General features: G+C 60.2%; 59 protein-coding genes and 2 tRNA genes (1 of these 61 running past the window's edge). 18 read left to right on the forward strand and 43 right to left on the reverse strand.

What is annotated here, in order from left to right; all coding sequences use genetic code 11:
- Positions 1-102: 102 nt before the first annotated feature.
- Complete coding sequence (locus tag KVG87_RS21865) at positions 103-1,110, reverse strand: DUF481 domain-containing protein (RefSeq protein WP_024011896.1); 1,008 nt, start codon at positions 1,108-1,110, stop codon at positions 103-105.
- 165 nt (positions 1,111-1,275) lie between these two features.
- Between KVG87_RS21865 and KVG87_RS21870 the strand changes: the two genes are divergently transcribed.
- The 4 genes from KVG87_RS21870 to KVG87_RS21885 all read left to right on the forward strand — a co-directional run bounded on the left by KVG87_RS21870 (position 1,276) and on the right by KVG87_RS21885 (position 6,048).
- Complete coding sequence (locus KVG87_RS21870) at positions 1,276-1,629, forward strand: MGMT family protein (protein WP_016771391.1); 354 nt, start codon at positions 1,276-1,278, stop codon at positions 1,627-1,629.
- Positions 1,630-1,672: 43 nt separating this feature from the next.
- Positions 1,673-3,232 carry an AmpG family muropeptide MFS transporter gene (locus KVG87_RS21875; RefSeq protein WP_024011895.1) on the forward strand — a complete coding sequence of 520 codons (1,560 nt, stop codon included), beginning with the start codon at positions 1,673-1,675 and terminating at the stop codon, positions 3,230-3,232.
- A 129-nt stretch (positions 3,233-3,361) separates the two neighbouring features.
- Positions 3,362-5,077: a proline--tRNA ligase gene (locus KVG87_RS21880; protein WP_217852544.1), complete on the forward strand. Its 1,716-nt coding sequence runs from the start codon at positions 3,362-3,364 to the stop codon at positions 5,075-5,077.
- Between the two features lie 17 nt (positions 5,078-5,094).
- A complete protein-coding gene (locus KVG87_RS21885) occupies positions 5,095-6,048 on the forward strand; it encodes a hypothetical protein (protein ID WP_217852547.1) in 954 nt (317 codons plus the stop codon).
- A gap of 98 nt (positions 6,049-6,146) precedes the next feature.
- On the opposite strand, the gene dinB is transcribed toward KVG87_RS21885, so the two are convergent.
- Complete coding sequence (gene dinB, locus KVG87_RS21890) at positions 6,147-7,208, reverse strand: DNA polymerase IV (protein ID WP_217852553.1); 1,062 nt, start codon at positions 7,206-7,208, stop codon at positions 6,147-6,149.
- A 279-nt stretch (positions 7,209-7,487) separates the two neighbouring features.
- Between dinB and KVG87_RS21895 the strand changes: the two genes are divergently transcribed.
- From KVG87_RS21895 to KVG87_RS21915, 5 genes are all read left to right on the forward strand, one after another.
- A tRNA-Met gene (locus tag KVG87_RS21895) sits at positions 7,488-7,564 on the forward strand.
- Between the two features lie 217 nt (positions 7,565-7,781).
- Positions 7,782-7,858: transfer RNA gene (locus KVG87_RS21900), tRNA-Met, on the forward strand.
- A gap of 279 nt (positions 7,859-8,137) precedes the next feature.
- A complete protein-coding gene (gene mprF / locus KVG87_RS21905; protein ID WP_217852556.1) occupies positions 8,138-10,777 on the forward strand; it encodes a bifunctional lysylphosphatidylglycerol flippase/synthetase MprF in 2,640 nt (879 codons plus the stop codon).
- Entirely contained in the window at positions 10,777-12,072 is a 1,296-nt protein-coding gene (locus tag KVG87_RS21910) for a virulence factor family protein (protein WP_217852558.1), read from the forward strand. Before mprF ends, KVG87_RS21910 begins: the two co-directional genes overlap by 1 nt.
- A 764-nt stretch (positions 12,073-12,836) precedes the next feature.
- Positions 12,837-13,163, forward strand: a complete 327-nt coding sequence (locus KVG87_RS21915; RefSeq protein ID WP_217852560.1) for a DUF3077 domain-containing protein — start codon at positions 12,837-12,839, stop codon at positions 13,161-13,163.
- Positions 13,164-13,358: 195 nt separating this feature from the next.
- Here KVG87_RS21915 and KVG87_RS21920 read toward each other — a convergent pair whose 3' ends face one another.
- The gene (locus KVG87_RS21920) at positions 13,359-15,200 is read right to left on the reverse strand and encodes a potassium transporter Kup (protein ID WP_437180905.1); all 1,842 of its coding nucleotides are present in this window, start codon (positions 15,198-15,200) and stop codon (positions 13,359-13,361) included.
- A 349-nt stretch (positions 15,201-15,549) separates the two neighbouring features.
- On the opposite strand from KVG87_RS21920, the gene rimO reads away from it, so the two are divergent.
- From rimO to tsaA, 6 genes are all read left to right on the forward strand, one after another.
- Positions 15,550-16,887, forward strand: coding sequence for a 30S ribosomal protein S12 methylthiotransferase RimO (gene rimO, locus KVG87_RS21925; protein ID WP_024011887.1), 1,338 nt, complete (start codon positions 15,550-15,552; stop codon positions 16,885-16,887).
- 218 nt (positions 16,888-17,105) lie between these two features.
- Entirely contained in the window at positions 17,106-17,579 is a 474-nt protein-coding gene (locus KVG87_RS21930) for a GNAT family N-acetyltransferase (RefSeq protein ID WP_110645929.1), read from the forward strand.
- A gap of 191 nt (positions 17,580-17,770) precedes the next feature.
- Positions 17,771-18,481, forward strand: a complete 711-nt coding sequence (locus KVG87_RS21935) for an rRNA pseudouridine synthase (protein WP_024011885.1) — start codon at positions 17,771-17,773, stop codon at positions 18,479-18,481.
- Between the two features lie 70 nt (positions 18,482-18,551).
- Positions 18,552-19,019, forward strand: coding sequence for a YehS family protein (locus KVG87_RS21940; protein ID WP_016771408.1), 468 nt, complete (start codon positions 18,552-18,554; stop codon positions 19,017-19,019).
- 129 nt (positions 19,020-19,148) lie between these two features.
- Positions 19,149-19,919: an SDR family oxidoreductase gene (locus KVG87_RS21945; protein WP_217852565.1), complete on the forward strand. Its 771-nt coding sequence runs from the start codon at positions 19,149-19,151 to the stop codon at positions 19,917-19,919.
- Between the two features lie 182 nt (positions 19,920-20,101).
- Positions 20,102-20,800: a tRNA (N6-threonylcarbamoyladenosine(37)-N6)-methyltransferase TrmO gene (tsaA, locus tag KVG87_RS21950; RefSeq protein ID WP_217852568.1), complete on the forward strand. Its 699-nt coding sequence runs from the start codon at positions 20,102-20,104 to the stop codon at positions 20,798-20,800.
- A 170-nt stretch (positions 20,801-20,970) separates the two neighbouring features.
- Here the strand turns inward: tsaA and fpr are convergent, their stop codons facing one another.
- The gene (gene fpr, locus KVG87_RS21955; protein WP_007908723.1) at positions 20,971-21,750 is read right to left on the reverse strand and encodes a ferredoxin-NADP reductase; all 780 of its coding nucleotides are present in this window, start codon (positions 21,748-21,750) and stop codon (positions 20,971-20,973) included.
- Between the two features lie 132 nt (positions 21,751-21,882).
- On the opposite strand from fpr, the gene KVG87_RS21960 reads away from it, so the two are divergent.
- Positions 21,883-22,809, forward strand: coding sequence for a LysR family transcriptional regulator (locus tag KVG87_RS21960; protein WP_024011881.1), 927 nt, complete (start codon positions 21,883-21,885; stop codon positions 22,807-22,809).
- Here KVG87_RS21960 and KVG87_RS21965 read toward each other — a convergent pair.
- The 3 genes from KVG87_RS21965 to KVG87_RS21975 all read right to left on the reverse strand — a co-directional run bounded on the left by KVG87_RS21965 (position 22,806) and on the right by KVG87_RS21975 (position 24,863).
- The gene (locus KVG87_RS21965; RefSeq protein WP_016771411.1) at positions 22,806-23,168 is read right to left on the reverse strand and encodes a diacylglycerol kinase; all 363 of its coding nucleotides are present in this window, start codon (positions 23,166-23,168) and stop codon (positions 22,806-22,808) included. The genes KVG87_RS21960 and KVG87_RS21965 overlap by 4 nt on opposite strands.
- A gap of 74 nt (positions 23,169-23,242) precedes the next feature.
- The gene (gene erdR, locus KVG87_RS21970) at positions 23,243-23,893 is read right to left on the reverse strand and encodes a response regulator transcription factor ErdR (RefSeq protein WP_016771412.1); all 651 of its coding nucleotides are present in this window, start codon (positions 23,891-23,893) and stop codon (positions 23,243-23,245) included.
- 223 nt (positions 23,894-24,116) lie between these two features.
- Positions 24,117-24,863, reverse strand: coding sequence for a tRNA-uridine aminocarboxypropyltransferase (locus KVG87_RS21975; RefSeq protein ID WP_130930165.1), 747 nt, complete (start codon positions 24,861-24,863; stop codon positions 24,117-24,119).
- A gap of 189 nt (positions 24,864-25,052) precedes the next feature.
- On the opposite strand from KVG87_RS21975, the gene KVG87_RS21980 reads away from it, so the two are divergent.
- Positions 25,053-25,478 (forward strand): PA3611 family quorum-sensing-regulated virulence factor, encoded by a 426-nt coding sequence (locus tag KVG87_RS21980; protein WP_007908738.1) that lies wholly within the window; start codon positions 25,053-25,055, stop codon positions 25,476-25,478.
- Here the strand turns inward: KVG87_RS21980 and KVG87_RS21985 are convergent, their stop codons facing one another.
- Entirely contained in the window at positions 25,479-25,676 is a 198-nt protein-coding gene (locus KVG87_RS21985) for a hypothetical protein (protein WP_016770569.1), read from the reverse strand. It lies immediately after the preceding gene.
- 341 nt (positions 25,677-26,017) lie between these two features.
- On the opposite strand from KVG87_RS21985, the gene KVG87_RS21990 reads away from it, so the two are divergent.
- On the forward strand, positions 26,018-27,133 hold the full coding sequence (locus tag KVG87_RS21990; protein ID WP_217852571.1) for an LOG family protein: 1,116 nt from the start codon (positions 26,018-26,020) through the stop codon (positions 27,131-27,133).
- 59 nt (positions 27,134-27,192) lie between these two features.
- Here KVG87_RS21990 and recX read toward each other — a convergent pair whose 3' ends face one another.
- The 35 genes from recX to KVG87_RS22165 all read right to left on the reverse strand — a co-directional run.
- Entirely contained in the window at positions 27,193-27,663 is a 471-nt protein-coding gene (gene recX, locus KVG87_RS21995) for a recombination regulator RecX (RefSeq protein ID WP_024011877.1), read from the reverse strand.
- Positions 27,664-27,671: 8 nt separating this feature from the next.
- A complete protein-coding gene (gene recA, locus KVG87_RS22000) occupies positions 27,672-28,730 on the reverse strand; it encodes a recombinase RecA (RefSeq protein WP_024011876.1) in 1,059 nt (352 codons plus the stop codon).
- 83 nt (positions 28,731-28,813) lie between these two features.
- Positions 28,814-29,314, reverse strand: coding sequence for a CinA family protein (locus KVG87_RS22005; RefSeq protein ID WP_076566185.1), 501 nt, complete (start codon positions 29,312-29,314; stop codon positions 28,814-28,816).
- A gap of 67 nt (positions 29,315-29,381) precedes the next feature.
- On the reverse strand, positions 29,382-29,900 hold the full coding sequence (locus KVG87_RS22010) for a lysis system i-spanin subunit Rz (protein ID WP_217852573.1): 519 nt from the start codon (positions 29,898-29,900) through the stop codon (positions 29,382-29,384).
- Complete coding sequence (locus KVG87_RS22015; protein ID WP_056783298.1) at positions 29,879-30,445, reverse strand: glycoside hydrolase family 19 protein; 567 nt, start codon at positions 30,443-30,445, stop codon at positions 29,879-29,881. Before KVG87_RS22015 ends, KVG87_RS22010 begins: the two co-directional genes overlap by 22 nt.
- A gap of 36 nt (positions 30,446-30,481) precedes the next feature.
- A complete protein-coding gene (locus tag KVG87_RS22020; protein ID WP_207808254.1) occupies positions 30,482-30,700 on the reverse strand; it encodes a hypothetical protein in 219 nt (72 codons plus the stop codon).
- Positions 30,701-30,711: 11 nt separating this feature from the next.
- Positions 30,712-31,914, reverse strand: coding sequence for a carbohydrate-binding protein CenC (locus KVG87_RS22025; protein WP_217852575.1), 1,203 nt, complete (start codon positions 31,912-31,914; stop codon positions 30,712-30,714).
- Between the two features lie 17 nt (positions 31,915-31,931).
- Positions 31,932-32,378 (reverse strand): tail fiber assembly protein, encoded by a 447-nt coding sequence (locus KVG87_RS22030; protein WP_217852577.1) that lies wholly within the window; start codon positions 32,376-32,378, stop codon positions 31,932-31,934.
- A complete protein-coding gene (locus KVG87_RS22035; protein WP_122610685.1) occupies positions 32,379-33,272 on the reverse strand; it encodes a gp53-like domain-containing protein in 894 nt (297 codons plus the stop codon).
- Between the two features lie 124 nt (positions 33,273-33,396).
- Positions 33,397-33,912 (reverse strand): phage tail protein, encoded by a 516-nt coding sequence (locus KVG87_RS22040; protein ID WP_217852579.1) that lies wholly within the window; start codon positions 33,910-33,912, stop codon positions 33,397-33,399.
- Positions 33,909-35,066, reverse strand: coding sequence for a phage tail protein (locus KVG87_RS22045; protein WP_217852581.1), 1,158 nt, complete (start codon positions 35,064-35,066; stop codon positions 33,909-33,911). Before KVG87_RS22045 ends, KVG87_RS22040 begins: the two co-directional genes overlap by 4 nt.
- A gap of 14 nt (positions 35,067-35,080) precedes the next feature.
- Complete coding sequence (locus KVG87_RS22050; RefSeq protein ID WP_041478090.1) at positions 35,081-35,680, reverse strand: YmfQ family protein; 600 nt, start codon at positions 35,678-35,680, stop codon at positions 35,081-35,083.
- Positions 35,668-36,714 carry a baseplate J/gp47 family protein gene (locus KVG87_RS22055; RefSeq protein WP_217852583.1) on the reverse strand — a complete coding sequence of 349 codons (1,047 nt, stop codon included), beginning with the start codon at positions 36,712-36,714 and terminating at the stop codon, positions 35,668-35,670. The genes KVG87_RS22050 and KVG87_RS22055 overlap by 13 nt, the downstream gene beginning before the upstream one ends.
- Positions 36,704-37,102 (reverse strand): phage GP46 family protein, encoded by a 399-nt coding sequence (locus tag KVG87_RS22060; RefSeq protein WP_041478092.1) that lies wholly within the window; start codon positions 37,100-37,102, stop codon positions 36,704-36,706. The genes KVG87_RS22055 and KVG87_RS22060 overlap by 11 nt, the downstream gene beginning before the upstream one ends.
- Positions 37,102-37,611, reverse strand: coding sequence for a phage baseplate assembly protein V (locus KVG87_RS22065; RefSeq protein ID WP_039762553.1), 510 nt, complete (start codon positions 37,609-37,611; stop codon positions 37,102-37,104). Before KVG87_RS22065 ends, KVG87_RS22060 begins: the two co-directional genes overlap by 1 nt.
- 150 nt (positions 37,612-37,761) lie before the next feature.
- A complete protein-coding gene (locus KVG87_RS22070; protein WP_217852585.1) occupies positions 37,762-38,811 on the reverse strand; it encodes a phage baseplate assembly protein in 1,050 nt (349 codons plus the stop codon).
- A gap of 3 nt (positions 38,812-38,814) precedes the next feature.
- On the reverse strand, positions 38,815-40,053 hold the full coding sequence (locus tag KVG87_RS22075) for a DNA circularization protein (protein WP_217852588.1): 1,239 nt from the start codon (positions 40,051-40,053) through the stop codon (positions 38,815-38,817).
- Positions 40,050-41,939: a phage tail tape measure protein gene (locus tag KVG87_RS22080; RefSeq protein WP_217852590.1), complete on the reverse strand. Its 1,890-nt coding sequence runs from the start codon at positions 41,937-41,939 to the stop codon at positions 40,050-40,052. Before KVG87_RS22080 ends, KVG87_RS22075 begins: the two co-directional genes overlap by 4 nt.
- 130 nt (positions 41,940-42,069) lie before the next feature.
- Entirely contained in the window at positions 42,070-42,366 is a 297-nt protein-coding gene (locus KVG87_RS22085; protein WP_007908778.1) for a phage tail assembly protein, read from the reverse strand.
- Positions 42,363-42,710 carry a phage tail tube protein gene (locus KVG87_RS22090; protein WP_007908779.1) on the reverse strand — a complete coding sequence of 116 codons (348 nt, stop codon included), beginning with the start codon at positions 42,708-42,710 and terminating at the stop codon, positions 42,363-42,365. Before KVG87_RS22090 ends, KVG87_RS22085 begins: the two co-directional genes overlap by 4 nt.
- 67 nt (positions 42,711-42,777) lie before the next feature.
- Entirely contained in the window at positions 42,778-44,274 is a 1,497-nt protein-coding gene (locus KVG87_RS22095; protein ID WP_217852592.1) for a phage tail sheath subtilisin-like domain-containing protein, read from the reverse strand.
- Positions 44,274-44,456, reverse strand: coding sequence for a DUF2635 domain-containing protein (locus tag KVG87_RS22100; protein ID WP_016771429.1), 183 nt, complete (start codon positions 44,454-44,456; stop codon positions 44,274-44,276). Before KVG87_RS22100 ends, KVG87_RS22095 begins: the two co-directional genes overlap by 1 nt.
- Entirely contained in the window at positions 44,453-45,037 is a 585-nt protein-coding gene (locus KVG87_RS22105) for a phage tail terminator protein (RefSeq protein WP_217852595.1), read from the reverse strand. The genes KVG87_RS22100 and KVG87_RS22105 overlap by 4 nt, the downstream gene beginning before the upstream one ends.
- Before the next feature lie 157 nt (positions 45,038-45,194).
- Complete coding sequence (locus tag KVG87_RS22110; protein ID WP_217852597.1) at positions 45,195-46,217, reverse strand: phage late control D family protein; 1,023 nt, start codon at positions 46,215-46,217, stop codon at positions 45,195-45,197.
- Positions 46,218-46,226: 9 nt separating this feature from the next.
- Entirely contained in the window at positions 46,227-46,439 is a 213-nt protein-coding gene (locus KVG87_RS22115) for a tail protein X (protein ID WP_056783262.1), read from the reverse strand.
- Positions 46,432-46,815 carry a phage tail protein gene (locus tag KVG87_RS22120; RefSeq protein WP_217852599.1) on the reverse strand — a complete coding sequence of 128 codons (384 nt, stop codon included), beginning with the start codon at positions 46,813-46,815 and terminating at the stop codon, positions 46,432-46,434. Before KVG87_RS22120 ends, KVG87_RS22115 begins: the two co-directional genes overlap by 8 nt.
- Complete coding sequence (locus tag KVG87_RS22125; protein ID WP_217852601.1) at positions 46,815-48,788, reverse strand: phage tail tape measure protein; 1,974 nt, start codon at positions 48,786-48,788, stop codon at positions 46,815-46,817. Before KVG87_RS22125 ends, KVG87_RS22120 begins: the two co-directional genes overlap by 1 nt.
- 128 nt (positions 48,789-48,916) lie before the next feature.
- Complete coding sequence (locus KVG87_RS22130) at positions 48,917-49,498, reverse strand: phage tail assembly protein (RefSeq protein WP_217852603.1); 582 nt, start codon at positions 49,496-49,498, stop codon at positions 48,917-48,919.
- A gap of 151 nt (positions 49,499-49,649) precedes the next feature.
- Positions 49,650-50,156 (reverse strand): phage major tail tube protein, encoded by a 507-nt coding sequence (locus KVG87_RS22135; protein WP_039762530.1) that lies wholly within the window; start codon positions 50,154-50,156, stop codon positions 49,650-49,652.
- A complete protein-coding gene (locus KVG87_RS22140) occupies positions 50,156-51,322 on the reverse strand; it encodes a phage tail sheath protein (protein ID WP_110645911.1) in 1,167 nt (388 codons plus the stop codon). Before KVG87_RS22140 ends, KVG87_RS22135 begins: the two co-directional genes overlap by 1 nt.
- Before the next feature lie 2 nt (positions 51,323-51,324).
- Positions 51,325-51,510 (reverse strand): hypothetical protein, encoded by a 186-nt coding sequence (locus KVG87_RS22145; protein WP_041478104.1) that lies wholly within the window; start codon positions 51,508-51,510, stop codon positions 51,325-51,327.
- A gap of 99 nt (positions 51,511-51,609) precedes the next feature.
- The gene (locus tag KVG87_RS22150) at positions 51,610-52,227 is read right to left on the reverse strand and encodes a hypothetical protein (protein WP_217852605.1); all 618 of its coding nucleotides are present in this window, start codon (positions 52,225-52,227) and stop codon (positions 51,610-51,612) included.
- 9 nt (positions 52,228-52,236) lie between these two features.
- Positions 52,237-53,850 (reverse strand): phage tail protein, encoded by a 1,614-nt coding sequence (locus KVG87_RS25940; protein WP_225930967.1) that lies wholly within the window; start codon positions 53,848-53,850, stop codon positions 52,237-52,239.
- A complete protein-coding gene (locus tag KVG87_RS22160) occupies positions 53,851-54,486 on the reverse strand; it encodes a phage tail protein I (RefSeq protein WP_217852608.1) in 636 nt (211 codons plus the stop codon).
- Positions 54,483-55,275 carry the 3' portion of a baseplate J/gp47 family protein gene (locus tag KVG87_RS22165; protein WP_217852610.1) on the reverse strand. It continues 203 nt past the right edge of the window, so 793 of the gene's 996 nt are visible here — the last part of the coding sequence; the start codon falls outside the window, past its right edge — the gene reads right to left on this strand; it ends in the stop codon at positions 54,483-54,485. The genes KVG87_RS22160 and KVG87_RS22165 overlap by 4 nt, the downstream gene beginning before the upstream one ends.

The following is a 55,275-nucleotide window of genomic DNA, read 5'->3' on the forward strand; positions in this document are numbered from 1 at the left end:
AAAAGAGCCCCGCCCTTAAAAGCGGGGCTTTTTTGTGGGCGCCTGTTTTGCGCTGGCAAAAAAAATCGCGACCCTTGGGGCCGCGATTTTTTGTTTCTGCCCTTACCAGGCGACGCCAAACCCTGCGGTATAACGGGTCTTGTTCAGATCCGCATCGTTGGTGCCGCTGATGATGTCCCGCTCGGCCTTGAGGTTGAGCGAGGCCCAGTCGGTGACCTTGTAGCGCAGGCCCAGCTCGGCATCCAGTGCGTAATCGGCAACGCCCGACAGCGGCTTGCCGACTTCGCCATTGGTGAAGAACTCGACCTTCTTGCCGATCAGATAGCGGTTGTAGTCCCACTTCATCGCGACGGAATAGAAGTTGTCCTTGCTGCCATCGCGGTATTCATAGTCGGTGCGGTTGAGCAACGAGCCCAGCGAGAACGCGCCGAGTTCGTCGTCCCAGAACTGGTAGCCCGGACCGGTACCGACCACGCGTTGACGCGCCAGCTCTTCGATGTGATCACGCTTGTAGTTGATCCGCCCCTGCCAGAACCACTGATCGGTGAGGAAACGGTCGAGAGAGTATTCGGCGCGCCAGTTGTTGGTGGTGGTTTCCGCATCCTGGACTTCGCGGTTGTACTCACCCTCGCCGGTATGGCGCCAGCGGCCATGGCGAGCCGAAGTCTTGAAGGCAACGTCGTAATCGTCGGTGTCCTTTTCGGCGCGCTGATAGTCCAGCGCCAGATCGACGTTACCCTTCCACACCAGGTCGGTGACGATCGGCTTGGGCTTGAGGATCTGCTGAATGCTCGCCAGCTCGACCGTCTTCGGCGCCTCGCCGTTGGCCAGGGTGACCTTGCCATCGTCGGCCGCCGTCAGCGACTTCGATACTTCACCGGCATAGGCGTCCTGCTTCACCAGCAGATGCTGATCGCTGTCGAGGGTCTTGACCTCTTTCCAGTCAATCGCCACTGCGCCGGCGTATTTGGTCTGGATCAACAGCTTGCCGCCGTCGAATACCGTGATAGTGCCACTCAGCTTGTCGCCGTTTTTCAACCAGACGGTGTCGGCAAGCAGGGGCGTGGACGCGCTGAAAACAGCAAGGCACAACAGGGTTCTGGGGAACATAAGCAGATCGGGGGCTCGGAGTTGGCGAAAAGGGTCGGCATTATCCGTAGGATTTTGCCCATGACAAGGACTGACCGGACTATTTCAATTGAGTTCATTTCTCAACTGCACCACGAGCGATTACCCTTGTCGCCTTCATCACGCTAATACTCAGGAGCCGCGTACGTGAAAGACCCGCTCGACAGCGTCGAAAACGATGCGCAAATCCGACGCACGGCACTCTACTCGACGCTCGCGCAAGTGCCCGAAGGCAAAGTCGTCAGTTATGGCCAGTTGGCCGAACTTGCCGGGCTGGGCCGCGCCGCGCGCTGGGTCGGGCGGACTTTGAGCCAGTTGCCCGGCGACACCAAGCTGCCCTGGCACCGCGTACTCGGCGCCGGCGGGCGCATCAGTCTGCCGGTCGGCAGCCCTTCCGGTGACGAGCAGCGCGCGCGATTGCGCATGGAAGGCATCACCGTCCAGAACAATCGTGTGGATATTCGGCGCCATGGCTGGCGTCCGGTAGAGCACAGCGGTTAGAGTGCGCGCTTTGTTTTCGCAATTTTGAGGCAGACTTCAGCCCATGCCCCGTAAAACCTGGCGCGCCGCGCTCGCCGCCTATGCCAGTCCTTCGACGCTCGTGCTGTTGTTGCTCGGTTTTGCCGCCGGCCTGCCGTACATGCTGGTGTTCTCGACGCTCTCCGTATGGCTGCGTGAAGCAGGCGTGGCCCGTGAAACCATTGGCTATGCCAGCCTGATCGGCCTGGCGTACGCGTTCAAATGGGTCTGGTCGCCGCTGCTCGATCAATGGCGCCTGCCCTTACTGGGCAAACTCGGCCGTCGCCGCTCCTGGCTGGTGCTCTCCCAGGCACTGGTGATTCTCGGCCTGATCGGCATGGGATTCTGTGATCCGCAGAAGCATTTGTCCTGGCTGATCGCCATTGCCGTCGTGGTTGCCTTCGCCTCCGCCACGCAAGATATCGCGGTCGACGCCTATCGCCTGGAAATCGCCGATGACAGCCGCCAGGCCGCTCTTGCCGCCAGCTACATGTCCGGTTACCGCGTTGCCGCCCTGCTCGCCACCGCCGGCGCGCTGTTCTTCGCCGAAGGTTTCGGCTCCACCGGCTTCAACTATAAGCACGCAGCTTGGACCGGCACCTATGTGCTGTTCGGCGCATTGATGGTGCCTGCGCTGCTGACCACGCTGTTCATGCGTGAACCACCCGTACCGCTGCGCACGCAGTTACAGGCCGGGCGCTATACGTTCATGCATCAACTGATGTCGGTGTTCGTGCTGATCGTTTTGCTGGTCTCCGTGCCGGCGATGTTCACCCAGCTGTACAACACCGATTTCGCTGGCGTGCTGTTCGGCGACATGAGCCCGCTCGATTTGCTGCTCGAAGACCGCGCCTTTCTGCGCGCCATCCTCTACATATTGCTGACGGGGATGTGCCTGTCGGCCATGGGCCGGCGCGGACTGGCGCCGGTACTGACGCCGATCAATGACTTCATCCTGCGTTATCGCTGGCAGGCGCTGTTGCTGCTGGGTCTGATCGCCACTTACCGGATGTCCGACACGGTAATGGGCGTCATGGCCAACGTGTTTTATATTGACCAGGGTTTCACCAAGGATCAGATCGCCAGTGTGAGCAAGATTTTCGGCCTGATCATGACCCTCGTCGGTGCCGGCATGGGTGGCCTGTTGATTGTGCGTTTCGGCATTCTGCCGATCCTGTTTATCGGTGGTGTATCTTCGGCAGCGACCAACCTGCTGTTCGTCATGCTCGCGGACATGGGCCCGAACCTGCAGATGCTGGTGGTGACCATTTCCCTCGACAACTTCAGTTCGGGCCTGGCGACGTCGGCGTTCGTTGCCTACCTGTCGAGCCTGACCAACCTGAAGTTTTCCGCTACGCAATATGCCCTGCTCAGCTCGATCATGTTGCTGCTGCCGCGCCTGATGGGCGGCTATTCCGGCGTGCTGGTCGAGAAGTTCGGTTATCACAGCTTCTTCCTCATTACCGCCCTGCTCGGCGTGCCGACGCTGCTACTGATCGCGCTGCACTGGTTCCAGGAGCGCCGCCGCGAAGGACAAACACCGACGCCCGAGCCTGCACCGACGCCCGTCACCGAAGAATCGTAGGACGCTTCGCCAATGGCGGGAGGAATCCCGCCGCTGACGCCCTCGCCCGGCCACACTTCTGTACGTCAGCAAAACTCGCCGGTACACTGCTCCGTCATTTCCAGTCATAGCAACCGACAACGGCCAACCATGCGCACCAGTCAATTTTTGCTCGCCACACAGAAAGAAACGCCTTCCGACGCGGTCGTGATCAGCCACCAGCTGATGCTGCGCGCCGGCATGATCCGCAAGCTTGCCTCGGGCCTGTACACCTGGCTGCCGATGGGCCTGCGAGTCATGCGCAAGGTCGAAGCCATCGTTCGCGAAGAGATGAACGCTGCCGGTTCTCTGGAAGTGTTGATGCCGAGCACCCAACCGGCCGAGCTGTGGCAGGAATCGGGGCGCTGGGAAGAATACGGCCCTGAGCTGCTGCGCATCAAAGACCGCCACGGTCGTGACTTCTGCGCGGGCCCGACCCACGAAGAAGTGATCACCGATCTGATGCGCAACGAGTTGAGCAGCTACAAACAGCTGCCAATCAACCTGTACCAGATCCAGACCAAATTCCGCGACGAAATACGCCCGCGCTTCGGTTTGATGCGCGGCCGCGAATTCATCATGAAGGACGCCTACTCCTTCCACGCCGATCAGGCGTCGCTGCAGATCACTTATGACCGCATGCATGAAGCCTACTGCAACATCTTCACGCGTCTGGGTCTGAAATTCCGTCCGGTAGAAGCCGACAACGGTTCGATCGGTGGTGCCGGTTCCCACGAATTCCACGTGCTGGCCGAGTCCGGCGAAGACGATATCGTCTTCAGCAACGGTTCCGACTACGCGGCGAACATCGAAAAAGCCGAAGCGGTGCCACGGGAGACCTCGCGCCTTGCGCCAACCGAAGAACTGCGTCTGGTCGACACGCCGGACACCAAAACCATCGCCGCCCTGGTGGAAAAATTCAATCTGCCGATTGAAAAGACCATCAAGACCCTGATCGTCCACGCCGAAGAACAAGGCAAGCTGATCGCGCTGGTGATTCGTGGCGACCACGAACTGAACGAGATCAAGGCTGCCAACCAGCCTGGCGTGGCCAGCCCGCTGGTGATGGCCTCCGATGCCGAACTGCGTGACGCGATTGGCGCCGGCGCCGGCTCGCTCGGCCCGCTGAACCTGCCGCTGCCGATCATCATCGACCGCTCGGTGGCGATGATGAGCGACTTCGGCATTGGCGCGAACATCGACGACAAGCACTATTTCGGCGTGAACTGGGAGCGCGATCTGCCGGTTCCGACCGTTGCCGACCTGCGCAACGTCGTCGCCGGCGATCCAAGCCCGGACGGCAAAGGCACGCTGGAAATCAAGCGCGGCATCGAAGTCGGGCACATCTTCCAGCTGGGCAACAAATACAGCAAGGCGATGAAGTGCGAAGTGCTGGGCGAAAACGGCAAGCCAGTGACCCTGGAAATGGGCTGCTACGGCATTGGCGTTTCCCGCGTGGTGGCTGCTGCCATCGAGCAGAACAACGACGCCAACGGCATTATCTGGAGCGACACCCTGGCGCCATTCCAGATCGCGCTGGTACCGCTGCGCTATGAAACCGAGCAGGTGCGCGAAGCCACTGACAAGCTCTATGCCGAACTGACGGCGGCCGGCTTCGAAGTGCTGCTGGACGATCGCGACAAGAAAACCAGCCCGGGCATCAAGTTTGCGGACATGGAGCTGATCGGCATTCCACACCGGATCGTGGTCAGCGACCGCGGCCTCGCCGAAGGCAACCTGGAATACAAGAGTCGTTCCGAAGCAGAGGCGCAAGCACTGCCGGTGGCCGATGTTGTGTCCTTCCTTCAGGCCCGTATCCGCCGCTGAAACCAGATAGAGACGTCATGTTCAAGCGAAACACCTTAGGCCTCGGTGGCGCCGCCCTGTGCGGCGCCCTGCTGGTCAGCGGCTGCGCCAATCACATGTCGCAACGCAGCGAGCACGAAGAGCGGGTCGAGCGAAAGTTGCTCGATCACAGCCTGCAGATCGATGTCGGCGAGCCCAAGGTGCTCGAGCTGCCGCAGCGACGCGTGAAGATCAACGAGCAGAAGACTTTCGAGGTCACCGAGTTCGAGGTCACCCGTCGTTACGACCGCTACACGCCTTACCAACCCTGGCGCGAAGTCTACGAGATTCCGCTGGGGGCGGTGGCCGTGGTCGGTGGTGTCGGTGCGAACGTGGTCAACGTGTTCGCTCTCGGTAACCTGCCGGACAGCGTCACCAAGGATTGGCTGAGCTACGGTTTCGCCGGGCTCAACCCGTTCATGAACGTGCAGTCCAACGGTCGCGCGCAGCAGAACCTCGCGGGCATCGACGAAGTCCAGCGCGACAAGCGCACGGAGTATTCGAGCCTGCCGTGGAGCGAACGACCGGTGCAGGTCAAGGCCGGCAAGCAGACCTTCGACATGACCACCGACCGCAACGGTGTGCTGCGCTTGAATCTGCTCGATAGCCCGTTCGCCGAACATGACCTCAACCATGTTGGCCGCTTGCAGATCAGTGTCGAAGACGCCAAGGACGATGTGCATTCCGACTCGACCCTGATGCTCAGCGGCCACCTGCGCGGCAAGTTGATTGAGGCGCACGGGCTGATTTATGACGATCTGGAAGATGACGAGGTGAGCCATTGGGTACACCGGGTCAAACGCCTGTCGGAGCTGGGTCTGGAAGAAGAAGCCAGCGAACTGGAACAGAGCCTGATCGAACTGACCCGCAATGATCCTGAGTTGCAGACTGAGTTTCTCAAGTCTCTGGCCAAGGATGCCGGGCGTCTGGTGGCTGATCCGGGACCGAATTAAAGCTTAGAAGCTTCGCGAGCAGGCTCGCTTCCCCAGAGGATGCATCCAAATGTGGGAGCGAGCCTGCTCGCGAAGAGGCCCTGCCAGGCACCGCGAATCTACCGCTCAAACAACTCCATCTGCTCAAACCCGCCGCGCAGATCCTCCAGCCTCACTCCTACCCCCAACAGCCGCACCGGCTTGCCGCCGCGGTTGAACGCCTGCGTCAGCATCAACTGATAACTGCCCAGGTCCCGCCCTGCCCCGGCCTGTTCCAGCGTGGTCTGGGTGAAATCATGAAATTTGACTTTGACGAACGGCTTGCCCGGTCGATAACTGCTGTCGATCCGCGCCATGCGGGTTTTCAGGGTATCGAGCAGCTCGGGCAATTTGTCCAGGCAGCTGCGCAAGTCCGGCAGATCAACGTCGTAGGTGTTTTCCACGCTGATCGACTGACGACGGCTGTCGTTGTGCACCAGCCGGTCATCGATTCCACGGGCCAGATTCCACAAGCGCTCGCCGAAGCTGCCGAATTCGCGCACCAGCGCCAGCCTGCCCCACTCGCGCAGATGCTGGCAGTCAACGATGCCGAGCTTGCCGAGCTTGTCGGCGGTGACCTTGCCGACGCCGTGCAGCTTGCTCACCGGCAGACCACTGACGAAATCCTCGACCTGATCCGGGGTGATCACGAACAAACCGTTGGGTTTTTTCCAGTCGCTGGCGATCTTCGCCAGAAATTTGTTTGGCGCAACGCCTGCGGAAACGGTGATGTGCAATTGGCTGGAGACCCGGCGGCGAATGTCCTGGGCGATGCGCGTGGCGCTGCCGCCGAAATGCGCGCTGTCCGAAACATCGAGGTAAGCCTCGTCCAGCGAAAGCGGCTCGATCAGGTCGGTGTAGTCGGCAAAGATCGTATGAATTTCTTTCGAAGCTTCGCGATAAGCCTCCATGCGCGGCTTGACGATGGTCAGGTCCGGGCACAATTTCAACGCGTGACCGGAAGCCATGGCCGAGCGCACACCATAGGCGCGCGCTTCATAGTTGCAGGTGGCGATCACCCCGCGCCGATCCGCCGAACCACCCACCGCCAACGGCTTGCCGGCCAGACGCGGATCATCGCGCATCTCGATGGCGGCGTAGAAACAGTCACAGTCGATGTGGATGATTTTTCGCTGGGTCATGTCGGAAAAAGACAACGTGGCAAGCCGGAGCGGCAGTATCTCATTGGTACCTGTATATAGCACCAGTGGTTGAATGTTCTTTTCCGACCGTAGGAGATTTCCGATGAATTTATTTTTTCAATCACAGATCAGCGCGCAATAGAGCTGAAACCCTTGCGCCACTTGCCCTGCGCGCCGGTCGCCCGCCCGGAAAAGACGCTAAGCGCTTGAACCTCAACAGATTTATCCAGATCGGCGGTTGACACACTCGCGAACCTCTGTAGAATGCCGCCACACAGACGCGGGATGGAGCAGTCTGGTAGCTCGTCGGGCTCATAACCCGAAGGTCGTCGGTTCAAATCCGGCTCCCGCAACCAAACATCAGAAAAGGCTACTCGAAAGAGTGGCCTTTTTTGTGCGCGTCTGTTTTGCAAACGGGCGCCCCGCTCAATCGCTGGCGAAACGGCAATTCGTTGCATTTCCGAAACTTACGCATTACCTGCGACCGTTCGCCGCGATTTCGCAGTTATTTGGCCGATTACAGGATTAGCGGTTGACACCTCGTCGTTCGCCTGTAGAATGCCGCCACACAGACGCGGGATGGAGCAGTCTGGTAGCTCGTCGGGCTCATAACCCGAAGGTCGTCGGTTCAAATCCGGCTCCCGCAACCAAACATCAAAAAAGGCTACTCGAAAGAGTGGCCTTTTTTGTATCTGTTGAAAAAGTCCTTTCGCAACAATGATCTGTCACTGTGCAGTGAACCGCTGGGGATCATCAGAACCACTGACTTGCGACTATGCTTGAGTCGCAGACAGGGTTTCTGCAATCCAGGAACTGCCCTCGCCGATGCCCGACGAGAGGCGTAGTATTTTGTGATTATTTTTTTCTACAGGGATTGGTAACTTGGCTGGATACCTCCATCCTGTCGCGCACAATCCAAGAGGTGATTGATGCGCGCCAACTCGTCTGATCCACAAGACACCGTTACAGCAGAACAACCGATCAAACCCGAGCGTTTGCGCTGGCTGGATCGATTAAGCAAATACCGTCAGCCGATCGGTCTGGCCGTCACGTTGCTGCTGTTTGCCATTGCCCTGATTGCCTGCCGCCATCTGCTCGCCGAACTCGATCTCGACGCGCTGCATGACTCGATTCTGGACGTGCCCAAACCGGCCCTGCTCGGCGCCATCGGTGCGACCGTGGTCGGGTTCATCATTCTGCTCGGCTATGAATGGTCGGCCAGCCGCTACGCTGGTGTGAAACTGCCGCCGCGCACCCTCGCCCTCGGCGGTTTCACCGCATTTGCGATTGGCAATGCCATTGGTCTGTCGCTGCTGTCCGGCGGCTCGGTTCGTTATCGTTTATATGCGCGACTGGGCGTCGGTGCGTCGGAAGTCGCGCACATGACCTTGTTCGCCAGCCTCTCGCTGGGCTGCGCCTTGCCGCCACTGGCAGCGCTGGCCACCCTGAGCAACCTGCCCGCCGCCTCGCAAGCGCTGGGGCTGTCCGAATTCTTGCTGGGCACGGTCGCCGCTGCCGTATTGATCCTCGGTGCTGTGCTGGCAATCGGCATCTATCGCCGTCGTCTGCCGGAACAACCTTACCCCGACAATCTTCTGGTTCGTGCCGGGCGGCGGACATTGCGCCTGCCGGGTCGACGCCTGACCTTCCTGCAACTGGTGATCACCGCTCTCGATGTTGCGGTTGCCGCCACCGTTCTGTATCTGCTGCTGCCGGAAGCGCCGCCGTTTGCGCCGTTCCTGCTGGTGTATCTGCTGGCACTGGCTGCGGGCGTGCTCAGTCACGTTCCGGGCGGCGTTGGTGTGTTCGAGGCGATTCTGCTCGCCGCGTTTGCCGACAAGCTCGGCGCCGCCCCACTGGCAGCCGCACTGCTGCTGTATCGCCTGATCTACGTGGTGCTGCCGCTGCTGGTCGCTTGCGTACTACTGCTGATCAACGAAGGCCAGCGCCTGTTTCAATCCCAGACCATGCGCGCCGCGTCCGGTCTGGCCGCGCCGGTGCTGGCGGTGCTGGTGTTCCTGTCGGGCGTGGTGTTGCTGTTTTCCGGCGCCACCCCGGAGATCGACACGCGCCTGGAGCACATCGGTTTTCTGATCCCGCATCGCCTGGTCGACGCCTCGCACTTTGGCGCCAGCCTGATCGGCGTCCTCTGTCTGTTACTCGCGCAGGGCCTGCGCCGGCGCCTGTCGGCGGCGTGGATGCTGACCACCATTCTGCTGCTGGTTGGCGCCCTGCTCTCGCTACTCAAAGGCTTCGACTGGGAAGAAGCCACGCTGATGACGTTTACGGCCGCGCTGCTCGGCGTGTTCCGCCGCTCCTTCTATCGCCCGAGCCGTTTGACCGAACTGCCGTTTTCGCCGCTGTATCTGGTCGCCAGTCTCTGCGTGCTGGGCGCTTCGGCCTGGTTGCTGCTGTTTGCCTATCAGGACGTACCCTACAGCCATCAGCTGTGGTGGCAGTTCACCCTCGATGCTGACGCGCCGCGCGGTCTGCGCTCGCTGCTCGGTGCGGCGGTGTTGCTGGTAATCATCTCGCTGACCTGGTTGCTGCGCACCGCGCGCCCGGTGATTCACTTGCCGACGCCGGACGAACTGGATCGCGCGGCTAAGATTCTCATGGCCTCGTCACAACCCGACGGCGGCCTCGCGCTGACCGGTGACAAGGCGTTGCTGTTTCATCCCAACGACGAGGCGTTCCTGATGTACGCCCGCCGTGGCCGCAGTCTGGTGGCGCTGTACGACCCGATCGGGCCGAGCCAGCAACGTGCGGAAATGATCTGGCAGTTCCGCGACCTCTGCGACATCCACCATACGCGCCCGGTTTTCTATCAGGTACGTGCGGAGAACCTGCCGTACTACATGGACATCGGCCTGACTGCGATCAAGCTCGGCGAAGAAGCCCGGGTCGATCTGCAACGCTTCGATCTGGAAGCCAAGGGCAAGGAGATGAAGGACCTGCGCTACACCTGGAACCGTGGCACCCGCGATGGACTGTCGCTGGAAATCCATGAGCCGGGGCAGGCGCCGATGGACGAGCTGAAAGTGATTTCCGATGCCTGGCTGACCGGCAAGAACGTGCGCGAGAAAGGCTTCTCCCTTGGCCGTTTCAGCGACGATTACCTGAAGCATTTCCGCATTGCGGTGATTCGCTTCGAAGGCCGCCCGGTAGCGTTCGCCAATCTGCTCGAGACCTACAGCCACGACCTGGCCAGTCTCGACCTGATGCGCGCGCACCCGGAAGCGCCGAAGCTGACCATGGAATTCATGATGGTCGGCCTGATTCAACACTATAAGAGTCACGGATACGCGCGCTTCAGCCTGGGCATGGTGCCGTTGTCGGGGCTGCAACCCCGGCGCGGCGCACCACTGACCCAGCGCCTGGGCTCGATGGTCTTCCGCCGTGGTGAGCAGCTGTACAACTTCCAAGGTTTGCGCCGCTTCAAAGACAAGTTCCAGCCCGACTGGGAACCCCGTTATATGGCCGTGCCCGCCGGACTCGATCCGCTCGTGGCGCTGGCCGATACTGCTGCCCTGATCGCGGGCGGCTTGACTGGATTGGTGAAACGCTGATGATTCAACGCTCCCTGAAGTACATCCTGGCCGCCCTGCTGGTGCTGGCCGTGATTGCCGGCGGCGGTTACTGGTACCTCAAACGCCCGGCACCGGAACCGACCGTCGAACAACTGAAACCCGCCGATGGCACGGCCATGACCCGCGTGATCCCCGGCAACAAGCCGAAGGCTCAGGTGCTGGTGGCCGTCACCGACGAACAGAAGCTCTCCGAGAAACAACTGACCACCCTCAGCCGCAGCGCCTCGGCGCAGATCGTCCAGGTGATTCTGCCCAAGGACTGCCTGCTGCAAAGCCGCGCCCTGCAATCAGGCCTGCGCGAACTGAATGGCCCGGCCACCCTGGTCAGCGGCATCGGCCCGGGCGCTGTGCTGGCGTGGCGCTGGCTGGCGGAACAGAAAGACGATAAGGCCCAGGCCATCTCCGTCGACTTGGCTCTGGAAAAACCCGGCTGCACCCACCTGTTGCCGAAATCTGCCGCCCACGGCCACTGGCTGGTGGCGTGGAACGACAACCCGGACGACGCCAGCGCGGGCTTCGTGCGCGATCAGCCGAACGCCGAGACAAGCATCAGCGACTACGACATCAACCTGCCGCAAGTGCTGAACAACGAACTGCGCAAAATCCTCGTCGGTGGCGACAAGGCCAACGGCGGCCTGGCGATCCCGGTCGTGGAAGTGCCGGCCGGTCAGGCCAATGACACCGTCACCCTGTTCCTCTCCGGCGACGGCGGCTGGCGCGACCTCGACCGCGACGTGGCCGGGGAAATGGCCAAGATCGGTTTCCCGGTGGTCGGCATCGATACCTTGCGCTACTACTGGCAGCACAAGAGCCCGGAGCAAAGCGCACTCGACCTCACCGAACTGATGCAGCACTACCGGCAGAAATGGGGCACCAAACGCTTCATCCTCACCGGCTACTCGTTCGGCGCTGACGTCCTGCCGGCGATCTACAACCGCCTGCCAGAGAACGAACAGCAACGCGTCGACGCGATCATCCTGCTCGCCTTCGCCCGCACCGGCAGCTTCGAAATCGAAGTCGAAGGCTGGCTAGGCAACGCCGGCAAAGAAGCCGCCACCGGCCCGGAAATGGCCAAGCTGCCAGCGGCGAAGGTTGTGTGCATTTATGGTGAAGAAGAGACCGACGAGAGCGGCTGCACCGACAAGACTGCTGTCGGCGAAGCGGTGAAACTGCCCGGCGGGCATCACTTTGATGAAAACTACCCGGCGCTGGCCAAGCGCTTGGTGGATTTGATCCAGAAGCGTCAGAGCAAGAACTCGGTCGCCGAAGAGTGATCTGAGCTACGCCCATAAAAAGCCCCCGCAACTTCACAGTTGCGGGGGCTTTTTACATTCCAGCAGCCACGAAAATCCCCTGTGGGAAATCCCCTGTGGGAGCGAGCCTGCTCGCGAAAGCGGTGGGTCAGTTTACAGATTCGTCGACTGACACTACGCCTTCGCGAGCAGGCTCGCTCCCACAGGGGAATTGCGCTGAACTCTAGTAATCGTTAGCCCGGCAAGCGTATCTTGCCCGCATATCGTCATGGCTGATCACTTGAGCCGGATCGAGGTTGATCAGTCGTACCATCGCTTCGGCTTCAATTCGAAGATTCTCGAGATCATCCTGCTTTTCTTGTTCCGATGACGCCGTCATACACTCCTCGCTCATTTGCATACCTAGTTCGTGCCAGACGTTTAGTGTCGTTTACTTCCAGTCTCGCAATATCAGATGACGCCCACAGACCTTGTAGGCAAACTCCGAAACTCGTGTTCGGGCGCTTTGCCGCTCTATTGCGCTGTTTTTCGACGGGATACTCTCCGGACGTCGCTGCCCCATTCAGCGATCGGGTGTGGTAACCCGGTTAGGCAAAGTGCAACAGTGCCTCCATCACGACATCAGGCGTTCTTTTACGCCTGTAATTTACTGTCATGGCAGCTGTACGTGGGAGACCTTCGGGTCTGCCGGTTTCTTTGCTCTCCCGGTTTACCACCCTGCGTACAGCTGCCACCCATTCGTGTGGTAACGAATGCGGCAGCTCCTCGTTTTAGGGAGCAAAACAATGAGCAAAGAAACTCCGTCAACGCCTTCAGACCTTACAACCATCGGCTTCACCCCTTTCCTCTATAACGCGGATCAAGCGTTCTTCAACGTCCGCGCCGGCATCCCGATCATCGATGCCTTGTCCCAATCCTCCGACCTGCTGTCCCTCGCCAAATCCTTCGCCGAGGATGCTGCTTTCATCAAAGACACCGACCGCCACGCCTGGGCTGCGCATTACCTGACGGTGATGGGCAAGGCCTTGATTGATGACGTGATCCAAGCGCTGATCCCACGACCTGCGCGGACGAAGACTGAATCTGAAGAAGAATTACCTGATAGCCACTAACACTGCAGACCCTTGTGGGAGCGAGCCTGCTCGCGAATGCGGTGGTTCAGCCACCACATGCTTCGACTGACACTAAGCCTTCGCGAGCAGGCTCGCTCCCACAGGGAATCAGCGGTGGTTTGAGGATTGGGCACAGGCACAAAAAAGCCCCCGCCAGCCGCAAGGCTGACGGGGGCTTTTCAGTTGAGGCGCAGGCTACATCTCCACCTGCGTCCCCAACTCAATCACTCGGTTCAACGGCAGATTAAAGAACCGCAAATTGCCATTGGCATTCTTCAACATGAACGCAAACAGCGCCTCACGCCAACGCGCCATCCCCTCGAGTTTCGAGGCAATTACCGTCTCGCGACTGAGGAAATAGGTCGTGCGCATCGGGCTGAAGTCCAGATCATCTAGATGACACAGCTTCAGCGCTTGCGGCACGTCGGGCTCGTCGGTGAAGCCGAAATGCAGGATCACCCGGAAGAAGCCTTCACCGTGGGCTTCGACTTCAAAACGCCGCGATGGCGGTACGCGCGGGATGTCTTCGTAGACCACCGTCAGCAACACCACTTGCTCATGCAGCACCTGGTTGTGCAGCAGGTTGTGCAACAAGGCATGGGGCACGGCGTCGGAGCGGGCGGTGAGGAACACCGCTGTGCCCTGCACACGATGCGGCGGTTGCACGCGGATGCTGCTGATGAAGATCGGCAGCGGCAGCGCGCCTTCGTCGAGGCGTTCGACCAGCAGCTGTTTGCCCCGCTTCCAGGTGGTCATCAGCACGAACAGGGCGATACCGGCGATCACCGGGAAGGCGCCGCCCTGGACGATCTTCGGTACGTTGGCGGCGAAATACAGACCATCCACCAACAGGAAGCCGATCAACACCGGCACCGCAAGGATCGGTGGCCATTTCCACAGCAGCAACATCACGGCGGACACCAGAATGGTAGTCATCAGCATGGTGCCGGTCACTGCCACGCCGTAGGCCGAGGCCAGTGCACCGGAGGATTCGAAGCCCAGCACCAACAGGACCACGCCGACCATCAGCGCCCAGTTCACCGCGCCGATGTAGATCTGGCCTTGTTCGTCGCTGGAGGTGTGCTGGATGTACATGCGCGGGATGTAACCGAGCTGGATCGCCTGACGGGTCAGGGAGAACGCGCCGGAAATCACCGCTTGCGAAGCAATCACCGTGGCCAGGGTCGAAAGGCCGACCAGCGGAATCAGCGCCCAGCTCGGCGCCAGCAGGTAGAACGGGTTGCGCGCGGCTTCCGGGTTTTCCAGCAGCAGTGCGCCCTGGCCGAAGTAATTCAGCACCAGCGCCGGCAGCACCAGCAGAAACCAGGCGCGGGCGATCGGCTTGCGGCCGAAGTGGCCCATGTCGGCGTACAGCGCTTCCGCGCCAGTCAGCGCCAGCACTACCGCGCCGAGGATCGCTACACCCATGCCCGGGTGCACGACAAAAAAATTCACCGCCCACATCGGGTTCAGCGCGTGCAGCACTTGCGGCGTATGGCTGATGCCGTACACACCGAGCGCGCCGAGGACGAGGAACCAGGTGACCATGATCGGCCCGAACAGAATGCCGATCCGCGCGGTGCCGTGGCGCTGGATCAGAAACAGCGCGACCAGCACCACCAGCGACAGCGGCACAACCCAGTGATCGATGCCTTCAAACGCCAGGCCGAGGCCTTCGATCGCCGACAGCACCGAGATCGCCGGGGTGATCATGCTGTCGCCATAGAACAGCGCCGCGCCGATCAGCCCGCACACCACCAACAGCGTGCGCAGGCGCTTGCGCCCTGCCGCTGCCCGCCGTGCCAGCGCCGTCAGGGCCATGATGCCGCCCTCGCCCTGGTTGTCGGCGCGCAGGACGAACATCATGTATTTGATCGAGACCACCCAGATCAGCGACCAGAAGATCAACGACAGAATGCCCAGCACACCGTCGTGATTGACCGGCACGCCGTAACCGCCGGAAAACACTTCCTTGAGGGTGTACAACGGGCTCGTGCCGATGTCGCCATAAACCACCCCGACCGCCGCGACCAGCATGCTCAGCGGTCTGCTTGCCGAACCCTCGGCGCCCGCCGCATGACTACTTGCCTGACCCATCCAACACTCCTGATCTCGATACCGGCTTCTCTGAGGGAAGCACTATGCTTTGAATTGCAGCATGCGCTGTTTTACCTGTTGTTACAGACCAATGATTGACTGCACGAAATCGGTAAAGCTCAACGGCGCGAAGCATAGCGCAGCACTCGTCGTATTTCCCCGTATAAAGCTGGTCAAGTGCGTTGCCCGCCGCTAGAATTGCGCACTTTTTGATCAGAGGCGCATCTCAAGCGCCCATCCGTCGGTTTGCGCACCATGCAAGCGACGTCACAAAACACCGAGGTTAGACATGTCCACCACTCCTGCGCCGGCCAATCCAAAGGTTGGCTTTGTATCTCTGGGTTGCCCGAAAGCACTGGTCGACTCCGAGCGCATCCTGACCCAGCTGCGCATGGAAGGCTATGACGTGGTTTCCACCTATCAGGACGCCGACGTCGTGGTGGTCAACACCTGCGGCTTCATCGATTCGGCCAAGGCCGAGTCGCTGGAAGTGATCGGTGAAGCGATCAAGGAAAACGGCAAGGTCATCGTCACCGGTTGCATGGGCGTGGAAGAAGGCAATATCCGCGACGTACACCCGAGCGTGCTGGCCGTGACCGGCCCGCAGCAGTACGAGCAAGTGGTCAACGCCGTGCACGAAGTGGTGCCGCCGCGTCAGGATCACAACCCGCTGATCGACCTGGTGCCGCCGCAAGGCATCAAGCTGACCCCGCGCCACTACGCGTATTTGAAGATTTCCGAAGGCTGCAACCACAGCTGCTCGTTCTGCATCATCCCGTCGATGCGCGGCAAACTGGTCAGTCGTCCGGTTGGCGATGTGCTCGACGAGGCGCAGCGCCTGGTCAAATCCGGCGTCAAAGAGCTGCTGGTGATCTCGCAAGACACCAGCGCCTACGGCGTCGACGTGAAATACCGCACCGGTTTCTGGAACGGCGCGCCGGTGAAAACCCGCATGACCGAGCTTTGCGAAGCGTTGAGCACCTTGGGCGTCTGGGTCCGTCTGCACTATGTTTACCCGTACCCGCACGTCGACGAGCTGATCCCGCTGATGGCCGCCGGCAAGATCCTGCCGTACCTGGATATCCCGTTCCAGCACGCCAGCCCGAAAGTCCTGAAGTCGATGAAACGCCCGGCGTTCGAAGACAAGACCCTGGCGCGCATCAAGAACTGGCGCGAAATCTGCCCGGACCTGATCATCCGTTCGACCTTCATCGTCGGCTTCCCGGGCGAAACCGAAGAAGACTTCCAGTACCTGCTCAACTGGCTGACCGAAGCCCAGCTCGACCGCGTCGGCTGCTTCCAGTACTCGCCGGTCGATGGCGCTCCGGCCAACGATCTGGATCTGGAAGTGGTACCGGACGACGTCAAGCAGGATCGTTGGGAGCGCTTCATGGCGCACCAGCAGGCGATCAGCTCGGCACGCCTGCAAATGCGCATCGGTCGTGAGATTGAAGTGCTGGTGGATGAAGTTGACGAGCAAGGTGCGGTCGGCCGTTGCTTCTTCGACGCCCCGGAAATCGATGGCAACGTGTTTATCGACAATGGCAGCAACCTGAAGCCGGGCGACAAGGTCTGGTGCAAGGTGACTGACGCCGACGAATACGACCTGTGGGCTGAGCAGATCTAAGCACCACAAAATACCTGTGGGAGCGAGCCTGCTCGCGAATGCGCTGGGTCAGTCGCTGCAAATATTGCCTGACACAATGCTTTCGCGAGCAGGCTCGCTCCCACAAGTGAATAGCGCTGTATCCAGAAGCCCCGCTCTTTTACGAGATGCGGGGCTTTTTTGCGGCTATCGTTTAGCGGGGGACGGACTCCCTTGAACCGCACAAGAGGCACACGCACATGCGTCAGCATTCGGTCATTCACACACCGAAAATCAGCGATTACGAAGAACTGACCCGGGTCTGGGAGGCCTCGGTCCGTGCGACTCACCAGTTCCTGCCGGACAGCTATATCGAGCTGCTGCGCAATCTGGTGCTCACCCGCTATCTCGATGCGGTCATGCTGATCTGCACCAAGGATCGCCAGCAGCGCATCACCGGTTTTGCCGGTGTGGCGGCGGGCAAGATTGAAATGTTGTTCATCGATCCTGATCATCGTGGTCAAGGCTTGGGCAAGCAGTTGCTGCGCTATGCGATCGAACGGCTCAACGCCGATGAACTCGACGTCAATGAGCAGAACCCGCAAGCCTTGGGTTTTTATGAAAAGCAGGGATTTGAAGTGATCGGCCGCTCCGAGGTCGATGGCATGGGCCAGCCGTATCCGCTGCTGCATATGCGCTTGCGGCAGTCCCAACAGCGCTCAGGCAACGGCTGACACACCATGGAACCCCTGTGGGAGCGAGCCTGCTCGCGAATGCGGTGTACCAGTCACTGCACACATAGACTGGCAGGACGCCTTCGCGAGCAGGCTCGCTCCCACATTGGATACAGCGCCTGCAAATGGAACCGGGCTTAACCGCTTCCACACAGGTACAATGCCCACCCCTTTTTTGTTACGGCCTCGTCATGACTGACCCGATTCGCCTCTCCAAACGCCTCATCGAACTGGTCGGTTGCTCCCGCCGGGAGGCCGAGCTGTTCATCGAGGGCGGCTGGGTCACCGTGGACGGCGAAGTCATCGATGAGCCGCAATTCAAGGTCGGCGAGCAAAAGGTCGAGCTCGACAAGGACGCCAAGGCCACTGCGCCGGAGCCGGTGACCATCCTGCTCAACGCGCCCGCCGGCATGGATGTCGACAGCGCCATGCAAACGCTCAGCGCCGAAACTCTCAGCGAAGAGCATCGCTACGGCAAGCGTCCGTTGCGCGGGCATTTCCTGCGCCTGACCGCCAGCGCCGACCTGCAGCCCAAGGCCAGCGGCCTGCTGGTGTTCACCCAGGACTGGAAAATCCTGCGCAAGCTCACCGCCGACGCGGCGAAGATCGAGCAGGAATACATCGTCGAAGTCGAAGGTGAGATGGCTGCCCACGGCCTCAATCGCCTGCAACACGGCCTGACGCACAAGGGCAAGGAGCTGCCGCCGGTGAAGGCCAGTTGGCAGAACGAAAACCGTCTGCGCTTCGCCATGAAAAACCCGCAGCCGGGAATCATCGCGCAGTTCTGCGAAGCGGTTGGCCTGAAGGTCATCGGCATCCGCCGCATCCGCATCGGCGGCGTGTCGATCGGCAAGGTCCCGGTTGGCCAATGGCGCTACCTGTCCGGCAAAGAGAAGTTCTAGAACTTCCACTGCCGCCACACATTCCGGCAGCGCTTACGAGCGCTGCCCACAACGCATCAGGAATACCGACATGGTTCATAACGACGTACTGCGCAGCGTGCGCTACATGCTCGACATCAGCGACAAAAAAGTTGTCGAGATCATCAAACTGGGTGGCATGGACGTCACGCTCGCCGATGTCATCACCTGGCTCGACAAGAAAGAAGAAGACGAAGAAGGCTTCGTACGCTGCCCGGACGAAGTCATCGCGCACTTCCTCGACGGCCTGGTGATCTTCAAGCGCGGCAAGGACGAAAGCCGTCCGCCGCAGCCGATCGAAGTGCCGGTGACCAACAACATCATCCTGAAAAAACTGCGTGTGGCCTTCGAGCTGAAAGAAGACGACATGCACGCGATCCTCAAAGCCGCCGAGTTTCCGGTATCCAAACCTGAACTGAGCGCGCTGTTCCGCAAGGTCGGCCACACCAACTACCGTCCGTGTGGTGACCAGTTGCTGCGTAACTTCCTCAAAGGGCTCACGCTGCGCGTGAGAGCGTAAAGCAGCTGCAAGCTGCAAGCTACAAGCGGCAAGGCGGGGCACGGTGTTTGACTTGCCGCTTGTAGCTTGCAGCTCGAAGCTGGCCGCATGGCCTAGAGTGTACTGATCCCCTAATCTTCAGGATTCGCCATGCATCCCTACTTTTCCCTGCAAGGCCGCACCGCTCTGGTGACTGGCGGTACTCGTGGTATCGGCAAAATGATCGCCAAGGCCTTCGTCGAGGCCGGCGCCCATGTCTACGTGTGCTCGCGCGACGTCGAAGCCTGCCATCAAACCGCCGAAGAACTCGGCGCCATGGGCATTTGCCACGGCGTGGCGGCAAATCTGGCGACCGAGGAAGGCGTGAGGGAACTGGCCGCGCGTCTGGGTGAGCAGATCACTCATCTGGACATTCTGGTGAACAATGCGGGCACCACGTGGGGCGCGCCGCTGGAGAGTTATCCGGTCAAGGGCTGGGAGAAGGTCATGCAGCTCAACGTGACGTCGGTGTTCAGTTGCATCCAGCAGTTCCTGCCGTTGCTGCGCAGGGCTGGCTCGGCGGCGAATCCGGCGCGGATCATCAATATCGGTTCGGTGGCGGGGATTTCTTCGTTTGGCGAGCAGGCTTACGCCTATGGGCCGAGCAAGGCCGCTCTGCATCAGTTGTCGCGCATTCTGGCGCGAGAACTGGTGAGCCAGCACATCAACGTCAACGTGATTGCGCCGGGTCGCTTTCCGAGCAAGATGACCCAGCATATTGGTAATGATGAACAGGCGTTGGCTGAGGATACGGCGTTGATTCCGATGAAGCGCTGGGGGCGTGAGGAAGAGATGGCGGCGCTGGCGATTAGCCTGGCGAGTACGGCGGGGGCTTATATGACCGGGAATATCATTCCGCTGGATGGTGGCTTCAGCCTCTGACATCGGCGGTGTGACTATCGCTGGCAAGCCAGCTCCCACAGGGTTCTTTGGTGTTTGAACAATCCAGGTTCACTCAAAAACCTGTGGGAGCTGGCTTGCCAGCGATGGCGTCCGCCCTGTCACCACCAGACTTGAAGCGGGCCGGGTTATCATGCCCGCCCTACCCGCTTCGATCCCAGACCATGACTTACAGCGTTTCCCCCATCGGCTTCGTGCGCTCCTGCTTCAAGGAGAAGTTCGCCATCCCCCGCCAGCCACAACTGGCCCCAGCCGCTCGTGGCGTGCTGGAACTGGTCGCGCCGTTCGATCAGGGTGACGCCGTGCAGGGGCTGGAGCAGGTCAGTCATGTTTGGCTGTTGTTTCTGTTCCACCAAGCCCTGGAAGACAAACCGCGCCTGAAAGTGCGCCCGCCCCGGCTGGGCGGCAACAAGTCGATGGGCGTGTTTGCCACCCGCGCCACGCACCGGCCGAACGGCATTGGACAGTCGGTGGTGAAGCTGGACAGGGTCGAAGGTAATCGGCTGTTTATCTCCGGGATCGATCTGCTCGACGGCACGCCGGTGCTGGATATCAAACCGTACGTGCCGTACGCCGACATCATCCCGGGGGCAACCAATGACATCGCCAACGCCGCGCCGCAGCTGATCGACGTGCAGTGGACGGATTCGGCTTTGAAACAGGCGCACGCCCACGCTCAGCGGCTTGAAGAGCCATTGGTTGAGCTGATTGAACAATGTCTGGCTCAGGATCCGCGTCCGGCGTATCAGACACCGGCACCGGAACGTGAATATGGCGCGCAGTTCTGGGATCTGGACGTGCGCTGGCATTACCCGACGCCCGAACAGATCCGCGTGCTGGAAGTCATCCCGGCCGGGGCATAAAACCCGCAAACGAAAAAGCCCGCGCTGCCTTCTCAGGCAACGCGGGCTTTTACATTCAATACAAAATCACTGTGGGAGCGAGCCTGCTCGCGAAGGCGTCGTGTCAGCCAACATCAATGTTGATGACAGACTGCTTTCGCGAGCGGGCTCGCTCCCACAGGTATCGCAGGTTATTTTTCGACGAACGCACGCTCGATCAGGTAATCACCCGGCTCGCGCATCCGCGCCGAGATTTTCAGGCCGAAGCTGTCGAGCACTTCGCTGGTCTCGTCGAGCATGCTCGGGCTGCCGCAGATCATTGCGCGGTCGTCCTGCGGGTTGATCGGTGGCAGGCCGATGTCGCTGAACAGCTTGCCGCTGCGCATCAGGTCAGTCAGGCGGCCCTGATTCTCGAACGGCTCGCGGGTCACGGTCGGGTAGTAGATCAACTTGTCACGCAGCGCCTCGCCGAAGAACTCGTTCTGCGGCAGGTGCTCGGTGATGAACTCGCGGTAGGCCACTTCGTTGACGTAACGCACACCGTGAACCAGGATCACTTTCTCAAAGCGCTCGTAGGTTTCCGGGTCCTGAATGACGCTCATGAACGGCGCCAGACCGGTGCCGGTGCTCAGCAGGTACAGGTGCTTGCCCGGGTTCAGGTCATCAAGAACCAGCGTGCCGGTAGGCTTCTTCGAGATGATGATCTCGTCGCCTTCCTTCAAGTGCTGCAGCTGGGAGGTCAGCGGACCGTCCTGCACTTTGATGCTGAAGAACTCGAGATGCTCTTCCCAGTTCGGGCTGGCGATCGAGTAAGCGCGCATAAGCGGGCGGCCGTTGGGCTGTTGCAGGCCGATCATCACGAACTGACCGTTCTCGAAGCGCAGGCCCGGATCGCGGGTGCACTTGAAGCTGAACAGAGTGTCGTTCCAGTGATGAACACTGAGGACACGCTCGTGGTTCATGTTGCTCATGTACGTTTGACTCCTGGAGATTGGTCTGCGCGGCTCAATGAGGCTCAACGTGCGCAATTGCATCGCATTCTAATAGCGACGACAATATCTGTTAACTGGATTATTAAGATAAGGGTTATCGGTTATATCGATATGCGATTTACTCTCCGTCAACTGCAAGTCTTCGTCGCCGTCGCCCAGCAGGAAAGCGTATCCCGTGCTGCGGGTCTGCTCAACCTCTCGCAATCGGCGGCCAGCACTTCGATCACCGAGCTCGAGCGCCAGTCCAGCTGCCAGCTGTTCGACCGCGCCGGCAAACGCCTGAGCCTCAACGCCCTCGGCAAACAACTGTTGCCGCAAGCGGTGGCCCTGCTCGACCAGGCCAAGGAAATCGAAGACCTGCTCAATGGCAAATCCGGGTTCGGCTCTCTATCAGTGGGGGCGACGCTGACTATTGGCAACTATCTGGCCACCCTGCTGATCGGCAGCTTCATGCAGCGCCACCCGGAAAGTCAGGTCAAGCTGCACGTACAGAACACTGCCAATATCGTGCAGCAGGTCGCCCACTACGAAATTGATCTGGGTCTAATCGAAGGCGATTGCAGCCACCCGGACATCGAAGTGCAGAGTTGGGTCGAGGATGAGCTGGTGGTGTTTTGCGCGCCGCAGCATCCGTTGGCCAAACGCGGCAGTGCGACTATGGAAGAGCTGACCCATGAGGCGTGGATTCTGCGGGAACAGGGTTCCGGCACGCGGCTGACCTTCGACCAAGCCATGCGTCACCATCGCAGCGCGCTGAACATTCGTCTCGAGCTGGAACACACCGAAGCGATCAAGCGCGCAGTGGAATCAGGGCTGGGGATTGGCTGCATTTCGCGGCTGGCGCTGCGCGATGCCTTCCGGCGCGGCAGTCTGGTGCCGGTGGAGACGCCGGATCTGGATCTGGCCCGGCAGTTCTATTTCATCTGGCACAAACAGAAGTACCAGACTTCAGCAATGCGCGAGTTTCTCGAGCTGTGCCGCGCTTTCACCGCCGGGGTGCAGCGCAGCGACGAGATCGTCTTGCCGACCATTGCTTAAAGCAGAATCACCGCCCAAACCAGTCCGATCATGCTCAGCGCCACGAACTGCGCGGCGCTGCCCATGTCCTTGGCGTTCTTCGACAGCGGGTGCAATTCCAGCGAGATGCGGTCAATGGCCGCTTCCACCGCCGAATTGAGCAGCTCGACAATCAGCGCCAGCAAGCAAACCGCGATCAACACCGCCTGCTCGACCCGGCTGACATTGAGGAAGAACGTCAGCGGAATCAGCACCACGTTGAGCAGCACCAATTGACGGAACGCCGCTTCGCCGGTGAAGGCAGCGCGCAGGCCATCGAGCGAATAGCCGGACGCGTTGAGGATGCGTTTCAGGCCGGTCTGGCCCTTGAAAGGTGACATAAGAAAGAAACCAGCCAAAAAGGTGTGGGGAAGCTAGATCAACGAAAGTCAAAAAAGCGTGAAACCGCCAGCCATCACTGGCTCGGAATTGACTCAAGTTGTTGCAGCAGTAAAGCCGCTTGCGTGCGAGTGCGCACGTTCAATTTGCGAAAGATCGCCGTGACGTGGGCCTTGATGGTCGCTTCCGACACGCTCAGCTCATAAGCGATCTGCTTGTTCAGCAGACCTTCGCAGACCATGGTCAGCACCCGGAACTGTTGCGGCGTCAGGCTGGCGAGGCCATCACTGGCAGCTTTCGCCTCATCCGACACGCTGACTGCTTCGAACGCTTGCGGCGGCCAAAACACGTCGCCATCGAGCACCTTGCGCACCGCTTCCTGAATCACGCTCAGATCGCTGGACTTGGGAATGAAACCACTGGCGCCGAATTCGCGGGATTTGACCATCACCGAGGCTTCTTCCTGAGCAGAGACCATCACCACCGGAATCTGCGGATACTGCCCGCGCAGCAGCACCAGCCCGGAAAAACCGTAGGCGCCGGGCATGTTCAGATCCAGCAGGACCAGATCCCAGTCAGCCTTTTCGGTCAGGCGCGCTTCCAGTTCGGCGATGCTCGCCACTTCCACCAGTCGCACGTCCGGGCCAAGGCCCAGCGTCACCGCTTGGTGCAGGGCGCTGCGAAACAGGGGGTGATCATCGGCAATCAGGATGTCGTATGTGGCCATTTTTCAAATGATCCTGTTTTTGATGGCAGACGCGGTAGATTCCGGCCTGGCCAAAGCAACTCGAGACAGCGCTTGGAAGCGATATCCACAGGGGCACGTTCAACGCCAATCAACAGCAAACACGGCGTCTCAAACCTTGGCCGCACCCTAATCGGCGCCAAGCATGCCCAGCGCAGCCGAGGTGGTCAAGCAAGATGGCCAGCGCTGTCGACAGTATGGGCCACTATCGGGCCAACGCCGGCTGCGGCTTTCGTATATAGGGCAACAGCTCGGCGTGAGCGGGCGTTGATTCATTCATGTCCAGTTGCTGCTTGGCACCGAGGTAATGCTGGCTGAACACATCGAAATAGGCGTCCAGCGCCGAAGCGGCAGCGCTGTCACCGGCCAGCTCCAGGCACAACGCCGCAACTTCAGCGGTGCACAGGTGCTCGCTGCGGGTCGAACGGCGCAAGCGATAGCGCGAGAGTTTGTCGGGCAGCAGGCTGAGGATTGGCAAGCGGTCGAAATACGGACTCTTGCGAAAGATCTTGCGCGCCTCGGTCCAGGTCGCATCGAGCAAAATGAACAGCGGGCGCTTGCTGCTATCGACTGTCACCGTGTTGGTCACCCGCGACGGTTCGACATACTCACCCGGAAACACCAGGTACGGCTGCCATTGCGGATCGTTGAGCAGTGCAAGCATCTGCGGGTCGGGCTCGGTGCGTGACCAGATGAACGCATGGTTGTCGCGCACCACATCGGCAATCAGCCAACCGGTGTTGCTTGGCTTGAACACTTCCTTGCCGGTCATGATCAGGCACACGCCGGAACGGGTGTCGACGCTTGGCCGCCACGCGCACAGGCAATGACTGATGATGACCCGGCAATCGCGGCAACGCTCGGAGCGAAAGCCGCGCGCCTGAATCGGCTTGATACCTTCGTCCTCACGCTGATCGCGCAGGCGGGCCACGGCGTTGGGGGCATGGTTCATCGCAGGCAACACCGGCAGACAGGGAAACTCGACACGAACGACACTCGGCAGGGCAATAAAGGCCGGCAGTTTACCAGAGCGACGGCCACAAGCCTGTACCGTCCAGACCGGCTCCCCTATAATTCGCCGCCACTGAACGCACCGCCCCGTGACGGGTCGAACCACCAGTCACCGAATCAGGAGAGTTTCATGCTGCGCCTTATCGTTCCCACCGCTGCCATTCTGCTGGCGTCGTCCTTTACCGCTCAGGCTGCGTCCCTGAGTGAGCAGAATCTGAACAGAGAGCTGCGCAACGTCGCCGCCCAAAGCAGCGTCGGCACGCCACGGGCGATCAATGAAGACATTCTTGATCAAGGCTACACCGTCGAAGGCACGCAGCTGATCAACCATCTGAGCGTGCAAAAGAGCCACGCCGACAAGATGCGCGCCGATCCCAAGGCTGTGTATTTCCAGTTGGGCGCGTCGGTGTGCAACAACCCGTCGTACCGCAAGCTGATGGCCAAGGGCGCGATCATGCGTTACGACTTCACCGAAGTGAAAACCAACAAAGCGATCGGCTCGGCCAGTTACCAGGAATCCGATTGCCCGAAAGCCGCGCCAGCGAAGAAGAAGTAATCAGCGCGAAGCCTTGGCGCGCCGCTGCTCATCCTCGGCGCGCAATTCCGCCACTAGCGCCTGCAGATAGCGCGACCGACGCTCGCCGCCGGCCAATCGTCGGCAGCACTCTTCTTCGAGACTCAATTGATGCGTCTCGGCCGACTCCTGCAACATTCGATACAGCTGCGTATCGATCTCCAGAACCACTCTGACCATGCATCCCGCCTCCTTGCCACCCACGAATCCTTGAATTGCCTGGCCTTGCGCAAACGCAAGGTTGTCTTGCGACGTCTGTATTTGAGTAAATCAGAGTGATGGCCCTTTGCGATACGTTCAGACGAGCGGCGATGGTTTGGCGCAAATCAGTAAGCGGTTGCCAGGCAAAACGTTACAGCGCACTGTTCAAGTCAGCGCGAATGCGTGCGAGGGTCTAGATTGAGAGTATTCCCGATCATTCGTTAACGGCAGAAATGGAACTGCCGGCCCTGTGTGTTTTTGCAGTGCGACCCGGACGCTGGTTGTCCGGGCTACCCGCTCTGTACAGAAGGAGACGTTGAATGCCTTATCAACCGAACGACCTCTTGAGCCGTCATTTTCAGGAAAGCGGCGACCTCATCAGCCAGGTCGAAGCCCAACTCAACCGTGTTTCCACCGACAGCCCGAACATCCCCATCTACCGCGACATGATCCTCACCGTGCTGCGCATGGCTCAGGAAGACCACAACCGCTGGAACGCCAAGATCACCCTGCAAGCCCTGCGTGAACTGGAGCAGGCGTTTCGCGTGCTCGAACAATTCAAGGGCCGGCGCAAAGTCACCGTGTTCGGCTCGGCACGTACGCCAGTGGAACATCCGCTATACGCGATGGCCCGCGAACTCGGCGCAGCGCTGACGCGTGCAGAGATGATGGTCATCACCGGCGCCGGCGGCGGCATCATGGCCGCCGCCCACGAAGGGGCCGGGCGTGACCACAGTTTGGGTTTCAACATCACCCTGCCCTTCGAACAACATGCCAACCCCACCGTCGACGGCACCGACAATCTGTTGCCATTCCACTTTTTCTTCACCCGAAAACTATTCTTCGTCAAAGAGGCAGACGCGCTGGTACTGTGCCCGGGCGGGTTCGGCACCCTTGATGAAGCGCTGGAAGTGCTGACGCTGATTCAGACCGGCAAAAGCCCTTTGGTGCCGGTGGTGTTGCTGGATGTTCCGGGCGGTACCTTCTGGCAAGGTGCGCTGGACTTCATCCGCAATCAGCTGGAAGAAAACCGCTATATCCTGCCGACCGATATGAAGTTGATGCGACTGGTTTACAGCGTTGAAGACGCGGTGGACGAGATCAACCAGTTTTACAGCAACTTCCACTCCAGCCGCTGGCTCAAGCGGCAATTTGTGATTCGCATGAACTACAAGCTCAGCGATCAGGCGCTGGCGCAGATGCAGGAGGAGTTTGCTGATCTGTGCCTGAGCGACCAGTTCCACCAACACGCCTACAGCGGTGAAGAACACGACGATGCACAGTTCAGCCATCTGGCACGGCTGGCGTTTGCCTTCAATGGCCGTACCCATGGTCGTCTGAGGGAGTTGGTGGACTTTATCAACCTGCCGGAAAACTGGGCCGATTCGAAACCGCCCACTGCACAACGCTCACTCGAGCCTTTCAACGTGATCTGAAGGCAAAAAAAAGGCCCGCTATTTTTTAAAAAATAGCGGGCCTTTTTTGTTGAATCGGTCTAATCGTCCATCCCTCGACCGCTGAACAAGCGGTTGATCATCTCCATCGAGAACCCCCGATACGCCAGAAACCGGCCTTGCTTGGCCCGCTCTTTCGCATCAATCGGTAAATGCCCGGAGAACTTGCGTTGCCACGTATCCTGAAGCTGCGCCTGCCAGTTGATACCGCTTTCGCGCAGGGCGATTTCGATATCGGTACGTTGCAAACCCCGCTGGCTGAGCTCCTCGCGAATTCGCAGAGGGCCATAGCCGGAACGGGCGCGGTAGGAAACAAAACTTTCAAGGTAGCGGGCTTCGGAAAGCAGCCCCTCTTCCGTCAAACGGTCGAGGGCTGTTTCGATCAGCTCCGCCTCGGCGCCGCGCTGACGCAGCTTACGCGTCAACTCGACTCGACCATGCTCGCGACGTGCGAGCAGGTCCATGGCGGTTCGCCGCACCGCGACGAGGGTATCCAGTACGGCGGTGGTCATCGCTGGTATCAGAGGTCAGCGTCGGCCAGGTCGTCTTCGGTCTCTTTGACCGCCGAGGCCTTGGAGTCCGCGATCACCGCTGGCGACAGCAACTTGTCACGCAGCTGCTTCTCGAGCTTCGCGGCAATTTCCGGGTTGTCCGCCAGGAACTTGGCCGAGTTGGCCTTGCCCTGACCGATCTTGGTGCCTTCGTAGGCGTACCAGGCGCCGGACTTCTCGACAAAACCGTGCAGCACACCCAGGTCGATCATCTCGCCGTTGAGGTAAATGCCTTTGCCGTAAAGAATCTGGAACTCGGCCTGACGGAACGGCGAAGCCACCTTGTTCTTCACAACCTTGACGCGAGTTTCGCTGCCGACCACTTCGTCGCCTTCCTTCACCGCGCCAGTACGGCGGATGTCGAGACGAACCGAGGCGTAGAACTTCAGCGCGTTACCACCGGTGGTGGTTTCCGGGCTGCCGAACATCACGCCGATTTTCATACGGATCTGGTTGATGAAGATGACCAGGCAGTTGGCGTTCTTGATGTTACCGGTGATTTTACGCAGCGCCTGAGACATCAGACGTGCTTGCAGGCCGACGTGCATGTCGCCCATTTCACCTTCGATTTCAGCTTTTGGTACCAGTGCCGCCACGGAGTCGACGATGATCACGTCAACGGCGTTGGAGCGCACCAGCATGTCGGTGATTTCCAGGGCCTGTTCGCCGGTGTCCGGCTGGGAAACCAGCAGGTCGTCAACGTTGACGCCCAGCTTGCCGGCGTACTCTGGATCGAGCGCGTGTTCGGCGTCGACGAATGCGCAGGTCGCGCCGGCTTTCTGCGCCTGGGCGATCACGGACAAGGTCAGTGTGGTTTTACCGGAGGATTCAGGTCCGTAGATTTCAACAATACGGCCTTTTGGCAGACCGCCGATGCCGAGTGCAATGTCCAGACCCAGAGAGCCAGTAGAGATGGCCGGGATCGCCTGACGGTCCTGATCGCCCATACGCATTACGGCACCCTTGCCGAATTGACGTTCGATCTGACCCAGGGCCGCAGCCAAGGCTTTCTTCTTGTTGTCGTCCATTAAAGTCCTCACGTAATCAATAAGGCCTGACGGCCAACACCTGTATAAGTAGCCAGTATTATTCCACAGCGTTCGAAGATCGCCTACCCCTGATTTTCGATTTCTCGTGCCGCTAGTCGCACAAGCCCCTCTAGCGCGGCCTTCACCGTTTGTCGGCGGACTTCATCACGACCACCGGGGAAGTGCTGAACCTCGCTATAAACCTCATCGCCCACACCCCAGGCCAGCCACACCGTGCCCACCGGTTTGTTCGGCGTGCCGCCGTCGGGACCGGCGACACCGCTGACCGCCACGGCAAAATGCGCCAGGCTGTGCCGCTGCGCACCGCGCACCATGGCCTCGACCACTTCGCGACTGACCGCCCCTACCGTCTCGAACAAATCGCCCGGCACATCCAGCTGCCGCGTCTTCTGCCGATTGGAATACGTCACGTACCCCGCTTCAAACCAGGCCGAACTGCCCGGAATCCGCGTAATCGCTTCGGCAATCCCGCCACCTGTGCAGGACTCGGCGGTAGTGACATGGGCATTGAGCACTTGCAGACGTCGGCCCAGTTCTGCGGCCAGTTGGGTGGTCTCTTTCACGGCGAGCTCCGGATCGTGTGGAATGCCTTCACCGTACACGAGCCGGCCATGCTTTCAATACACAGAATCATTCAAGATGTTCGGGCGCCAGCGCTCTGACATAGGCCTGACAGGCCTGCAACGCAATCAATCCACGATCGCCGGTGTCGGTGATGGCGATAATTCGTTGAGCATGCGCCGGGTCAAGTCGGGCGCGTACGGCTGCAGAATCCACGCCGCTGGTGCCGGCGGTGGCTGGCAGCGCACCGCCGTGGGCAACGTCGCCGGCGTCGAGAAGGACTGACAGCCGCACATCGGCAGTAGCAAGGCGATCGCGCAAGCGATCCTGATCACGTTGGGCATCGCTCAGCGCTCGATAATGGGTTTGTTCACTCGCCGCGATCCGTTGCTCCAGCGCCAGGCGTTTGTCCTGCTCGGCCTGTTGCGCGGTGGCGGCGGTCAGCGTCAGTTGATTGAGGGTTTCGGCGTTTAACCGCGCCTGCTCGGCCAATCGCCCCCCGTAGCGCCAGTCCTGAAACTGCCATGCCGCTGCAAACGCCCCGGCCACCAGCAGCAACAGACCCATCACGCGCCAGGAGCCGGACATAGCACCGCCCTCGCCCGTGCCCAGATCTCGAGTCGATCCTGCAAGCCATTCAACCCGCCGTTGATCCGGCGGGTGATGGTGTTGAACTGGTCCGCGTCGGCCAGTTCGTTCAAGCCCTTCTGCGCCCAGAACCACGCCGCCGATTCTGCCGCCCATTGCGGTTGCTCGAGCAATTCGGGCAATGCCAACAGACGCTCATCGCCAAACAAGCCGAGACTGCACTGACGATAATTTGCCCGGCCGGTGATCTGAATCAGTCCACGCCCGCGATACTTTTGCCCGTCGCCGTCGGCTTCCGGAGTATTGCCCAGACGCAGCGCCAGCGTGCCAGTGTCGTATTTGCTCAAATACTGGTTATTGCCCAGTTCGCGCACGTAACGCAATTGGCCGGACTCGTGACCGACCTGTGCCAGAAACGCCGCGATGCGCTTGGGCGTATCGATGCGCTGCCTGGCCATCGCAGCGTTGAGTGCAGAAACAAAAACGCCCGCTTGGGAGCGGGCGTTGGGCATGATGTCGATAAGGTGTTTTTCAGTTAATTGCATGATGCTTGATCCTCCCTGGATGTTGTCCCGATTGAATCACGGCTGGCGGCTGATGCTTGCCAGCCATTTATTTGCCAGAGTTTTCAGGGGGCCGGTCGCACCAGTTTCCGCGAGTCCCCCATCCGCCGGTAGCACCTGCCCGCCCGAGAGCTGCCACTGCTGGAACTCTAGCCAGTCGCGATTGTTGGAGTCCTGTGGAATAAACGCACAGTCAGCCAGGCGCAACACGCCGCAAGCGCTTAATTGATAAGCCATGAGTGTCGCTCCTAGATTTCAGCGTCCGCTGTCCATTCCAGTTGCAAAGTCTGCCCCGGTGCGCTGCCGACTGGCGTGACGGTGGCAAAAGAAATACTACGATCCGTTACGCCTTGAAGTAGCGTGCCGGTGCAAGCTTTGCTGATCGATTGATTCCAGACCTGATTACTGCTGTCCGCCGGGCTATAGGCAGTAACCGTCGGTTGAACTCTTTTCTGAACCAGAAAGCCGATCGTCATCCCGTATTGGCCGGTATTTCCTGCCGGGACCTGAGTAAATGTCGAGATACAGGTATTCGTGCCATTATTGGCTTTGACCGGCAACCCGGAAGCAAATGACTTTTCGAAATAGCGCTGACATAACGCCAGCTCCTGCGCTAAGGGACGAAGTTCAAAGGGCGTGGATACAGGCCCCTCCTCCAATTGGACCTGTGTCAGATCGACCGTTTGCAGCACGTTGAGAGGCAGATCGAACGCCAATGTCAGACAGTCGCCGCTGCCTTGCATTTTCCCCGCAATGGCAGGCACCTGAAACGTTGCGGTGTAGCGCGTCCACACTGTGTTCAGTTGAAACGTATCAATCAATTTCCCAACGGGTGCCGATCCGCCCACCCCGAATTGCTGCGCAATTGTTATTTGCAAAGGCCGCACGGCATCGGATCGAGCCCAAAACGTCAGCGTTGCCGTTTTTCCGGCGAGCGTTCTGACCGACTCTATATTCTGGGAGATTTTGTGAACGGTAGCTCCCGCCCCTGCGGACGTTTGCTGCCAGCGCAGGAAACAGGCCGGTTCATCAGAGACCTCGCCTTGCCCGAGAGCAAAATTTTGCCGAGTGATGCTCACTCCGGCGTTTCCGTTCCAGTCACAACGGAAACGATCAGCCACGTACCCGCCGACATTTGGCGCCTGATTGCTCGCACCACGTTGCCAGATTCTGAAATCGCCATTGATCAACAGATTCTTGCGATAGACCTGTACCGGAAACGCTTGCAGCGGATCAGGTCTGGACAACTGTCGAATGGCTTGGGCCAATTGATTGGTCTGATTTTCATCAGGTGTCAGGCCGGCAGCCGTGATTGCATTGAGAATCTCCTCGGTAACACTGTTCCCCCAACTCGCCGGGATCAGTGACCCCGGCTTTCCTGCAATCGGGTCTTCGTCGACAAACCTGCCGTTTTCCAGACCTGAGCCCGGAATGCTTTTCGGATAATCCATATCACGTTCCTGATGATTTAAAGCGCAGCAGACAGCCAGCTCGGTGCCACTGGCCTATGGGCGCTGGACGGGAAGAATGAGCCTTGCGGCCACTCGCGCAACGCCCGTCGAAAAGTTTGCAGTTCGGCATATTGTTCAGTGGTCAATGTTGTGCCGCCGCCGTCCTCCAGTTCATCACGGTCGCGTGCGACCAGGCCGTCAGTGGCGGCAAGCTGAGCGTTGCGCCAGGTGCGTTCGAAGCCTGCGGCCGCCTCTGCCGAAGGAGGCGGTGGATCGACCAGCACCGGATAACCGCTTTCAGCATGCACGCCAATAACTTTCGCGGTGACCGACAGTTGCTGCAGAAGCGAGATCCAATAGGCTTGGGGAATTTCGATGACATCGTCAGGAATGTCCGACGAATTGATTCCCGGTACATACACGCCTCGCGTACCGGCGCTGAAAAGCACGTTGGTAGTATTCATTCAATAACCCTTGGCAAAATAAAACACGGTCCAGCCAGCGCCAGGCTGGTTGACCGCGTTGCGCACTTTCAAGCGAACGCCTTGCTTGGTGGCGGTGCCTCCGACAACAATCACGATGGCCGCTTCGCCACCAGCGTGGTTGGCGACACATGAGAAAAACCCATTCGGGAAGGAAACCGGGAAATTGACCCACATTTCACCGTTGGCATCCGTAATGCCGGTTCCCCATTGATCTATGTTCCCACTGGCGTGCTTCTGATACCCGGGGTTAGCAGTCAACCCTGAAAACAGCGCGGCATATTTGAGACTCGCGGTGCCGTGGACTGCCCAGACTCCGTTTTCCCTGACGACGGTGGCGCTCTCACCACTGTTCATGACAATCGAGGTCAGTTCAGCTCCTTGCGGGCTTATTTTCGCAATGCCTGTACAGGCAATAGTGACCGGGGCGTTGCTACGGCAATGCAGCGTGAACGTTGCGCCATTGGGAACTGACTTGATGTCTGGCAAAGACACGGTATAGGCCGAGTTTCCGCCCAGGCCGATCGCCCATCCCACATCCGCAAGAGAAAGTTGCGCCGTGGCTGCGATGTCACGAGACCCTGCATGATTGCCCAGTGCACGCTGCACGAACTCGGCCGTAGCCACTGAACGGCTGAAATCGAATTGCGCCGGGGTTTTGAAGAGCTGCGAGCTACGTAGCGCGTCGAGCATTTGTGTATTTGAAGTCTCGGTCGGTGTCATTCCAGCGGCCCGCACAACGCCGAGAATTTCCTGCGTCACGCCGTTGCCCCAACTCGCGGGAATCAACGAGCCGGGTGTGCCCGCGAGCGCGTCCTCATCAACAAACATGCCATTGACCAAGCCTGCGCTTGGCACACTGATTGGATAATCCATTGTCTTTTTCCTTAACGATGACTTCGATCCTTGCGGTCGCGCGGGGCGCCACAGGCCAAATGATGTACAAACTAAACAAGCTCATATCGCGTGGCGTCGGTGACGTAGAAGTGGACCTTGTTGCCTAGCTGGATATACCGTTGATCAGGGCACGAATCCCGATCAACGCATCGTCTGCCGCGCCGCGCGCCAAATCGACCTTGCCCTTGCCCGCCTGTGCGCGAATCTGCGCCTTGGCCTTCAGGCGCAAAGTGCGCAGCGTGAGCAAATGCTGAGTCAACTGCTCCGCCTTACTCAGAATCTGCTCCGCCGCCTGTTTGGCCGTGCGGCCTTTCGCGACCCACGCGGCGACTGAAAGCGGCACTTCCTTTTTCGGGTATCCGGCATCGCTGAAAGCCTGAGCGTCCGCGGCTGCCTGTGCGTACTCCATGGCCTTGAGTGGATCACCAGCCATTGCGTTGCGAGCGTTGTCGGCGGCGGCGTCGACTTTGGCGCAAAGGCGTTCGGCTTCCTGCAGATCAAGTGCAATCTGCCTATCTGCATTGAAAATCCAGTTCTGCCCGTCCCACTCGTGCGCAGCCGACGGTTGCGGCAAGCGCAACTCACCGTCGCACTGATGAAGTTCCTGAATGACGATCATCGAATAAGCTCCCACGAGAATTGCACGTTCACCGCGTCGGAAAAGTTGATGGCAATGCCCACGCTGTAATCGGTGATTGGATGGGTTTTGATGCCCATGCTCAGCAATAGCTCATCGCTGTCGGCATTCGATTGGCCCAAGTTGTGTTCGGCCTGATAGCACTGCCACAGTGAGCGCAAATTGGCATGATCGAAACTCGCCGCCAACGTCGAAACCGTGACGTCATTGACGATGTTGTTGGTGAACAATACACACGGTGAAACCGTTGCCGGGTTCCACCCCCCCGGGTTGTTCGAACTGCCTGTCAGGATCGGCGACAGGAAGCAATAGTTGCCCCCTGCCCACCCGGTGGACGGAAAGGCGACTGAGGTGACCGCCGTCGAGGATGGCGTTGGGTTACCGGCGACGAGTCGTGCCGCACGCGCGTGGGGATCGAGCGGTAAAAATATTGCGCCTGTGCCGTTTACCGTTTGCGTCCAGGTCAAACGTGCGCGGTTGTATAGGGTCCGCACAACCGGCACCGAACCGGGTGCTCCGGTTATCACCCACGCCAGACACATGTCCAGAGACGTGGACTGAAAACCGCCGCCGGCAGCGCCGTTGACGGTCCCTTTGAGTGAGTCAGGCACGACGTCATGAATGCCACCGCGTTGGGTGTAGAACGTGAGTACCCCGGCGATAACTTGCGCTCGCAGAAAGTAATGGCTGCTGGGCAGCAAGTCGGCGCTGCTCCACGCCGTCGTCACGAAGGTGCGCGCACGCCCGAGTTGGCCGGCCACTACTTCCTGGCCAAGGCTAATAAAGGTTCCCGCTGCGATCGAAACCCGGCCACCACTGGTTGAGGCCGCAGCCGGACTGACCGGCAGACGTGCATCGGCGGTGGCAACTGTAGGCAAAGGCAAAGCAGCCAGCGGCAGCGCCAAATCCTGGTTCCAGCCCTTGGCCGTCACCGATTGAATCGCCTGCAACAACTGATCGTATTTCTTCTCGTCAGGCGTCAGGTCCGCCGCCTTGATCACGTTGAGAATTTCCTGCGTAACTCCGTTACCCCAGTCCGCCGGGATCAACGATCCCGGCGTCCCCGTCATGGGGTTCTCATCCACAAATTTGCCATTCACCAGCCCGGCGCTGGGCACGCTATTCGGATAGTCCATCTGCTCATCCCTCCCTAGTCATAATTGATGTGCACCTTGGTATGCGCCGGCGCGCTGCGGTGGATCAGGCATTCCAGCGCCGAGCCCGGGTTGACGCCGAAGCGCTCGCCCCAGTAGCTCGCGCCGTAACGGCGGCCGAGCAGCAGGCGGCCGCCGGTGTTGAGCGTCCACATGAACTGCGCTTCCCAAGTGCCCCAATGCGCCGAGCCGAAGCGGGCGCGGCCCATGCGTGGGGCTTCGTGTTCGGTGATGCTGGCGTTGGGGTAACCCTGGCTTTTGGCGATGTCGAGGTAGTAGCCGACAGCCTGGCTGCCGACCGCGAGCAAGCGGCGGCGTACGGCGAGGCGGCGGTCGTCGAACAGTGGCGTGGCGCCCAGGCACGGGTCGGGCAGGTTCATCACCCGCTCCCAGTCCGGCACCAGTTCGCTGACGCCGGCCGGGTCCATCTCGTTGAGCAGGTCGGCGGCGCGGGCGTCGAGGCGGGCCAGTTCGACGGCGACGCCTTGCAACACTTCCTCAAGCTCGGGCACCCGCTCCGGATCCCATGCCGGGCCACTGGGCAGCAAGGCGCGCAGTTGCGCCTGATATTGCGCGGCAGTTCTTATGCCCCCCATACGCAACCTCCGAAGGTCAGCAGTTCACTTTGCCCGGCCGGCACGTCAGCGGCCGGAGCAGTGAGCGTGTGATCGTATTCGCCGCCGGCGCTGCTGATCGCTTCGCGGATATGGCTGATCAGCAGCGGCACACCGAGATCGGCCTCGCGGTTGTGCAGATCGCGCAACTGCGCTTCAACGGCGGCGCGCACGGCGGTGGTGTCCGGATTGACACTCTTGAAGCGATACACCACCGGCACTTGCACCGGCCGCTGCACGTGCACTTCCGCGGTCACCGGACGCAGCGGTTCGATGTACTCCTGAACTTCCGCCAACTGCTCATCGTTCGGCACCGGTTGCGGGTCTTCATCACGCATGATGAACACCGTCACCGTGCCCGGCCCGAGCAGGCCGCCCCGGCACCACGCCCGAGTCACACCCGGCACTTCCAGCGCCCAGGTTTCGTAGTCGCTGGCCGCGCCACCGTGGGGAATCACGCGGTAGGAACGAATCACCCGCGAGCGCAGCGATTCGAGGCTTTCCCGCGCCACACCGCCGCTGAGGCCCGGCGCCAGCACCACGAAACTGTTGCCGACGATGCCGGCAATCGGTTGCACCGGGGTCAGCGTCAGACCCGCATCAGCGTTGCCCAGACTGCCGGCCTCCAGCGCCGCAATCGTGGTGCTGTTGCTGCCATTGACCGTGGTGCGCGCCGTGGTGACTTTGTAGGTGCGGCCATCGTTCGCTTGCAGCAGAGTGTCGACGTCAAGCACGGCGCCGGGAGTGGCGGTAAAACTGACGCTGCCGGCAGCCACTTGCGCGGCTTTGCGCGGCTGATTCAGGCGCAGCGCGGCGATGCGTTCCAGGGTTGACTCGTCAGCCTTGTCCGGCAGGATCTGCTCGGAGATCCAGTCGAGATAACCGTACAGACCATAAGCGGCGCCGCCGAGGGTGCGGGCGAGCACTTGCGCATCGGACTGGCGCAGCGAATCGCCGGCCAGGTCGCTTTGGGTGCGCTTGATCAGCACCGGCAGCGAAGGGGTTTCAAACGGCATAGATCACCTGCCAACTGTTATCGGGGTTGATGTCCAGACGTTCGCCGTCAGCCAGCGTGAGGATCGTGCGCAGGTTGAGGCGCTGGGCGTCGAGGCGTTCGCTGATGATGTCGATGGCGCTGCAGTGGCCGTCGTCGAGCAGCCATTGCAGGGCTTCGCGGGCATAGAACTCGGCGTCCATTTGCGTCTGCCGGGTCAGCTTGACCCGGCGCAGCAGCCACAGCCGCGAGCCGATGCGATCGTCGGCAACCGTGGGAAAACTGTCGCCCCACCAACCGAAGCGTTCTTCGTCATCGAGGGCGTCGTCATCAGCGGCGCGACGCCAGGTGAACAGGCTGATGAGCACGGCGCGGGTCAGCGCGGCGTGGAGGTTCTGGCTGATGAACATCACTGGCCTCCTGCCGGCGCGCCGGTCTGACCGTTACCGGCCTGCACGCCAACATGCACGTGTTTGATCTGGCTGATGCCGCCAGCCAGTTGATCACCGGTGGAAACGATCTTGCCGGTCTGGTTGATCACCGGCGTGTCGAAGTTCACCGCGCTGCTGGCGCGGATGTTCAGCGTGGCGGTTTCGATGTCGATGATCCGCCCGCGCTTGAAGTGAATCCTGTCGCCCTCGTCGGTGTAGATCGCCACTTCACCGGCAGCGAGTGCTTGCAGGCGATAGCGACGGTCGGCGATGACCAGGGCGATGGCGTGGGAACGGTCGCCGCCGATGAAGGTGACGACCCCTTCGGCGCCAGCCAGCGGATGGCTGGTGAAACCGTAGGGTTCGAAGTGTTCGAGGTCGTCGTTGACTTCACCGGCGGTGAGGCGCATTTGCAGCGATTGCAGTTTCGAAGCCGAATTGGCGAGCACGACAGTGCCGCGCGCCAGCAGGCGTGTCAGTAGGCTCATGGGTTTCCTTAGACTTTGTCGACACAAACCCTGTGGGAGCGGGCTTGCCCGCGATGGCGGTGTGTCAGGGAAAAATGTATTTGTTGTCACGACCGCTATCGCGGGCAAGCCCGCTCCCACAGGGGCCATTGTCGCCAGCAGGATCCTGCGTCAGGCCTGGGTTTGCTTCGGGGGCGCCGGATCAGGATCAAAGGTATGCGGCGGCGCCACTTGCAAGGTGGTCACCGAACCCTGCGCTGACAACGAATAAGTGACCTTGGAAATCAGCATGTCACCATCGAAATCCAGCACCGGATCCTTGACCTTCACCAGCGTGTTATGGCGCCACAAATCGCCATTGCTCTGCCGCCATCCCTGCACCTGATAGGTGGTGGTCTGCGCGCGGCCCATGCGGGTCGCGCTTTCCCATAGAGCACGCTGCTGCGCCAACTCAAAGGTCAGTTGCGTGCCTTCGTTGATCACCGTGGTGCGCCGCCGCTTGAAACTCAGATCAGCCGCCGTCGACTCGACTTCGCTGACCGCCGCGCCGCTTTTTGCATCCGAGCCTTTTTGCTGGCCGATCACCCGGTACTCGGAAAAGACCTGGCTGAAATCCATTGGAGCACTGGCCGACAGGATGTTCTTGCCCAGCTCCAGCGCATCGCTGGCGCGGCCGCCGCTGCCGGGTTTGGCCAACACCAACTGGCCCAGCTCGTTGTCGGTGGAAAACACCCGCAGCAGCGAGAGCAATCGGTCGATCGACTGGAATGCCGTTTCACCCGGCACGATGGTGTGTTTGGTCAGGCGTGTGGTTTCGCTGATTTCGTTGACCACTGACAGCCCATATTCGCTCGCCAGATCGCGGACGATAGTCAGCAAGGGTTGTTGCTGCCATTGGCTGGGCAGGTTGCGAGCGGCGCAATCGACCAGATCCTGGGTCTTGGAACTGCCTTCGATGGTCAGGCTGATCTGCCGCCCGTCATAGCGGATCGGTGCTTTGAACACATAACCGGTGAGCACCAAGTCCTTGCCGATTTTTACCTCGCAGGGGTCGCCGGGTTTGATCCTTTTGTCCACGGCCTGCCCTGGCCATTGCCAGGTGATATCGAGTTTGAAGGTGCGGAACTGACGCTCCAGATCAGCGGTGATTTCGACGCTTTTCCAGCCGCCGTATTCCATGCCGTTAACCGTCAGCGTGACGTGGTTATCCAACTCGTCCATGGTTCACTCCCTGGAGACTTTCACATCGCTTTGCGGGAGGTACAACGGATTGGTCACGCCGTTGCGCTGCACGACTTCGGTGACTCGCGTGGCGTCGCCAAACTGTTTGTACGCTATGACCAGTGCCGGAAGGCTTTCCTGAAAGGATTTGCTGACCAGTCGCACGCCCGAGGATGCCACGGCCTTGAGGTGCGCAACCAAGGCATCCTGCACGTCACTAATGGCTTGATAGTGATCAGGATCGGCCTTGTTTTTCGCCCCTTGCAGCGCCTCCACCAAATCCTTTTGCAGCGCCTGCAAATCATCCGTGGCCGGGACTTCCGGGCGGGTGACTTGCTGATGGGCCTGCTGAGCAACGGTGGGCGTCGACGGCAGTTGCAGCGCTCGGGTGGCCACTGGCATCGATGCGACCCACTGCGCCACTTTGACGATCAGCGTGTCCTGCACCAGATCGGCCATCGCTTGCGCTGCGGCATTGGTGTCCTTGCCAGTGGTGATCTTCGGCGCATCGGCTTTGCGAATCGCTTCGAGTTGCTGCGACACGTCGGCAATCACGCCCCGGTAGCCTTCCTTGGCGAACGCTTTCAGCTCCTTGATATCGCCGAGCAAACCCTTGAATTCTGCTGCCACTTCCTTGGGCAGTTCCTTCACGGCTTTGACCAGTTCAGTGATCTGCCGGTACTGCTCGATCAAAGGTTTCAATTGCTCCTTGATCACGTCATAGACGCCGGTAAGGCTGTTGCGCAGGTTGGTGATGCCGATCCGCGCAGCCTTGATCAAAGTCATCGCCTGTTCGAAACGCGCCACCGCTGAACCCAGCAGACCGTCGGCCTTGGCCAGGAGCACTTTCTGCGTGCTGACCGTAGCGGTCGGAAACGGCAGGGGTTGGTCGGGATAGAACTTCAATGCGAACGTCACCAACCCACCGTCCTGGCGGGTGTGGGTCATGTCGCATTCGCCGACCTTGACCTGCAGGCGTCCGAGCCACGGATGCACCAGTTCGCCACGGCCCTGCTCCAGCGCCTTGAGCAACTTGTCGCGCTGCTCCAGGCAATCAGGGCCGACGATGAACGCGGTCAGATCGTGAGTCTTGGCCTGCTGGCCGAGGTCCTCGAAAAACGGCAGGTCGCGTTGCGGGTATTCATGCAACTGCCCTTTGCGACCGACCGGGGTTTTCGCCTGGTCGATCCAGAAACCGACACCGCGAAAGGATGCCGGCAATAAACGGTCACGCCAGTTCATTGGGAACCTCCCATCGACAGTGAGCGATAGCCGATGCGTGAAGACACGGCCAGGCCAGGTTGATTGGTTTGCGGTTGTTCGGTGCGCAGGCCTGCCGGCGCATTTTCGAAGCGCACGGTCAGCCCGCCTTGGAGCTGCGTGCGGTTGTTGGCGGCGCTCTGCTGGATCAGCGCGCTGGAGGTTTGTGGCAACGAACCGCTTTGCAGTGCGCCGTTGCCAGCAGGCGCCGGACTGGCAGCGAAGAACGCCGGTGCCAGTTCGCCTTTACCTTCGGCATTGGTCTGGCGTTGTGCTTCAGTGAGAGTTTCAACTTTGCCGGTGACCTTGGCGATCAGTCCGGCGAAGCCACCGTCGAACAACTCCTTGATCGGCGCAATGACGGTTTGCAGCTTTTGCCACAACTCGCCGAACCACTCAGTGATCGGCCCCCAACTCTCGATGATCTGATCCAGCGGTTTCCATTCGAACAGACTGTGCAGAAAGTCCACGACCGGCGCGGACAGCGCCAACACAACGCCCCAGAGCGCCGAAAAGACCTCACCGATCGGCTGCCAATACTGGGCAATCTGCTCCAGCGGTGACCACTCGAACAGGCTGGTGAAAAAGCCCCTGACTCGCTGCACAGACGTTTGCAGCGCCATCCAGATCGGTTCGAAGAACCCGACAACTCCACCCCAGGCGCTGGTGAGCATTTCCATCGGGAAAAAATCGAAAAGTGCCCGCAAAGTATCCCGGGTGTTTTGCACAGCCGATTGCAGCGTCGTCAATATCGGCTGGAAATACGCAACAATGCCTCCCCAGGCGCTGGTGATCATCTGCATTGGCGAGAAGTCGAACAGCGACACGAGGAATTCTTTGGCCGGTAGCGCGACTTCTCGAAGGCCGCTGAACATCGGTTCGAAGAACGCGACAACACCACCCCACGCATCAGTAAGCACCTGCATCGGCGAGAAATCGATCAGGTTTCTGAGAAACGCCATCACCGGCACACTCAAGGCCTTGAGCAATTCCCAGATCGCCGAGAACAGGCCGGTCAGCGGCCCCCAGTTTTCAATGATCATCCCCGCAGGCGACCACGAGAAAACCGACTTGAAGAAGTCGATCACTGGCGCCGTCACGGCCATCACCTTGTCCCAGATAGCCGAGAAAAATCCCGTGACCGGTTCCCACAACGCCGCCAGTGCCGCCAGCGGTCGCCAGTCAAGTACCGAGCGCAACGTCGCCATCGCACTCGCCCCGGCGTTTTTCACGCCCTCCCACATCCCGGTGAAGAACGCGCTGATCGGCGTCCAGTTGGCCACGATCAAACCGGCCGCCAAGGCAATGCCCATGGCGATCAGCATGATCGGGTTGGTCTTGAGCACCATGCTCATGACGTCCATCACCTGGGTCATACCGGTGACCGCGGTTTGCATGGCGGAGAAGGCAATCGCCCCCGCCGCCAGGCCTTCGACCAGTTTCGGGTTGTCGGCGAGCAGGCTGCCAACCTGCGTCAGCATCGGTTCCAGCCCGACCACCAAGGCCCCCACCGCCGGCACCAGCGCGGCGTCCACCGCCGCCGAAACCTTCTGCATCGACGCACTGAACACGTTCATGTTCTGCGTCGCTGCTGTCGGCGCGGCGGGCAGATCGACGGTTTTCGCCGTGTCGCTGACTTCGCTCAATTTGCCCTGGAACGCTGCGGCCGATTTGATGCCGTCTACAAACGGCGTGATCACGCTGCCGCCGTTGAACAGACCACTGATGTCCAGTTTGCCGAGGCCGGTCTGCTCGAGATTGTTTTTAAAACTCTCAACCTTCATGCGCAGGGCGCCCAGTTTGGGCGAGAGTTCATCGATGCCGGTGATCAGCACCGGTTTCGGGGTTGTCTTCTCTTCGTCTGCCATCACTGCACCTGCTGCATCGCATTGATCCGTTGCGCGTGCTCCAGCGATTCGCGGAGCACATCCAGTGGCCTGGCCATCATCTGTTCGGGGTCAACCTTCCAGAACCAGGCCAGGTCATAGGCGACGGCGATCAGGTCGGTGATGGCGCCGACGCCGCACTCATGAAAAAACTCGCAACAGCCCAGCTCAGCGCATTGAGGTCAGCCAGATCCAACTGGTTGACCGACGACGGCGGGATGCCGGCGCACACGGCGATGTATTTGGCCGCCACGTCCATGTCGAGGCTGACTTCTTCGCTCTTGTCGATCTTGTACGGCAGCGCCTTGATCGCTCGCACTTCCTGCACCGTCGGACGGCGCAGAACGAGTTCGGTCAGTGGCTCGCCGTGTGCTTCGATTGCTACTTGAAGCTTCACGGCGCCGCTCATTGCCAGGTCCCCTTGATGCCTTCGAATTTCAGTTCGATGGTGGCGTCGTCGCCCTTGGAAACTGGCTCCTCGACCAGATAGGCGCCGGCCAGCACGTAGACTTTGCCGTTGCTGAACTCGCAGGTGACCGTGATATCGGTGCCTTCGATCAGCTTCTTCAGCGGGAAGTCGGCGGTGTGCAGCGCGGTCACTTTGAACGACGGTGCGATGTCGGTTTCCTTGTAGAAACCGGGCACGACGGTTTCACGTTTGACGGCCATCAGCGGGGCTTCGCAGCCGCCATTGATGGTCAGTTGTGCGCCGTCGACCTTGACGTAGCAGGTGCCTGCAATCAGTTGACCCATGGTGTTTCTCCCTTCAAATAAAAAGCCCACGCGAGGTGGGCTGAATGCTTAGCGCCGACTGCGCGGATCAGGCCGCGTCGTCGTACTGCAGACGGAACTGGTTGAGCAGTGCGAACACGCGCAGGCCGTTGATGTAATCCGGCGGGAACAGCACGTTCACACGGCTCGGGTCCTGCACGTCGCGCTCGACAATCAGGTGCTCGGCGAACAGCTCGGCGTTCTCCACGTGGCCTTCGAGTTCGAGTTTGGCGTACTGCGCGATCAGCTCGCCGCGAATGGTCGCCGGGGTGACGATAGGCTGGCCTGCACCGAAACGGGTACCGTCGGAGGCCAGTTTGTGGCGGCCGTATTTGCTGGTGATCACGCTTTGCAGACGACGCACGATGAACGCCGACTGGTGCATGGTTTCGCTGTCCAGATAGGAGTTGTCGGCCTGGCCGTAGGCGTTCTTCTGGTAGGTGGTGATCGAACGCTGGATGCGCACGTAACCGCCTTCGTAGTACGCAGTAGCGATGCCGTAGTTGAGCAGCGACTGACGCTCGGTCAGGGTGAAACGCTCGCTCGCCGGCGCCGGGTCGACGCCCGGCAGGCTGCCGCTTTGGGTCGGACGGCTGGCATCGGCGGAGATGAACACCGCCGTGCGTGCAGCCAGCGCGGCGGCCTGTACCCAAAACGGTTGCGGTACGCCCGGTTCCAGCGCCTGGATGGTCATGTGCTGATCGTTGCGCGCCTGGCCTGCGGCAACCAGCGTACCGACGGTGCCGCGCTTGGCGCTGTAGACGTGACCAAACAATTGCTTGGCCCACGACCAGCGCCCGGTGCTGTCGTCCATGACCGCTTGCCAGGTGTTGAGAGTGGCCAGATCGGACCACGGCAAGGCGATGAATTCGAAAGGCTCATCGCCCAATGCTGCGACGGCAGCGATCTGATCCGGTACACCGGCGCCGCCGGTCATGGCGGTGATTGCGCTGGTCAGACCGGCCGGAGTTTCTTCGCCGTTGCTCTTGCCCAGGCGATTGAATTGCAGGCTGATGTCGTTACCGCTGTCGCCGGTCCATTTGGCGTTCAGGGTGACCACACCTTCAGCAGCCGCAGCGCTGACTGGCAGGTCGGCAGTGGCGTTGATTTTCTGCGCCAGTGCGGTGGCCGCTTGCGCGGCGGTGGCGCCATTGACCACGGTGGCCTGCACACGCACGCCGCCGACGTATAGATTGAGCGTGCCCGCCTGAGTTGCGGTGCCGGTCAGGGTCAACACACCTTTGGCGATAGCGCCTTCGGTGTTGTGCAGCGGCAGGCACCAGATCTCGCCGATCGGGTCGGCCTTGCGGAAGGTTTCGTACATCGAGGCGAGCATCGAGCCCTGTCCGCCGATGCTTTTCGCCAGCGCCACGCTGGAAACCAGCACCAGCTTGCCGACTTCAGTCGGGGCAATATTGTCGTTGACCTGCGCGACGATCAAACGGCGCATGGCCGAGGTCGCGCTGTTGGCGGCCGAGTTGTCCATTTCGGCATAGAACAGCGGCACACGAATGTCCGCCGGGATGTTGCTGAATCCGATCGCCATTATTTGGCTCCCTGTGGTTTAGCCGCTTTTGCGGTTTTGAGTGTGATATCGCCGTCAGCCAGACGCCGGCGCCACCAGGCGCTGTCCAGCACGTCACGGCCTGCAGCCGGCAACAGGTCGCCCGCCTCCGGGTCAGGTACGACACGGCCAGCGGCCGGCACTACGGTGATGCGGTTGCTCATGGGGTTACGTCTCCAGAGAAAGTCATTTCCACCCGGCCATCCGGACCCGGGCGTTGCAGGTTGGGGTCGGCCGGATCGATCGCATCGACCCGCACCGTCATCCCGGTAAAGGACGACAAAGCGTCCAGTTCGCGCTCGTGCCAACTCTCCGCAGGCTGACTTGGCAGATTGCGGCCGAGCTGGAACTCGGCATAAAAACGCAGCCGATAGAACAGGCGGCTGCTGTTGATCGAGACCAGCTCGCCGCCGTCGTAGACGATGGCGCTGTAGTCGGCATCGGGCTTGAATCCCACCAGCGCGCGCCACAGTTCGGCGCGCAGGTCGTGCAACCCATCCAGCGCTTTTGTCGCGTCGGTAGCGTCAAGTACGAGGACGATTTCAAAGCGGTCGCGGATTGGTTGGGTGGTGAGGTTTTGGGCGGTGCTGTTGCTGGCCAGATCGGCGATTGCCAGCACGTGGGCCGAAGGTGTTGGCAGATCCGGATTGCCTTGCAGCAACGCCAGATCGAGGCCCACCGAAATATGATTGGCAAGCCCAGGGCATTGCCCACGCAGTTGCGTGAGGATCGGGGTGATCTTCATGGGGGTGTTCCGAAGTAAGAGAAATTACAGTGAACGCCGCAGTCCCTGTGGGAGCGAGCCTGCTCGCGAATGCGGTCGATCAGTCACATCGATGCTGAAGCTGACGTCTCTTTCGCGAGCAGGCTCGCTCCCACAGGAATATGCACTCGGTTCAGGATTACCGTTCCGCCTTGGGATCCAGGCACGACGCATCAATCAGGCAGCGATAGCTGTTCTCGCGACTGCCGCTGGCGGTGACCTTGTCGATCGACCAGCGTCCGCGCATGAAGTCCGGCCAGCTCTCATCGAGCAATACCAGCCCTTCGGCCGCGAGCCGTGGATCCCCCGGGCAAGTGATTTTCACTTTGTATTTCTGCCGCAACATCTTGCGTACTTCGCCCTCGCCAACTGCGATGGCATCCGCTTCGCTGGGCTGCTTCTGGCGCAGCGTCTTGAACGGCGCTACGCCAGTCTCGATCCAACGCAACACCCCGGCCGCCGCATCCCAGAAACAGGTCTTGCAGCCCTTGGCCTGCTCGCGGGCCGATTCTTCCAGCGTGGCGCTGATGAATGCGTGATCGCCGGGGCGATTGTTGTGGGTAACCGACAGCGTCACGTCCGGCAGAATCTGCCCCGACAACGACTTGGTCTGCCCGGGCCGCGCAAGCACATAGACATCGCCGTAAGGCTTGGCGACGACGTTGTATTTTTTCGCCAGACGCGTGACAAACCCCATGTCGGTCTCGTTGGACTGGTCGATGTGCTCGATGCGTATCAACGAAATCTCAGGCGCGACCCGTGGCGAAAATCCGTGCAGCTCCACCAGCTTGCGAAATAATCCACCCAGCGTCGTTGGCCCATGACTGGCGGTGCGGCGCTGCTTGAAGCCGGTTTCATCATCCTTGCTGAATGGCGCCGCAGTGGCCACCACGGTGAGGCGAAACGGAAACAATGTCGGCGTCAGACGCGTCACTTTGAACAGGCCTTTATCGACCATTGCGGTTTCTCGATAACCGACTTGCAGGCCAATCTTGCCGCCCAGATTCGGCAACCCCTCAAGCCCCTCCAGATCGATAGTCAACGTCAGTTGATCGGACTCGAAACCGGCGGCGTCGATGTGCTCCCAACTGATCAGGCGCTGATTGAGCAGGGCCGCGTTGGCCCCGTAGATATTCACTGCCGGCGTAAATCCCAGTGCCATTCAACCTCCTTAATCCCACGCCGTCGCTGCTTTGACAACGGCGGGTTTCACATCCAGTTCCGGTAGCACGATCCAGACGCCGGCGGGCAGAATCGGCCCGTGTTCGGCCAGGGTCGGGTTGAGCTTCCACAGCACTTCTTCGGCAGCGTCATCACTGCGCCCGGTTTCGCGGTAGAGCAGCAGATTCACCGAATCACCGGCCACGCTTCGTGCTTTACGCATTGTTGAACTCCGCCAGTTCGATGACCCAATCGACTACCATCGCCGTGCCATCATCGATGATCTGGGTCTGGGTTTCCTGAACGCTACTGATCCGCCACAGGCCCCAGTTTCGACCAATCGCGTCGATCAACGGCAGCGGGATACGCAGCGCCTGCAAAGCTCGCAATTCATCGAGCCGATCCATGGCCACGGCGTACATCGACTTGCCGGTAATGGTCAGGGTTTCCGGTTTCTGTCCCGTCTGGCTGGACTTGGGTTTGCTGGTGAGGATCTGTATCTCGGTCCATCCGCCGTCAGACTTGCGCAGCAACTGGTGGTACGCAAAGCTGCGCGACAGGCCAAAGATGAAACTGCCCAATGCCATTTGTTGTTTCATCAGGCGACTCCATCGGTCAGGGCCGCGTCGCGGCGGGTGGCGAGGGGATTGTTGGTCAGCAGCGGGGTCATTTGCATGAACTGGTTTTGCAGATGCTGCGCGACCAACATACCGATCTTGTCCGAGCTGCCGGGGTCGCTGCAGTAGACCTGGACCGAAGGTGCGTAGGTCACGTGCTGGTTAGACGCAGGGGCGCTCGCCAGATCCTTGCTCACTTGGGCGGGCGCAGAAAGCGTGTCAGGCGCGGTGATAGCAAGTCTTTCACTCAAAGCAGTTTGCGCGTTCCTGCTCGATGCCGGAATCGCCTGCGAAATCGCCTCCAGAGAAACGGTCGATGGTCCGAGGTGCGGCGTATCGACCAATGATGCTCGTTCGCCAATTGCCATTTCCGCGCCGGCCGCAGGAGCCAGACTGGCAATCCCTGTCACCGGCTTGTCCGCTGCGAGCCTCGATGCAGAATCTGCTGTTGACGAAAGATCGGGGGGATTCGCCAGGGCGCTACCAGGTATCCGTTTGCGCAACCGGTCTTTCGCCTCATCGACACCGGCGTCCAACACAAGATCGAATAGCTTTTTCAGGGCTGAACCCAAAACAATGACCCCCGCCGTGATCGTCGGATGGTCCTCAGCGAATTCACTTATCCTGTCGATGCCGGCACCGGCAACGCTCAGCACTTCAGGAGAGGGCGCCACCGCCTGGGCGCTGGCGATAGCCAAGCGCTCGTTTCGAGCAGTCTGAGCATTCCACTGTCCTTGCGGGGAATTGGAGCGTGCCAGTGCAGACTGGCGCACCGAACTCCGCTCACCGATCACCGAAGTCGCGTACTGACTTTTGTCCTTTACTTGCGAAAAGGCCTCGTTGACATCGCCCGGATTCTGCGCCAACAACTGCACCGCATTGCCGCTGTCAGCAAACAGGGTTCGCGCCAGCGTGGCGCGTTGTTCGACAGGTTTTGCGTGCAGCGCGGCAAGCACCGAGAGCAGCGCACCTTGGGCATTCTGCTTGTCGGGGTCATGCATTGCAGCGGTCACGGCAGCAGGATCAAGTCCCAACTGCTTCCAGGCGCCACGTTCGGCGGCGGAGACGCTGTCACCTTTGCCCAAGGCAGCTGAAAGGTTCTTCAACGCCTGCCCGGCATCATCTTTGCCCGTTCCGCTGTGGAGCAAGGCTGCCGACAGCGCTGCGGCCTGCTCGGGCTGCAAGCCTGCAGTGAGCGCCGCCTCGCCTGATTGCTTGAGTACGGCGCCGATGTCGGCGGACTTGACGCCACCCGGCATTTTGCCGAGCAGGTGTGTCGCATCCGCGAGGTCAAACGCCTGATCGCGAGTGAGCTTCATCGAGGTGCGCCACACCGTCATCATCTCGGCGACTTCCATCGCTGGGATTTTGAGTGCCGACGCTACGACCGCAGCGTCGCTGGCGAAGTTGAGCAGCTCAAAAGATTTGTCCGACGCGTTGGTCAGCTCATTGCCAATTCCTGAGTCGGCGGCCAGCGTTGCAACCTTGATCAGTTCGATACCGCTGGTGCCTCCCGCCGCCACCATCGGCTTACTGGCCATGATCAAGCTCGACAGTGCGATTTCGTTGGCCTGCACTGGCGTCAATTGTGCCGCGCTACCCAGATCGGCCGCCGCCGAATAAAAGTCAATCGCCGGCCTCACACTTTCTGGTGCCTTGGTCCGCTCGGCGGCCTCATCCGGCGCTGCCGACGCGCTGGTGGCTTCACCGTTCGCGGTGGAACTCAACGAGAGCATCCGCAAGTTGGACAATGCCAATCGCAATGAATCGATCGCTGTCGTCAACGCATCGATCCTGATACTTGCGGTGACGAGCGCCTGACTCAGCTGGGGATATTGATCGCCGATGATCGGTCCGGGGCCGGGGTTTGCCGCAGCCATGTTCAAGCGGATATCACCGGTTGCTGCGCCCCCCCGCTCATCGGCATTCATTGGCGCAAATTTGCTTTCTGCCATGCCGCTCTACTCCTGTTTCACGCCAAGGCGAGTGATCGCTATGTCGTAGCGGCGCAACGCCTTTTCGGCGTCCCATTCCAGAATCTCCGCTTCACTTACCGGGTAAATGAGCGGGACGATATCGAGGATTACTTCGATGTCGCGTTCCGAAAGTAGGCCGCCGGCTGGTTTAAAAAATCGTCGATGCGCACCTGCAATTGCGTCCAGTCCGGGACGGTCAGGTGGGCCAGATCGGGGATCATCAGGCCGGTGCAGTGGGCGGTGATGAATTCGGCGCGTTCCTTGGCCGTTTTCAGTTTCTTCATCACTTTGGTGGCGCGCAGCACGGGCATTTCCAGGCTCAGCGAAGTCACGGTGCGACCGGTCACGGCGAGCGGTTGCAGCAATTGCACCTGATCGGGATCGCCGGCTTTCTCAGCGTCCTCGAGCTGGTCGAGAAAGTACGCACTCGGCCGGGTCGACATCTCATGGACGTACTGGGCGATGCTCACGTAGTCCGGACGTTTGAGTTGATCGAGCTCTTTCACCGACAGGCCGGTGGCGAGCAGCGCCAGCTCGAAGAACTGATCGTCTTCGTCATCGCCGGCGCGTTCCAGCGCATCTTTCTGTGCGGCGTAGAACAGCGGTTTGAGCTGGATCGATTCGATCTGCGAGCCATCGTCGCCGGTGATCGGCGACAGCAGTTCGTGTTGGGGTGGCATCCACGGCATGTATGAATTCCTTGGAGATTCGTTTGGTTCCACTGTGGGAGCGAGCCTGCTCGCAAAGGCTTTGGCACATTCGTCATTGATGTAACTGGACGACCGCTTTCGCGAGCAGCTCGCTCCCACAAGGTTTTGTGATTTACCGGTAAACCGGTGTTTACGGCATCAACACCGCACGCCGTGCATCACCGAGGATGTCGACGCCGTTGAGCACGAACTTCTGCGTGCGCACGTCGATGTCGATCACCGGCACGCCGTTTTCAAGGCGGTTGTAGGTGCGGCAGGACAGTTCCAGATTGGTCTTGGGCTTCTCGCCCATTTTCACTGCGGTTTCCTCAAGGGATTTCAACTGGCCGCCGACGGTGTGGTAGGTGAACCAGGTATTGCCGTCCTGATCCTGACCAGCTTCACGCACGTTCAGCAGGATGTCGTCGCCGAGCTTCACGCCCAGCGCCAGCAGCACCTCGGCGCCGAGGCCTTGAAGGGTCAGCTTGGCGCCGAGCGCTTTGCCGCCCTTGGCCATTTCTTCGACGATGAAGCGTCCGCCGCGCATCTCTTCCATGTCGAATTCGATTTTCGGCGGGGTGAATTCCTCAACGGTCGCCGACAACGGCAGGCCTTGCAGGGTGGCCGCGATGGCCTGTCTTACGCGGTTGGTAAACATTAGAGAACGTCCTCCAGGAACTGCTCGATGATTTCATCGCGGGCGTTGAGTTGATAAACCATGTGTTCGTTCGGCGCGTAGCGGCCGTAGTCGATGACCACGTACCAGGTGCCGTTCTTGTACTTCTCGACGCTGTTGAGTTCCGGGTGCAGATACACGCTGCCGCCGGGAATGGTTTCATCGGCAACCAGGGTCTGCAGCCAGTCGTTGATGCGCTTGACCTCCTGATCCATGAAGGATTTGGTGAGGTTCTTGGCCATGGCTTTCTGGCCGGCCTTGACCAGCTTGCGGCTGATCGCATCTTCGAGGCCGACGTAGCTGATGAACTTGCCGGTGATCGAGCGGTTACCCAGCAGCGAGAAGCCGCCAAGCACGGTGCGGGCGTAGTAGCTGACGCCGTAACGGTTGAGCAGATCGCCTTCGGTGGACGTATCGAGGATGTTGTACTCGACGACCCGCGAAACGTCTTCGGCGAAGGTCACCTGGTTGCCCGGGCTCTCCCATTGCTTGACCTTGGCCAGCGCGGCAATCGCCAGACTGGACGGCGACAGGAAGACGTTTTTCTTCGCCGCTTTCGAATACACGGCGGGCATGTTGTGCACCACCAGGCAACGGTCGAAACCGAGTTCGGCGCCGCCGAGTTCCTGGCTGTACAGCACCTGATCGGCCACCGACACATCCTTGCCGTCCAGCACCACACGGGCCTTGATGCGCTTGCCGAACGCGGCGAACTCACCGGCCACCGCTTTGCTGCCGGTAAAGCCCGGCGCGCCGATGATGGTCAGGTCTTCCGGGACACTGCCCAGCGCCGCCAGACCCAGCTTGCGACCAGTCGCCGGCTCGACACCGCCGATCACATTGTTGACCGTGTCGGCCGGAGTTGCGCCTGCCTCGACGATGACCACGTATACCGGCACCTTGACCACTTTGAGGATCTGGTAAACCGCGTGATACAGCGTGCCCTCTTCCGACCCAGTCGGATCGAGCAGCGCATGGGTGGTGAAGCTGTTGATGCGAAACGGCGCGTTTCGCGGAATCAGCGGATCGGCTTTCGGCGCGGTGCCGACCAGACCGATGACGTTGTCACCCAGGCCACCCATGGCCTCGGGGGATTCAGTGGCATTGACGGTAATGCCGTTGTGCTCGAAGTTCAGAACCTCAGCCATGTTCAGTCAGCCTTCTTGGCAGCGGCCTTTTTGGCCTGGGTGATAGGGGTTTTCGGCTCAAGTCGACCGGCAAAGTGCAAGGCACTGGCCTCAACGTCGAGCAGATCAAGGTCTTGACCGACGCTCGACCAATGCCCACCGCCGGTGGGGAATGGGACGAGCACGGTGTAGGTTTGGCGGGTTGCCATTTTTCGTTTCTCCATAAACGGGAAAGCCCCTCTGAGGGAGGGGCTTTGGCGGGTGTTGAACAGCTGGTGTCGGGAAAACGTTGCCCTGACTCGGGACGCTCATTGAATCACGGTAACAGCCTGGATGGGGTCAACTCGGTGATCTGCCGAAAAACGCGGGCTGCCAACGGCCGACTGAATATTTGAGATCACCTCGTCAGCGATCTGCCTGGCCTCATCGGCTGCACCCGCTGCAAGCTTGTGCCTGATCGACTCTTTCGCCTCCAGGCGCCGCTCTCGGATAAGGTAAAGCCGTTCTGCGTATTGGGCGGCTTCGGTCAGGATGTCATCGGCAGCGTCCTGAGCCGTGCGCCCCATGATTGCCCAGGCAGCAACGCTGCGCGGCACCGCGTCGGCCGGATAGCCATTATTTTTGAAGGCTAGCGCCTCGGCAGCAGCTCGCTCGTATTCAACTGCGCGCAATGGATCGCCTGAAACAGCCTGCCGCGCTTGATCAGCGTACTCATCAATCCTTGCGCACAAGTCCGCGAGGGTGGGCATGGGCTCGCCGTCATGCTCCCATTTGCCATTCCATTCGCCGGTATCGGGAATACGCGTCCCTTTGAAGCGGGGATTCCAGCACGGTTGAGGCAATTGCGCGCGAGTCCAGTTCATCGCCCCCTCCGGAGCGTCGGCGGCATACAGAAACTTGCCATCCTGATCGATCACAAAAATCATATTGCCTCCTTAAACCGCTTGAACGCAGAAACTGAATTGACAGGCGAAGCCACCCGCGCCTGCAGTGGAGCCCATCGCATAATCCAGAACGACCTCGCCTGTGACTTCCGCTCGCCACGACAGCCACCCAAATGCGAGGGGACTGTTGGTCGCCCAGTCTCCCGTTCCACACATTCTGGTGATAGGCCGAAATCCAGGCGGAAGGGTAAACATGACCAATGGATCGATACCGTTACTGACCCAACGTGTAGCGTCGATGCTTACGTAGACATTGCCGTTGGCTTTCCAGTATCGAGTTGCATTGCCGTCGGCAAAACCATTGACGAGCGCGGGCACCCTCAGAGTCGTCGCAGAAAAGTTCGCAAAAGCGGTGCTGACTACGCTGTTGGTCTGCGCCTGCGTGTAGCTGTCGGTGATTCCGTATCCCGACAACGAATTGGGTTTGCCTGAAGTGATCTTGCTCCAGTCCAGAGCGGGGACATCCGATGCGATCAGGTTCCCGCCGCTGGTAGCCAACCCTTTGGCATTGACGGCAATTTTTGTGTAAGTACCGGCAGAAACGCCCGAGTCGGCCAGCGCTAGTGAGATGTTGGCGTTTGTCGAGCCGTCAAACGAAGTGCTACCGCTAGCCGCGCCGGAAATGGCAATACTGCGCGCCGTTTCAAGCTTGCGAGCGGCAACCGCTGTTCCATTGATCCCGAGGGCGTCAGTGATGCCAAATCCAGCCAACGTCTGCGGATTCGCACCTGCTATCACCCGACCATATTCATCAACAGTCAGACTCTTGTAAGTCCCCGCAGCAATCCCGGTGCGCCCTGCGAGCATCTTGAATGTCAGCGCGGTCGTGCCGAGGGTGATCGGTGCGTTGGTGGTCAGGTGCCACAGCGAATCTCCATTCGTTACGCCCTCCTCCACCATTACCGTCAGGCCCGGGGTAACCTTGGCGCTGGTGTTGGCATCGGTCGCCCGCACCCAATCACTATTGGCAACGATCCACAGGCCGTTGTCCTTGGCCAGGGTCTGGCTCGGCAACAGCACGCGATCGCCGGCCACCACGGCAACACCATCAACCTGCTGGGCTCCGCTCAACACGACATTGCCGGTGGCAGCGACGCGCACCGACTGCTTACCATCGAGCTTGCCGAGTTCTTCGGCGAGGTAACTGATGACCCAGGCACGAGTAGCCTTGACCACAGTGTCATCAATCAACAAGGTCACCAGCGAGGCATTGCTGGTCTCGAAAATCGAACGAATGTAGAACTCTTTGCCCGACCCCGACGTCGCCAGCACCGGTTTGAACGACTCCGGATATTTGACGATGGCGTAAAGAATCCCCGTATCAGTCCACAGCCCCGCTTCCCGCACATACCAACCGCCAACATCCGGCGGAATGGTCACTTCCGCAAGCAGCCAGCTCGGATTCTTCTCATCCTGGAACAGTGCGTTGATCGGTCCGCGCCAGACTTCACGGGCCAGCGCGGTTGCGGTGGCCGATGGGTTGTAGACCTTGTCATTGCCGTCGCCGACAGAAAAATGCGTCAACTTGATCGGCACACCCGCAGCCTTGCACGCCGTTTCGTAGGCAATCCCTGCGTTGGTGAGCAGGGTGTAATAGTCAGCCATTCAGGCCCCCTGAGGATAAATAGTGGATGTTTCGACGGTGTACATGCCGGCAGCCATGAACGCCTCGCCAGAGGTTTCAAGACCTTCGATGAACACCGGATAAACCGTGGTCAGTTCGCCGCAGAACGTCGCGGCGCCGATGACGTGATTGCCGAACGCGCTCAAGCCGACCGAGACCGTCAGCACATCGCGCTCGCTCTTGGCATCAGCCAGGCGTCGGTCGAGACGTGCATCGATTTCTTCGCTGTAGGGTTGGTCGCTGAAGGCACGCACGGAAAAGCTGTACGGCGCGCCGGACGGTGTCTGTTCGTACCAGGCGCGGATCTCGGGTCTTAATTGCAAACCCTTGGCGGCGTTTTCCAGCGCCTTGCGTGTGCCGGCCTGGCGCGCGGTGGGCCAGGCCAGTTCGACGGTTACGCGCTTCTCCGCCACCGGCGCATCGGTGCTCCATTCGGCGACGCCGCGATCGGCAGCCAGATACGGCAGGAAGGCCACCGGCGTTTCACTGGTGTTCATCAGTTCCGGGAACGGCGGTGCGATGCGATCGAGCAAGGCGCCGAAACCCAGATCCAGTCCGCGTTCGAGGGCCGAGCTGTTGGCCGGCAGTAAGGTCGGGCGCTGAGTTTTTTCACTCATCGCGTCAGCACCTCGACTTCAACCGCGGTGCAATACGGCGCCTGAAACGCGGTCGTCACAATCGGCGCCAGCGGTTCGAGAATCTGCAGTTGCACGGCGCCGGCGCTATGCAACGTGTAGTCGATCCAGCTCGGATCGACCCGGCCTTCGAGGCGATGGCAACTGTCGGCATACGCTTGCAATTGTGCTTGCGCCGCGACCTTGGTCAGGCCCGAGTCGGGGCCGGAATTGATCTTGGCGACGACGCGGATTTTGTAGCGCTGGATCTCGGCAGCCTTGACGGTGACGAGGTCGGTTTCCGGGCGCACGTCTGGACGAGCAAAGTGCTGACGGACGCCCTCGAGCAATGCTTCGGAAGGCGTGCCATCGCCGTCTCGAGAAAGCACGGTGACTTGCACTTCGCCCGGCGCAGTGCGGCGCCCGTTGCCATCCTTGACCTGCGCGGCGAGGCCGTCCGGGTTGAAGGTGTAAGTGACATTCACTACGCCGGAATCAGTGGACTCAACCTGCACAGTGGGCCGCTCGCCGAGGGTGAATACCTCACGGCGATACTGCATCCGCGAACCCGCCGCCGGTGCATGAGGTGCCAGGTAATAACGCAGCCGAGCATCGTCATCACTTTCATAAACCGCCGGTACCGGAGGGAACGCTGCCGGGTCGCCGGGATCGAGCAATTGCCGCTCCAAGCCCATGTCCGCCAGCCGCGCATCGAGATTGCTGCCGGTCGCCCACCACGCCAGCATCTGCTTGATACGTGCGTTGTATTTGCGTTCGTGGGTTTGCAGACGC

The sequence above is a fragment of the Pseudomonas siliginis genome (assembly GCF_019145195.1).
GTDB classification, from domain to species: Bacteria; Pseudomonadota; Gammaproteobacteria; order Pseudomonadales; family Pseudomonadaceae; genus Aquipseudomonas; species Aquipseudomonas siliginis.

Excerpts from the sequence above, each read along its gene's own strand:
- KVG87_RS21990 (WP_217852571.1), top strand. The coding sequence starts at position 26,018 with ATGCCTTATCAACCGAACGACCTCTTGAGCCGTCATTTTCAGGAAAGC.
- KVG87_RS21885 (WP_217852547.1), top strand. The coding sequence starts at position 5,095 with ATGTTCAAGCGAAACACCTTAGGCCTCGGTGGCGCCGCCCTGTGCGGC.
- KVG87_RS21945 (WP_217852565.1), top strand. The coding sequence starts at position 19,149 with ATGCATCCCTACTTTTCCCTGCAAGGCCGCACCGCTCTGGTGACTGGC.
- KVG87_RS21960 (WP_024011881.1), top strand. The coding sequence starts at position 21,883 with ATGCGATTTACTCTCCGTCAACTGCAAGTCTTCGTCGCCGTCGCCCAG.
- erdR (WP_016771412.1), bottom strand. The coding sequence starts at position 23,893 with ATGGCCACATACGACATCCTGATTGCCGATGATCACCCCCTGTTTCGC.
- KVG87_RS22065 (WP_039762553.1), bottom strand. The coding sequence starts at position 37,611 with ATGAGCCTACTGACACGCCTGCTGGCGCGCGGCACTGTCGTGCTCGCC.
- KVG87_RS22075 (WP_217852588.1), bottom strand. The coding sequence starts at position 40,053 with ATGAACTGGCGTGACCGTTTATTGCCGGCATCCTTTCGCGGTGTCGGT.
- KVG87_RS21965 (WP_016771411.1), bottom strand. The coding sequence starts at position 23,168 with ATGTCACCTTTCAAGGGCCAGACCGGCCTGAAACGCATCCTCAACGCG.
- KVG87_RS22015 (WP_056783298.1), bottom strand. The coding sequence starts at position 30,445 with ATGCAATTAACTGAAAAACACCTTATCGACATCATGCCCAACGCCCGC.
- KVG87_RS22040 (WP_217852579.1), bottom strand. The coding sequence starts at position 33,912 with ATGATCGTCATTCAGGAACTTCATCAGTGCGACGGTGAGTTGCGCTTG.
- KVG87_RS22160 (WP_217852608.1), bottom strand. The coding sequence starts at position 54,486 with ATGAGTGAAAAAACTCAGCGCCCGACCTTACTGCCGGCCAACAGCTCG.
- KVG87_RS21935 (WP_024011885.1), top strand. The coding sequence starts at position 17,771 with ATGACTGACCCGATTCGCCTCTCCAAACGCCTCATCGAACTGGTCGGT.
- KVG87_RS22125 (WP_217852601.1), bottom strand. The coding sequence starts at position 48,788 with ATGGCAGAAAGCAAATTTGCGCCAATGAATGCCGATGAGCGGGGGGGC.
- mprF (WP_217852556.1), top strand. The coding sequence starts at position 8,138 with ATGCGCGCCAACTCGTCTGATCCACAAGACACCGTTACAGCAGAACAA.
- KVG87_RS21980 (WP_007908738.1), top strand. The coding sequence starts at position 25,053 with ATGCTGCGCCTTATCGTTCCCACCGCTGCCATTCTGCTGGCGTCGTCC.
- KVG87_RS22110 (WP_217852597.1), bottom strand. The coding sequence starts at position 46,217 with ATGGCACTGGGATTTACGCCGGCAGTGAATATCTACGGGGCCAACGCG.
- KVG87_RS22010 (WP_217852573.1), bottom strand. The coding sequence starts at position 29,900 with ATGTCCGGCTCCTGGCGCGTGATGGGTCTGTTGCTGCTGGTGGCCGGG.
- KVG87_RS21910 (WP_217852558.1), top strand. The coding sequence starts at position 10,777 with ATGATTCAACGCTCCCTGAAGTACATCCTGGCCGCCCTGCTGGTGCTG.
- KVG87_RS25940 (WP_225930967.1), bottom strand. The coding sequence starts at position 53,850 with ATGGCTGACTATTACACCCTGCTCACCAACGCAGGGATTGCCTACGAA.
- recX (WP_024011877.1), bottom strand. The coding sequence starts at position 27,663 with ATGACCACCGCCGTACTGGATACCCTCGTCGCGGTGCGGCGAACCGCC.
- KVG87_RS22150 (WP_217852605.1), bottom strand. The coding sequence starts at position 52,227 with ATGATTTTTGTGATCGATCAGGATGGCAAGTTTCTGTATGCCGCCGAC.
- KVG87_RS22115 (WP_056783262.1), bottom strand. The coding sequence starts at position 46,439 with ATGCGTAAAGCACGAAGCGTGGCCGGTGATTCGGTGAATCTGCTGCTC.
- KVG87_RS22140 (WP_110645911.1), bottom strand. The coding sequence starts at position 51,322 with ATGGCTGAGGTTCTGAACTTCGAGCACAACGGCATTACCGTCAATGCC.
- KVG87_RS21880 (WP_217852544.1), top strand. The coding sequence starts at position 3,362 with ATGCGCACCAGTCAATTTTTGCTCGCCACACAGAAAGAAACGCCTTCC.
- fpr (WP_007908723.1), bottom strand. The coding sequence starts at position 21,750 with ATGAGCAACATGAACCACGAGCGTGTCCTCAGTGTTCATCACTGGAAC.
- KVG87_RS21930 (WP_110645929.1), top strand. The coding sequence starts at position 17,106 with ATGCGTCAGCATTCGGTCATTCACACACCGAAAATCAGCGATTACGAA.
- KVG87_RS21920 (WP_437180905.1), bottom strand. The coding sequence starts at position 15,200 with ATGCTGGTCGCGGCGGTCGGGGTGGTTTATGGCGACATCGGCACGAGC.
- KVG87_RS22050 (WP_041478090.1), bottom strand. The coding sequence starts at position 35,680 with ATGGGGGGCATAAGAACTGCCGCGCAATATCAGGCGCAACTGCGCGCC.
- KVG87_RS22145 (WP_041478104.1), bottom strand. The coding sequence starts at position 51,510 with ATGGCAACCCGCCAAACCTACACCGTGCTCGTCCCATTCCCCACCGGC.
- KVG87_RS21875 (WP_024011895.1), top strand. The coding sequence starts at position 1,673 with ATGCCCCGTAAAACCTGGCGCGCCGCGCTCGCCGCCTATGCCAGTCCT.
- KVG87_RS22095 (WP_217852592.1), bottom strand. The coding sequence starts at position 44,274 with ATGGCGATCGGATTCAGCAACATCCCGGCGGACATTCGTGTGCCGCTG.
- KVG87_RS22060 (WP_041478092.1), bottom strand. The coding sequence starts at position 37,102 with ATGTTCATCAGCCAGAACCTCCACGCCGCGCTGACCCGCGCCGTGCTC.
- tsaA (WP_217852568.1), top strand. The coding sequence starts at position 20,102 with ATGACTTACAGCGTTTCCCCCATCGGCTTCGTGCGCTCCTGCTTCAAG.
- KVG87_RS22135 (WP_039762530.1), bottom strand. The coding sequence starts at position 50,156 with ATGTTTACCAACCGCGTAAGACAGGCCATCGCGGCCACCCTGCAAGGC.
- KVG87_RS22130 (WP_217852603.1), bottom strand. The coding sequence starts at position 49,498 with ATGCCGTGGATGCCACCCCAACACGAACTGCTGTCGCCGATCACCGGC.
- KVG87_RS22100 (WP_016771429.1), bottom strand. The coding sequence starts at position 44,456 with ATGAGCAACCGCATCACCGTAGTGCCGGCCGCTGGCCGTGTCGTACCT.
- KVG87_RS22035 (WP_122610685.1), bottom strand. The coding sequence starts at position 33,272 with ATGGATTATCCAATCAGTGTGCCAAGCGCAGGCTTGGTCAATGGCATG.
- KVG87_RS22085 (WP_007908778.1), bottom strand. The coding sequence starts at position 42,366 with ATGAGCGGCGCCGTGAAGCTTCAAGTAGCAATCGAAGCACACGGCGAG.
- KVG87_RS22105 (WP_217852595.1), bottom strand. The coding sequence starts at position 45,037 with ATGAAGATCACCCCGATCCTCACGCAACTGCGTGGGCAATGCCCTGGG.
- KVG87_RS21975 (WP_130930165.1), bottom strand. The coding sequence starts at position 24,863 with ATGAACCATGCCCCCAACGCCGTGGCCCGCCTGCGCGATCAGCGTGAG.
- KVG87_RS22025 (WP_217852575.1), bottom strand. The coding sequence starts at position 31,914 with ATGGATTATCCGAAAAGCATTCCGGGCTCAGGTCTGGAAAACGGCAGG.
- KVG87_RS22055 (WP_217852583.1), bottom strand. The coding sequence starts at position 36,714 with ATGCCGTTTGAAACCCCTTCGCTGCCGGTGCTGATCAAGCGCACCCAA.
- KVG87_RS22045 (WP_217852581.1), bottom strand. The coding sequence starts at position 35,066 with ATGGACTATCCGAATAGCGTGCCCAGCGCCGGGCTGGTGAATGGCAAA.
- KVG87_RS22120 (WP_217852599.1), bottom strand. The coding sequence starts at position 46,815 with ATGAAACAACAAATGGCATTGGGCAGTTTCATCTTTGGCCTGTCGCGC.
- KVG87_RS22070 (WP_217852585.1), bottom strand. The coding sequence starts at position 38,811 with ATGGACGAGTTGGATAACCACGTCACGCTGACGGTTAACGGCATGGAA.
- dinB (WP_217852553.1), bottom strand. The coding sequence starts at position 7,208 with ATGACCCAGCGAAAAATCATCCACATCGACTGTGACTGTTTCTACGCC.
- KVG87_RS22080 (WP_217852590.1), bottom strand. The coding sequence starts at position 41,939 with ATGGCAGACGAAGAGAAGACAACCCCGAAACCGGTGCTGATCACCGGC.
- recA (WP_024011876.1), bottom strand. The coding sequence starts at position 28,730 with ATGGACGACAACAAGAAGAAAGCCTTGGCTGCGGCCCTGGGTCAGATC.
- KVG87_RS21940 (WP_016771408.1), top strand. The coding sequence starts at position 18,552 with ATGGTTCATAACGACGTACTGCGCAGCGTGCGCTACATGCTCGACATC.
- KVG87_RS22030 (WP_217852577.1), bottom strand. The coding sequence starts at position 32,378 with ATGAATACTACCAACGTGCTTTTCAGCGCCGGTACGCGAGGCGTGTAT.
- KVG87_RS21915 (WP_217852560.1), top strand. The coding sequence starts at position 12,837 with ATGAGCAAAGAAACTCCGTCAACGCCTTCAGACCTTACAACCATCGGC.
- KVG87_RS21985 (WP_016770569.1), bottom strand. The coding sequence starts at position 25,676 with ATGGTCAGAGTGGTTCTGGAGATCGATACGCAGCTGTATCGAATGTTG.
- KVG87_RS22090 (WP_007908779.1), bottom strand. The coding sequence starts at position 42,710 with ATGGGTCAACTGATTGCAGGCACCTGCTACGTCAAGGTCGACGGCGCA.
- KVG87_RS21865 (WP_024011896.1), bottom strand. The coding sequence starts at position 1,110 with ATGTTCCCCAGAACCCTGTTGTGCCTTGCTGTTTTCAGCGCGTCCACG.
- KVG87_RS22020 (WP_207808254.1), bottom strand. The coding sequence starts at position 30,700 with ATGGCTTATCAATTAAGCGCTTGCGGCGTGTTGCGCCTGGCTGACTGT.
- rimO (WP_024011887.1), top strand. The coding sequence starts at position 15,550 with ATGTCCACCACTCCTGCGCCGGCCAATCCAAAGGTTGGCTTTGTATCT.